Origin of the sequence: Rothia sp. HMSC065B04, assembly GCF_001812285.1 — a bacterium.
In the GTDB taxonomy this organism is placed as follows: domain Bacteria; phylum Actinomycetota; class Actinomycetes; order Actinomycetales; family Micrococcaceae; genus Rothia; species Rothia mucilaginosa.
This window is the reverse complement of sequence record NZ_KV808408.1, coordinates 415,908-473,578: the sequence shown is the minus strand read 5'-3', so window position 1 is coordinate 473,578 and position 57,671 is coordinate 415,908. Positions and strand designations below refer to the sequence as shown.

Annotated in this window: 45 protein-coding genes (1 of these 45 only partly in view); 16 read left to right on the top strand and 29 right to left on the bottom strand. The window is 60.6% G+C overall.

Features of this window, described 5'->3' with window-relative positions; translation table 11 throughout:
- From HMPREF2845_RS05225 to HMPREF2845_RS05195, 7 genes are all read left to right on the top strand, one after another.
- Positions 1–1,282, top strand: the 3' portion of a protein-coding gene (locus HMPREF2845_RS05225; protein ID WP_070634069.1) for an amidohydrolase. 293 nt of this gene lie to the left of the window's left edge; 1,282 of the gene's 1,575 nt are visible here — the last part of the coding sequence; its start codon lies off the left edge, out of view; its stop codon occupies positions 1,280–1,282.
- 289 nt (positions 1,283–1,571) lie between these two features.
- Entirely contained in the window at positions 1,572–2,531 is a 960-nt protein-coding gene (locus HMPREF2845_RS05220; protein WP_012903553.1) for an L-lactate dehydrogenase, read from the top strand.
- A gap of 372 nt (positions 2,532–2,903) precedes the next feature.
- Positions 2,904–3,179 (top strand): hypothetical protein, encoded by a 276-nt coding sequence (locus HMPREF2845_RS05215; protein WP_070634068.1) that lies wholly within the window; start codon positions 2,904–2,906, stop codon positions 3,177–3,179.
- A 168-nt stretch (positions 3,180–3,347) separates the two neighbouring features.
- Positions 3,348–4,199 (top strand): DNA repair protein RecO, encoded by an 852-nt coding sequence (recO, locus tag HMPREF2845_RS05210; RefSeq protein ID WP_070634067.1) that lies wholly within the window; start codon positions 3,348–3,350, stop codon positions 4,197–4,199.
- 175 nt (positions 4,200–4,374) lie between these two features.
- Complete coding sequence (locus tag HMPREF2845_RS05205; protein ID WP_070634066.1) at positions 4,375–5,166, top strand: isoprenyl transferase; 792 nt, start codon at positions 4,375–4,377, stop codon at positions 5,164–5,166.
- Between the two features lie 69 nt (positions 5,167–5,235).
- On the top strand, positions 5,236–6,324 hold the full coding sequence (locus HMPREF2845_RS05200) for a quinone-dependent dihydroorotate dehydrogenase (protein WP_049341239.1): 1,089 nt from the start codon (positions 5,236–5,238) through the stop codon (positions 6,322–6,324).
- 286 nt (positions 6,325–6,610) lie between these two features.
- A complete protein-coding gene (locus tag HMPREF2845_RS05195) occupies positions 6,611–7,267 on the top strand; it encodes a DUF6318 family protein (RefSeq protein ID WP_070634065.1) in 657 nt (218 codons plus the stop codon).
- A 166-nt stretch (positions 7,268–7,433) separates the two neighbouring features.
- Here HMPREF2845_RS05195 and HMPREF2845_RS05190 read toward each other — a convergent pair whose 3' ends face one another.
- The gene (locus tag HMPREF2845_RS05190) at positions 7,434–8,063 is read right to left on the bottom strand and encodes a DUF3043 domain-containing protein (protein WP_070634064.1); all 630 of its coding nucleotides are present in this window, start codon (positions 8,061–8,063) and stop codon (positions 7,434–7,436) included.
- A gap of 115 nt (positions 8,064–8,178) precedes the next feature.
- Between HMPREF2845_RS05190 and HMPREF2845_RS05185 the strand changes: the two genes are divergently transcribed.
- From HMPREF2845_RS05185 to HMPREF2845_RS05160, 6 genes are all read left to right on the top strand, one after another.
- Positions 8,179–9,573, top strand: a complete 1,395-nt coding sequence (locus HMPREF2845_RS05185) for a M20/M25/M40 family metallo-hydrolase (protein ID WP_049341233.1) — start codon at positions 8,179–8,181, stop codon at positions 9,571–9,573.
- Between the two features lie 291 nt (positions 9,574–9,864).
- Positions 9,865–10,218 carry a HesB/IscA family protein gene (locus HMPREF2845_RS05180; protein ID WP_049337623.1) on the top strand — a complete coding sequence of 118 codons (354 nt, stop codon included), beginning with the start codon at positions 9,865–9,867 and terminating at the stop codon, positions 10,216–10,218.
- A 103-nt stretch (positions 10,219–10,321) separates the two neighbouring features.
- Positions 10,322–11,392: an anthranilate phosphoribosyltransferase gene (trpD, locus tag HMPREF2845_RS05175; RefSeq protein ID WP_049337622.1), complete on the top strand. Its 1,071-nt coding sequence runs from the start codon at positions 10,322–10,324 to the stop codon at positions 11,390–11,392.
- Positions 11,393–11,892: 500 nt separating this feature from the next.
- The gene (locus tag HMPREF2845_RS05170; protein WP_070616350.1) at positions 11,893–12,342 is read left to right on the top strand and encodes an NfeD family protein; all 450 of its coding nucleotides are present in this window, start codon (positions 11,893–11,895) and stop codon (positions 12,340–12,342) included.
- A gap of 93 nt (positions 12,343–12,435) precedes the next feature.
- Positions 12,436–13,431, top strand: a complete 996-nt coding sequence (locus HMPREF2845_RS05165) for an SPFH domain-containing protein (RefSeq protein WP_070634063.1) — start codon at positions 12,436–12,438, stop codon at positions 13,429–13,431.
- 189 nt (positions 13,432–13,620) lie between these two features.
- The gene (locus tag HMPREF2845_RS05160; RefSeq protein ID WP_005506034.1) at positions 13,621–13,959 is read left to right on the top strand and encodes an RNA polymerase-binding protein RbpA; all 339 of its coding nucleotides are present in this window, start codon (positions 13,621–13,623) and stop codon (positions 13,957–13,959) included.
- 229 nt (positions 13,960–14,188) lie between these two features.
- Here HMPREF2845_RS05160 and HMPREF2845_RS05155 read toward each other — a convergent pair whose 3' ends face one another.
- From HMPREF2845_RS05155 to HMPREF2845_RS05090, 13 genes are all read right to left on the bottom strand, one after another.
- Positions 14,189–14,923: a polyprenol monophosphomannose synthase gene (locus HMPREF2845_RS05155; protein ID WP_070634062.1), complete on the bottom strand. Its 735-nt coding sequence runs from the start codon at positions 14,921–14,923 to the stop codon at positions 14,189–14,191.
- Between the two features lie 134 nt (positions 14,924–15,057).
- Complete coding sequence (locus tag HMPREF2845_RS05150; RefSeq protein ID WP_070634061.1) at positions 15,058–16,236, bottom strand: amidohydrolase; 1,179 nt, start codon at positions 16,234–16,236, stop codon at positions 15,058–15,060.
- A gap of 215 nt (positions 16,237–16,451) precedes the next feature.
- Entirely contained in the window at positions 16,452–19,508 is a 3,057-nt protein-coding gene (locus tag HMPREF2845_RS05145; RefSeq protein ID WP_070634060.1) for a DEAD/DEAH box helicase, read from the bottom strand.
- 269 nt (positions 19,509–19,777) lie between these two features.
- A complete protein-coding gene (tatC, locus tag HMPREF2845_RS05140) occupies positions 19,778–20,659 on the bottom strand; it encodes a twin-arginine translocase subunit TatC (protein WP_070634059.1) in 882 nt (293 codons plus the stop codon).
- 132 nt (positions 20,660–20,791) lie between these two features.
- Positions 20,792–21,037, bottom strand: coding sequence for a Sec-independent protein translocase subunit TatA (gene tatA, locus HMPREF2845_RS05135; protein WP_005506024.1), 246 nt, complete (start codon positions 21,035–21,037; stop codon positions 20,792–20,794).
- A 437-nt stretch (positions 21,038–21,474) separates the two neighbouring features.
- On the bottom strand, positions 21,475–23,739 hold the full coding sequence (locus HMPREF2845_RS05125) for a WYL domain-containing transcriptional regulator (RefSeq protein WP_070634058.1): 2,265 nt from the start codon (positions 23,737–23,739) through the stop codon (positions 21,475–21,477).
- Between the two features lie 238 nt (positions 23,740–23,977).
- The gene (locus HMPREF2845_RS05120) at positions 23,978–24,373 is read right to left on the bottom strand and encodes an FKBP-type peptidyl-prolyl cis-trans isomerase (RefSeq protein ID WP_005508667.1); all 396 of its coding nucleotides are present in this window, start codon (positions 24,371–24,373) and stop codon (positions 23,978–23,980) included.
- A gap of 95 nt (positions 24,374–24,468) precedes the next feature.
- A complete protein-coding gene (locus HMPREF2845_RS05115) occupies positions 24,469–25,512 on the bottom strand; it encodes an FKBP-type peptidyl-prolyl cis-trans isomerase (RefSeq protein ID WP_070634057.1) in 1,044 nt (347 codons plus the stop codon).
- A 220-nt stretch (positions 25,513–25,732) separates the two neighbouring features.
- Positions 25,733–27,205, bottom strand: coding sequence for a Pup--protein ligase (gene pafA, locus HMPREF2845_RS05110; RefSeq protein ID WP_070634056.1), 1,473 nt, complete (start codon positions 27,203–27,205; stop codon positions 25,733–25,735).
- A gap of 29 nt (positions 27,206–27,234) precedes the next feature.
- Positions 27,235–27,429: a ubiquitin-like protein Pup gene (locus HMPREF2845_RS05105; RefSeq protein ID WP_005506016.1), complete on the bottom strand. Its 195-nt coding sequence runs from the start codon at positions 27,427–27,429 to the stop codon at positions 27,235–27,237.
- Positions 27,430–27,619: 190 nt separating this feature from the next.
- A complete protein-coding gene (dop, locus tag HMPREF2845_RS05100; protein WP_070634055.1) occupies positions 27,620–29,431 on the bottom strand; it encodes a depupylase/deamidase Dop in 1,812 nt (603 codons plus the stop codon).
- Positions 29,432–29,545: 114 nt separating this feature from the next.
- A complete protein-coding gene (gene arc / locus HMPREF2845_RS05095; protein ID WP_070634054.1) occupies positions 29,546–31,372 on the bottom strand; it encodes a proteasome ATPase in 1,827 nt (608 codons plus the stop codon).
- Between the two features lie 144 nt (positions 31,373–31,516).
- Positions 31,517–32,614, bottom strand: coding sequence for a tRNA (adenine-N1)-methyltransferase (locus HMPREF2845_RS05090; RefSeq protein WP_070506280.1), 1,098 nt, complete (start codon positions 32,612–32,614; stop codon positions 31,517–31,519).
- 273 nt (positions 32,615–32,887) lie between these two features.
- Here HMPREF2845_RS05090 and HMPREF2845_RS05085 point away from each other — a divergent pair, with 273 nt between their 5' ends.
- Positions 32,888–36,262, top strand: coding sequence for a type ISP restriction/modification enzyme (locus HMPREF2845_RS05085; RefSeq protein WP_070634053.1), 3,375 nt, complete (start codon positions 32,888–32,890; stop codon positions 36,260–36,262).
- Positions 36,263–36,397: 135 nt separating this feature from the next.
- Here the strand turns inward: HMPREF2845_RS05085 and HMPREF2845_RS09460 are convergent, their stop codons facing one another.
- The 12 genes from HMPREF2845_RS09460 to dnaJ all read right to left on the bottom strand — a co-directional run bounded on the left by HMPREF2845_RS09460 (position 36,398) and on the right by dnaJ (position 50,602).
- A complete protein-coding gene (locus HMPREF2845_RS09460; protein ID WP_012903526.1) occupies positions 36,398–36,520 on the bottom strand; it encodes a hypothetical protein in 123 nt (40 codons plus the stop codon).
- A gap of 1 nt (position 36,521) precedes the next feature.
- On the bottom strand, positions 36,522–37,838 hold the full coding sequence (gene mshC, locus HMPREF2845_RS05080) for a cysteine--1-D-myo-inosityl 2-amino-2-deoxy-alpha-D-glucopyranoside ligase (RefSeq protein ID WP_070634052.1): 1,317 nt from the start codon (positions 37,836–37,838) through the stop codon (positions 36,522–36,524).
- A gap of 158 nt (positions 37,839–37,996) precedes the next feature.
- The gene (locus HMPREF2845_RS05075; RefSeq protein WP_044150432.1) at positions 37,997–38,845 is read right to left on the bottom strand and encodes an undecaprenyl-diphosphate phosphatase; all 849 of its coding nucleotides are present in this window, start codon (positions 38,843–38,845) and stop codon (positions 37,997–37,999) included.
- Positions 38,846–39,089: 244 nt separating this feature from the next.
- Positions 39,090–39,992 (bottom strand): hypothetical protein, encoded by a 903-nt coding sequence (locus HMPREF2845_RS05070; RefSeq protein WP_070634051.1) that lies wholly within the window; start codon positions 39,990–39,992, stop codon positions 39,090–39,092.
- A 185-nt stretch (positions 39,993–40,177) separates the two neighbouring features.
- Positions 40,178–41,926 carry a 2-isopropylmalate synthase gene (gene leuA, locus HMPREF2845_RS05065; protein WP_070634050.1) on the bottom strand — a complete coding sequence of 583 codons (1,749 nt, stop codon included), beginning with the start codon at positions 41,924–41,926 and terminating at the stop codon, positions 40,178–40,180.
- Between the two features lie 422 nt (positions 41,927–42,348).
- The gene (locus tag HMPREF2845_RS05060) at positions 42,349–43,788 is read right to left on the bottom strand and encodes an LCP family protein (protein ID WP_070634049.1); all 1,440 of its coding nucleotides are present in this window, start codon (positions 43,786–43,788) and stop codon (positions 42,349–42,351) included.
- 214 nt (positions 43,789–44,002) lie between these two features.
- Entirely contained in the window at positions 44,003–45,160 is a 1,158-nt protein-coding gene (locus HMPREF2845_RS05055) for a GTPase Era (RefSeq protein WP_210394523.1), read from the bottom strand.
- Between the two features lie 117 nt (positions 45,161–45,277).
- A complete protein-coding gene (locus HMPREF2845_RS05050) occupies positions 45,278–46,744 on the bottom strand; it encodes a hemolysin family protein (RefSeq protein WP_070634048.1) in 1,467 nt (488 codons plus the stop codon).
- Positions 46,745–46,753: 9 nt separating this feature from the next.
- Positions 46,754–47,209 carry an rRNA maturation RNase YbeY gene (gene ybeY, locus HMPREF2845_RS05045; protein ID WP_239662358.1) on the bottom strand — a complete coding sequence of 152 codons (456 nt, stop codon included), beginning with the start codon at positions 47,207–47,209 and terminating at the stop codon, positions 46,754–46,756.
- A 69-nt stretch (positions 47,210–47,278) separates the two neighbouring features.
- Positions 47,279–48,406 (bottom strand): PhoH family protein, encoded by a 1,128-nt coding sequence (locus tag HMPREF2845_RS05040; RefSeq protein ID WP_070616366.1) that lies wholly within the window; start codon positions 48,404–48,406, stop codon positions 47,279–47,281.
- A gap of 127 nt (positions 48,407–48,533) precedes the next feature.
- Complete coding sequence (locus tag HMPREF2845_RS05035; protein ID WP_049346287.1) at positions 48,534–49,307, bottom strand: 16S rRNA (uracil(1498)-N(3))-methyltransferase; 774 nt, start codon at positions 49,305–49,307, stop codon at positions 48,534–48,536.
- Positions 49,308–49,465: 158 nt separating this feature from the next.
- Entirely contained in the window at positions 49,466–50,602 is a 1,137-nt protein-coding gene (gene dnaJ / locus HMPREF2845_RS05030; protein WP_070634046.1) for a molecular chaperone DnaJ, read from the bottom strand.
- 226 nt (positions 50,603–50,828) lie between these two features.
- On the opposite strand from dnaJ, the gene HMPREF2845_RS05025 reads away from it, so the two are divergent.
- Both HMPREF2845_RS05025 and HMPREF2845_RS05020 read left to right on the top strand, forming a co-directional pair.
- A complete protein-coding gene (locus HMPREF2845_RS05025; RefSeq protein ID WP_070634045.1) occupies positions 50,829–51,698 on the top strand; it encodes a DUF3097 domain-containing protein in 870 nt (289 codons plus the stop codon).
- Between the two features lie 263 nt (positions 51,699–51,961).
- Positions 51,962–52,381, top strand: coding sequence for a DUF4870 domain-containing protein (locus HMPREF2845_RS05020; protein ID WP_005508694.1), 420 nt, complete (start codon positions 51,962–51,964; stop codon positions 52,379–52,381).
- A 657-nt stretch (positions 52,382–53,038) separates the two neighbouring features.
- Here HMPREF2845_RS05020 and hemW read toward each other — a convergent pair.
- The 3 genes from hemW to HMPREF2845_RS05005 form a co-directional block, all read right to left on the bottom strand.
- Entirely contained in the window at positions 53,039–54,325 is a 1,287-nt protein-coding gene (hemW, locus tag HMPREF2845_RS05015) for a radical SAM family heme chaperone HemW (protein WP_070634044.1), read from the bottom strand.
- A gap of 209 nt (positions 54,326–54,534) precedes the next feature.
- Positions 54,535–56,376 (bottom strand): translation elongation factor 4, encoded by a 1,842-nt coding sequence (gene lepA / locus HMPREF2845_RS05010; protein ID WP_371260509.1) that lies wholly within the window; start codon positions 56,374–56,376, stop codon positions 54,535–54,537.
- Between the two features lie 96 nt (positions 56,377–56,472).
- Entirely contained in the window at positions 56,473–57,483 is a 1,011-nt protein-coding gene (locus HMPREF2845_RS05005) for a PAC2 family protein (RefSeq protein WP_049341899.1), read from the bottom strand.
- Between the last annotated feature and the right edge of the window lie 188 nt (positions 57,484–57,671).

Below are 57,671 nucleotides of genomic sequence, written 5' to 3'. Positions count from 1 at the left end.
GGGCCACGGTCACCACCTCGACGAAGACAGCGGACTGGCGCATATTCGCCGCGACCTCGCCGATTCCGTTGCCTCCCGTGCGGATTCTTTGACCGCAATTCTCAAGGCGATTCACGCGCATCCTGAGACTGCCTACGAGGAGTATTTCGCCTCCCGCACGCTCGTTGATGCGGTCCGCGAAGCCCACCCGAACCTCAGTATCGAGCACCCTGCCTTCGGTCTGGATACCGCGTTCAAGGTGGAGCTCACCAGCGCCGACTACGACCCCGCCAAGCACCGCACCATCGCGATTCTCTCCGAATACGACGCGCTACCGGGCATCGGTCACGGCTGCGGCCACAACGTCATCGCGGTATCCGGGCTGGGCGCTTTCCTTGCCCTGGCGGATGCGCTCGCCACCGACCCCGAGGCGTTCAGCGGCAGGGTCCTCTACTACGGCACGCCTGCCGAAGAGTCGGATGCCGGTAAGGAGCTGATGGCGCGCGCCGGCGCATTCGAGCGGGTGGATGCCGCCATTATGGTGCACCCCTACTTTATGGATGTGGCTGATCAGGCGTGGTTGGGTCGCCGTGAATGTCGCGTGACTTATACGGGCGTGAGCGCGCACGCTTCCTCGCACCCGTTTATGGGTCGTAACGCCCTGGATGCGGCGAATCTGGCGTATCAGGGTTTGGGTTTGTTGCGTCAGCAGATTCCCGGTTCTGACCGTATTCACGCGATTATTGATCACGGCGGGGACGCTCCGAACCTGATCCCTGCCGCCGCGAGCTTGCACATTAATATCCGTTCTAAGCATGCGCCGACTCTGCGTGCGCTGTCGCGACGGGTTGAGGAGGTGCTGCGCGGTGCGGCGCTCATGGCTGGTGTGAGTGCGGAGGTGACGTGGGATTCTTCGCCGATGACCATGCCAGTGCGCACGAACCGTCCGCTGTTGAAGCGTTGGGTTTCGGCTCAGCGTTCGGTGGGTCGCCACCCGTACCCGCCTGGCACGGTCAGTGACACCCTGGCGGCTTCTACTGATTTCGGTAATGTGAGCCTGCGCGTGCCCGGTATTCACCCGCTGATTCAGATTGCGCCCGAAGGTACCGGTATGCACACGGTGGAGTTCGCGCACTGTGCGGACACTCCGGCGGCGGTGGATGCTGCTTTGGATGCGTCGTTCGGTTTGGCTTCTGTGGCTTTGGATTTCCTGATTGACGACAAGTTGGCGCAGGCGGTTCGTGCTGATTTTGAGGCTTCCGGCGGTGCCGTGGATGTTGAGGGCTACTTTAGTGATATGTGAGAGCGACATGTGAGCTTGCTCAAAAGGTCAGAAGGTCATTATTTGGTTTTGTGAGCGAAAAACACCCCTCATAGCCCATAAAGTCACCAGCACCCATCGAAAAAAGCAAAATAACCCAACACAAAACGCAAAATCTGCGGCATAATAGAACGTAACGAAGCAAGCTCACCGGGGAAGAACGCCCACCCAAGGAAATTCAACCCCGAGGCACACACCCGCTTCCTAATAAACCCCGCGAGAATCCTCTCGCACCACACGGATAACTCTCACGAAAAGAGGGCATACAGCAATGAACGGTGTCAACAACCCCACCAAGCTCGGCGTCATCGGTGCAGGCGGCGTCGGTAGCGCAACCGCATACGCAGCTATGGTCCGCGGCTCCGCAGACGAAATCGTCCTGTACGACATCGACGGCAAGCGCGCACACGCTGAAGCACTGGACATCGCACACGGCGCAATGTTCGCACACGAAGCAACCGTAACCGGTGGCGACGACATCGAACTGCTGCGCGACTGCGACATGGTCATCATCACCGCTGGTGCTCGCCAGAAGCCCGGCCAGCCCCGTCTCGAGCTGGCAGGCGCAAACGTCGCAATCCTCGAGAAGCTGCTGCCGAACATCCTGTCCGTAGCACCCAACGCGATTATCATGCTCGTCACCAACCCCTGTGACGTTCTCACCGTTGTGGCTCAGAAGATCACCGGCCTGCCCGCAAACCGCGTGCTGTCCTCCGGTACCGTTCTGGACTCCTCCCGCCTGCGTTGGCTGATTGCTAACAAGGCTGGCGTCTCCATCAAGAGCGTTCACGCAAACGTTGTTGGTGAGCACGGCGACTCCGAGTTCCCCGTCTGGTCCGCAGCAAACATCGGCATGGTTCCCCTGACCGAGTGGGAGCAGGACGGCAAGCCTGTCTTCACCGAAGAGGTCCGTGCAGAGCTCGCAACCGAAGCTATGCGCGCAGCATACAAGGTTATCGAGGGCAAGGGTTCCACCAACTACGCAATCGGTATCTCCGGCGCACGTATCGCTGAGGCATTCCTCGGCGGCCAGAACGCAGTGCTGCCCGTCTCCACCACCATTGCAGGCGAGCTGTACGGTTTCAAGGACGTTGCACTGTCCCTGCCCACCATCGTGAACCGTGAGGGCATCCAGCGCGTGCTCGAGGTTCCCATGAACGAGGCTGAGCTGGCACAGCTGAAGGCATCCGCTGAGGCAATCCGCGCATCCGCAGCTTCCCTGGGCTTCTAAAAACCCGGCTTCTCATTCTCTCGGGCTCAACCCGCAAGAAGCAAACATTCAGTAGGCGCAGCGTCAAGCTGAGCTAACCGACAGAAGAACCCGCCGCACCCGGCACCCGCCCCTTGAGGAGTGGGGAAGCTGGGGACGGCGGGTTCGCTGTGTCTGTAAGGTTTTTATGCGGGGCTTGATGTGCCGCGTGCTGCTTGGCTTGACCAATCTGGCTTGACCAACCTGGGCTTACCGCTCTGGATTTGGCGTTCTCTTGGTGGCACCGAATTTACCCGCCGATTCACCTGCCGCACCCGTTCATAGTTCCGCGTTTAAACCGCCGCATGACCGCCCGGCGCACACCATCGGCCTGTAGGTAGTAGAATAAATGGCATGAGCATTGATCCTCGCACCGAACTCACCCGCCTCCTTGACGCGCTGGAGGCGCACCTGACCGCCGTCGTAAACCGAGCTGGCGAGCACGACCCCGCCGTCGATGAGGCGTACGTAGAAATCGCCAACGCCTTCGAAGCCTACGAAGATGCCCTCTTCGAGGCTCACAACGAGGTCACCCCCTTGAGCGTCTACGGTGATGAAGACGAGGACGACCTTGAAGAAATCCTCGACGATGAAGACGACATCGACGACGATATCGAGTACGAGGACTAAATAGCGCCTCGCCCATACGTTACGGACCGACCCCTGACCGGTACCCCTACGCGGGGTAATACGGCAGGGGTCGAACCGTACCCACAACACCCGCGTAGATCTTGCCCTCAGCATCTACTGAGCATCCACCACGCACCTACCGAGCATGTACTGAGAACGGAGACACCCGTGAGCGAACCCCGCACCTGGCGCGACGCCGCCCTCATCCTCCGCACCCAAAAACTCGGCGAAACCGACCGCATCATCATCATGCTCACCCGCGACGGCGGAATCACCCACGCCGTCGCCAAAGCCGTACGCAAACCCACCTCCAAATTCGGTGGGCGACTCGAACCGTTCATGCACACCGACCTGTCCTTCAGCCGCGGCAGAGCCAACCTGCACACCATCACCCAGGCGGCAACCCTGCACGCCTACACCGCACCCATCATGGCGAACTACGATGCGTACACGTGCGCCTCCACCATCGCCGAACTGGCAGAAGCACTCACCAAAGACACCGACAGCACCGCCGATATTTACACCCTCACCCACGGGGCGCTTGCCGCGCTCGCGCACGGGCAGCATGTGCCGCAGAGGATTCTGACCCGCTACCTGGCGCGCAGCATGAACGCCGCCGGCTGGCCGCTCATCGGTGAGAACTGCACCCGATGCGGTAACCCGCTTGTCAGCACCGATAGCCGGGGCGATAACGGGGCAGACAGTAGCACCCCCGTCGCTACAAGCGGAAGCGGCAGGTACATTGCATTCCACACCGCCCACACCTACGGGCACCACACGGTTCTCTGCCCCCAATGCGCACCCGCCACCGACACGCCCCTAACCGGTCTGCATGCCGAAGAGCTCGGCTATGCGCTCGCTACCGCATCGGCGGATCCGCGCGCCTGGGCAACTATTGACGCAGCACCGGTACCGGTCGCCTCCAAAATTCTGGGACTCTACCTGAAAACCACCCAAAACCTGCTCGAACACCCCCTGAAAACGGCGAGCGCCCTCGAAGCAGAAATTCCTGCCTCGTAAAAGATGCACGCCGGCGCGTCAAACATGGGCCAACCAGGACGCAAAATAACCCCCGAAGCACCCACCCATGCGCGCTGTGTCACGGTAAAATAGCTAACAGCACGCCAGGTTTATATCTGGCGCATATCTAGGCAAACGACCCCGGGGGAGAACCCGCCAGGGAAGAAAGGCACACATGGCACGCACCCAGCCCGTACCCCCGCCCGCACACCCCACCGGGGCAACCCCGCCGCCGATCCCGAAGAAGTTTATTCCGCAGCACGTCGCCGTCGTCATGGACGGTAACGGACGCTGGGCAAACGAACGCGGCCTGCCCCGCACCGAGGGCCACCGCGCCGGCGAGGCGGCACTGCTGGACGTTGTTGCGGGCGCTATCGAAATGGGCATCCCGTACGTGACCGCCTACGCTTTCTCCACCGAAAACTGGAAGCGCTCACCCAGCGAAGTCGCGTTCATCATGCGTTTCTCCACCGAGGTGCTGCAACGTCAGCTGGCAACCCTCAAAACCTGGGGTGTGCGCATCCGCTGGGCTGGCCGCCGACCCAAGCTGTGGAAGAACGTCATCGAAGAGCTCGAACACTGCGAACGCGAAACCATCGACAACACCGTCTGCACCCTCACCATGTGCGTGAACTACGGCGGCCGCGCAGAAATCGCTGACGCGGCGGCAGCTATCGCAGCGGACGCTGTGGCGGGCAAGATCAAGCCCAGCAACATTACCGAAAAGACCATCCAGAAGTACCTGGACGAGCCCGACCTGCCCGACGTTGACCTGTTCCTGCGTTCCTCCGGTGAGCAGCGCATCTCGAACTTCCTGCTGTGGCAGAGCGCCTACGCCGAGATGATTTTCATGAACGTGCTCTGGCCCGACGTTGACCGCCGCACCCTCTGGGAAGCTGTCGAAGAGTATGCGCGCCGCGACCGCCGCTACGGTGGCGCAGTCGACGCCGTCGCCAACGACAAGTAGCGGCCCGGCATACAGTCCCGGATCATAGCCCCATAAACCACCCACACCCTCCAACACTAGGGAGAACAAATGCGCATCTACCCGACCTTCTTCAACATCTTCTTCAAGGGCATGGACCCCGAGAAGGCACACCACGTCGGCTTCTGGGGCGTTCAGACCCTGCGCAACGTCGGCATCACCCGCGCGCTGCGCAAGTACTTCCAGCCTGCCCCCGAACTGGCAACCACCGTCATGGGCATTACTTTCCCTTCGCCGTTCGGCCTGGCTGCAGGCTTCGACAAGGGCGGTAAGGGCATTGCCGCGCTGGCTGGTATCGGCTTCGGCCACGTCGAGATCGGTACTATTACCGGTCAGGCGCAGCCCGGCAACCCGCAGCCGCGCCTCTTCCGCCTCGTCGAGGATAAGGCTGTCATCAACCGCATGGGCTTCAACAACGACGGTGCCGCAGCGGCAGGCCCGCGCGTTGCCGCCGCCCGCGCAGACCTCGAAACCGAATACCGCGGCGCCGTACGCCCGGTCATCGGCGTGAACATCGGCAAGACCAAGGTCGTTGAGCTCGAGAACGCTATCGAGGACTACCTGATCTCTACCCGCACCCTGGCACCGCAGGCAGACTACCTGGTCGTCAACGTCTCCTCCCCGAACACTCCGGGTCTGCGCACCCTGCAGGCTATCGAGTCGTTGCGCCCGCTGCTTGCCGCGGTGCGTGAAGAGGCAGACCGCGTATGCCCCAACCGCCACGTACCGCTGACCGTGAAGATCGCGCCGGACCTGGTCGATGAGGACGTTATCGAGGTGGCAGCCCTGGCTAAGGAGCTGAAGCTGGACGGCATCATCGCCACCAACACCACCATTGCCCGCGACGGCCTGGGCCTGACCAGCGACATGACCAAGGTCAAGGAAATCGGTGCTGGCGGCCTCTCCGGTGCGCCGCTGAAGCCCCGCTCCCTGGAGGTGCTGCGCCTGCTCAAGCGCGAAATCGGCGACGACCTGGCCATCATCTCCGTTGGTGGCGTGACCACCGCTGAGGATGTGCAGGAGCGCCTGGACGCTGGCGCTGACCTGGTGCAGGGCTACACTGCGTTCCTGTATGAGGGTCCGCTCTGGGCGGCACACATTAACCGTGGCCTGGTGAAGCTGCGCCGCGCTCGCCGCTAAAGGCGTACAGGCGGGAGCGTTATGATTCCCGGCGCGCTGACTTGGCGTGCTGACTCTGCGTGCTGAAAGGGGGCACCGTTCTCTACCCGTAGGGGTGGAGAACGGTGCCCCCTTTGCGTGCCCTCTATTCCGCCCTCTATTCTGCCGAAAAGCCACATGTGTTTCGAAAAGCCACCAAAGAAGTAGCTTTTCGAAACACATGTGGCTTCTGAGCGTATAAGTTCGCGCTCGCGCATAATGGAGATAAGCGGGAGACCATGCACTACAACGATGTGGCGGACCAACCATGAACCCGAACATGCTGAACCGCCGCTCAATGCTGACCGGAGGCACACTCATCAGCCTCAGCACCCTACTCGCCGCCTGCGCACCGCACGACATCACAACTGCAGGAGACGGATCCACCGCCTCCGGCAAGTCTGCCACCAACAGCAGCCCAAGCAGTAGTTCCGGCAACAATGCCGGTAACAGCGAATACCGCAAGGCAGACGCCAAAGGCCCCGCCCAGAACGTCCCCAAACCCAACGCCCCCGAAGACGGCTACCGCGCAAAGACCCCCGACGGCCTCCTCAAAACCATGGACGCCTGGAACCAATGGGTCAACTACGGCGTCCAAACCGGCGACTACAGCAAAGCCCGCGAATTCCTCTCCTCATCAAACGACGGAGAACTCAAAATCTACAAGGAAATAGAAGCGCTCTACCAGCGCGGCGGATGGGTCATCGACGGCATCGAACACTTCGAACCCGAAGGCATACCCTGGAGCGACGACGGCCAAACCTACTACCTGAAAACCAACCACGAATGGGACAAACACACCGAGGTAGAACCCGACGGCCGCCAAGAAACCTGGAGCAGCGACAAGGAAGAAGAAATCTACACATTCGCCCTCGAACACCGCGACGGCAGGTGGCAGATCCTCTACTCCCGAATCGAAGCCTAACCGTACCGGCGTATAACCACGACATATACGTCCACGCGTAAGAGGGTAAGAATTAGCGGGCACAAAAATAGGGGAGAGGCCTTGAACCTTCAGGACCTCTCCCCACACCCAACAAGCACAACCCCCACAGAGCCACTAGGGAGCCACACCGCAGGGCACAAACGACTTAGTGCGGGTACTCGCCGTACTTCACCATCGGAACCGGGCGGCGCATACGACGAATCATCATCATACGGTTAAACGCATACATGCCAGAACCACGCTGAACCTCGCCGAACTTCGCAATCAGCTTCTTCTTCAGGCTGCGCCACAAAATAAAGTAGTCAACAACCCACAGAATCATCAGCGCATACATTGCGTACACGGAACCGTAATAAATCGGTGCCGCCGCAGTAGACGTACCCGACACACCCTGAGCAATCCAGCCACCAATAAGCAGAACCAGCAGCACAGCCAACATAAAATCGCCAAGGTTACGGCGCGCATCCACATAATCACGGATATAACGGCGCTGCGAACCACGGTCCACGGCGGGCAGGTAACGTTGATCGCCACCCATCAACGCATCATTCTGACGCTCACGAGCCTTCGCCATCGCCTCACGTTCACGCGCCTTCGCCTCCTTACGGTCATTAACAACCAGAGGCTGACGACGAGCCGCCTGCTGCTCCTTACGCGAAGGAGTAGGACGGCCCTTCTTCGGGGTGAACTTCGGATTAACCGGAGCCTGAGGCTCCTCTACAACCTGCGGCTGAACAGCTTCCGCTTCAGCCTTCTCTTTCTTACGACCAAACACCCTCCCATCATACCCGAACGGCACACACCAAACCCGCCCCCACAAGCCCACACCAGCAACTGAAACAACCCCAACCACCCGGCGGCGGCGGGTAAGGTAGGGGTAAGGTAGAAACATGACTACTGAATTCACCCACCACAGCGCCCTCCGCGACGCCGTCACCAAAAACTTCGAAGCAACCCTGCAGACCCTCACCGAGCTCGTTGCCATCCCCTCCATCGCCTGGGAATCGCACGACCTCACCCAGGTAGACCGCAGCGCCGAGGCAGTCGCCGCGCTCGCAACCAAGGCAGGCTTCAACAACGTACGCATCGAACGTGCCACCTACACCACCGCCGACGGCACCGAAAAGCAGGGCATGCCCGCCGTCATTGCCTCCCGCCCCGCCGCAGAAGGCTACCCGACCATCCTGCTCTACGCCCACCACGACGTACAGCCCGCCGGCAACCTCGACCTATGGGACACCGACCCCTTCGTCGCAACCCGCAAGGGTGGCCGCCTCTACGGCCGCGGCGCAGCAGACGACAAGGCAGGCATCCTCGTGCACCTCGCCGCGCTCGCAGCCCTCAACGAAACTCTCGGCGAGGACTTCAAACTCGGTGTGAAGCTCTTCATCGAAGGCGAAGAAGAGGCAGGCTCGCCCTCCTTCGTCTCCTTCCTCAACACCTACCGTGAGGAACTGTCCGCCGACTACATCGTGGTCGCAGACTCCGCCAACTGGCGTGCCGGCGTACCCGCACTGACCACCAGCCTGCGCGGCGTCGCATCCGGCGACATCGAGGTGCGCGTCGGCAGCCACGCCATCCACTCCGGCATGTTCGGCGGCCCCATGCTCGACGCACACACCCTCATGGCGCAGCTACTCGCCACCCTGCACGACGCCACCGGCGCCGTAGCCGTCGAAGGCCTACACCGCGCCCCCGAGCCCGAACTCGAATACGCCGAAGCAGACTTCCGCAACGACTCCGGAATCCTCGACACCGTACCCCTGGCAGGCACCGGTAGCGTTGCCTCCCGACTGTGGACCCAGCCGGCAATCTCCGTCATCGGCATGGACATCCCCTCCATCGCAACCTCCTCCAACACCCTCGCCGTCGTATCCCGCGCACGCATCAGCACCCGCCTAGCACCCGGCGACAACCCCGAAAACGCACACCGCGCACTCGCCGAACACATCAAGGCACACGCACCCCACGGTGCTCAGGCGAACTACACCGCCGTCGACTCCGGCATGCCCTTCGCCACCGAAGTCGACGCAGACGGCGCACAGACCGCCCTCGACGCAATGCGCGCCGCATGGGACGTAGAACCCGTACAGACCGGCATGGGCGGCTCCATCCCATTCATCTCCGACCTGAAGGACGTCTTCCCGCAGGCACAGATTCTCGTCACCGGCGTAGAAGACCCCGACACCCGCGCACACAGCGCCAACGAGTCCCTCTACATCCCGGACTTCAAGAACGCAATCCTTGCGGAGGCGCTGCTTCTGAGCGCACTCGGCGCTCGCTAAACGCGCTCGCTGACCAGCACCCACTCGGTTAGAAAGTTTCAGGAAGCGCGGGGGAGAAACATCCACAAAAAGTGGGGGAGAAAGGTCACAAACCCCAACCCCCACTTTTTCGGTATCCTAGAAGCAGAATTATTTGTCAAGCCCCCACACCAACACTCACGCCCCCGGCGAACTATGCACACCCTAGGTTGTACATCAAACACCCGGGCGCGTATCGTGAAGGCTAAAACACCCACACGCGGCGCACACGCGGCGCACACGGGCAACCAACAAAACAAAAGGACAACACCAATGAGTGCAACCACCATCGAACTGCCGACCCACGGCGTCAACCTCACCGAAGTAGCACAGACCAAGGTCCGCACCCTCCTCGAGCAGGAAGGCCGCACCGACCTGCGCCTGCGCATCGCCGTCCAGCCCGGCGGCTGCTCCGGCCTCATCTACCAGCTCTACTTCGACGAGCGCGTCCTCGACGGCGACGCAGTCCGCAACTTCGACGGCGTAGAAGTCATCGTCGACAAGATGAGCGCGCCCTACCTCGATGGCTCCACCATCGACTTCGAAGACACCATCGAAAAGCAGGGCTTCTCCATCGACAACCCCAACGCAGCAGGCTCCTGCGCATGCGGTGACTCCTTCCACTAAACCGCCACCACGCGCCACTAAAGCGCAACGCGCCTAATAAACCCCCGTCTCGCATACTGCACCCAACCATGCAGATACGCGGCGGGGGTTTTACACTTAACACATGACTACGCACGAAATCACCTGGAAATACATCCTCAACCAGCTCGTCAAACACCAAAACCTCACCGACACCGAAGTCGCCTGGGCAATGGACCAAATCATGACCGGCCAAACCGAACAGCCGATCCTCGCGTCCTTCCTCACCGCCCTCCACTCCAAAGGCGAAACTCCCGAAGAACTCGGCGCACTCGCAGCCGGAATGATTGCCAAAGCCGAAACCGTCGACATCGACCCCAACGCCGTAGACATCGTCGGCACCGGCGGCGACCAGCAAAACACCGTCAACATCTCCACTATGGCCGCCCTTGTCATCGCAGGCACCGGCGCAACCGTCGTCAAGCACGGCAACCGCGCCTCTACCTCCAAATCCGGCTCCGCAGACGTCCTCGAAGCCCTCGGAATCCGCCTCGACATGCCCATTCCCGCAGTCGCCGAATGCGCTCGCGAGACTGGCATCACCTTCCTGTTTGCCATGACCTTCCACCCGGCAATGCGCCACGTGGGCCCGACCCGCCGCCTGCTGGGCATTCCGACCGCATTCAACTACCTGGGCCCCATGACGAACCCGGCCCGCGTGAAGTCCTCGGCTATTGGCGTTGCTAACCCGGTCATGGCTGAGAAGATGGCTCACGTCTTCGCAGAGCGCGGCGACCACGCCCTGATTTTCCGCGGTGATGACGGCCTGGACGAGCTGACCATCGCCACCACGAGCCGCCTGTGGGAGGCTGTGGACGGCGAGCTGACCGAGTACCGTTTTGACCCGACCGAGTACGGCCTGCAGAACGCGCCGCTGGAGCAGCTGCGAGGCGGCGACGCCGAGTACAACGCGGGTGTTTTCCGTGCCATTTTGGCGGGGGAGGGCGAGGCCCCGAAGAGCCCGCTGCGCGCTATTCACGACGCTGTGCTCATCAATGCGGCCGCAGGCCTGGTGGCGTACCGCCCGGTCAACGGTGAGAGCTTTGAGACCCGCTTCACTCAGGCGCTGGCCGATGCACGCGAATCTATTGCATCCGGTGCAGCAGAGCGTGTGCTCAACGCCTGGGTAGAGTTCAGCTCCAGGCACGCAGAATAAAGAAGCCTAGTAGCTGATGATAGGCACCCGAGATGGGGCGCACCGAATGGTGTGAGCTCGTCTCGGGTGTTTGTCGTTTAACGGGAGGCGTTGAGGAATCCGAGGTTCGGAGCATGTGAGCGTACGGCTAGCTGAGGCGCGCGGAGTTCAGAACCGCGGATGGAACAGCGCGGTCGCACTGCGAGGAGCGCAGGTTTGACCCGTGCCAGCCTGAGCGTAGAAAGCACCGGTGAGCAGTCGGTGGGGTAGTGAAAAATAGGTCTACTTTACATAATGTATATTATCGGCTTTTTAGGGAGGTCTAGAATGAACCAAAGATTCCCCGTATCTAAATAAAGTCTTAACAGTTCATGTATTAACCTCACTCGGTCACCAGAACTGTCGCCAGTACTCAATCCACCTGAAATAATGGATATACCCCGCATCACGAAGGTGCTGTCGCCTCGTGTGCAGATTCAACGTCAACCACGCCGGTTGATGTACACCAAAGGAGAAAACTCGTGGATTGGCTCTTTGAGACACCCTGGACACTCTGGGTTGCACTCGCCCTCGTTTTCGCCGTCATAGAAATGCTCAGCCTCGACCTGTTCTTTCTCATGCTGGCGATTAGCGCAGGCATCACCGCAGCAATATCGCCCTTCGTGGATAACATGCTGATTCGAACCGTTATTTTCGTGGTGATCTGCCTGATTCTGGTTCTTGGTCTGCGCCCGCCGCTGCTGAAAAAGCTCAATAAATCAGCCACCGGAGCTGTCACTAATGCTGAAGCACTCGTTGGCGCTGAGGTGCGCGTCACTCAAGATGTGACTAGTGAAACTGGTTTGGTTGTACTAGCTGGCGACACCTGGACGGCGCGCACCGCCTCCGGAACGCTCGTAGCAGGATCACACGCGAGGGTACGAGCCATTGAGGGTGCTACCGCAATCGTAGAGCCTCTCCCCCATGACTAAGACCAACAAACTAAGACCCATCTGAATACCGGCTCCAAATGCCAATTCAGATGCCCTAGAACACACCATATAACTCACCGATAAGGAGAAACAATGCCTATCAGCCTTATTCTGACGGTTCTACTCATCCTCTTCGTGCTGACGATGCTCGCAAAGACCGTGCGCGTCATCCCTCAGGGACGAGCCGGCATCGTCGAACGACTGGGTAAATTCCACGCCGTTCTCAACCCCGGCCTGCACATCGTCATCCCCGTAGTTGACCGCGTGCTGCCCCTCATCGATCTGCGTGAACAGGTCGTTTCCTTCCCCTCGCAGTCTGTGATCACCGAAGATAACCTCGTGGTCGGTATCGACACCGTCGTGTACTTCCAGGTCACCGACCCGCGCTCGGCAACCTACGAAATCACCAACTACATTCGCGCCGTAGACGAGCTGACCAGCGCAACCCTGCGTAACGTCGTTGGTGGCCTGAACCTGGAGCAGACCCTCACCTCCCGCGACCAGATCAACGCTGAACTGCGAGGCGTACTCGACTCCACCACCGGCCGCTGGGGCCTGCGCGTCTCCCGCGTGGACATCAAGGAAATCCAGCCCCCGGTATCCATCCAGGACTCCATGGAGAAGCAGATGCGTGCAGAGCGTGACCGTCGCGCCGCAATCCTCACCGCAGAAGGCCAGAAGCAGTCCGACATTCTGACCGCAGAAGGTGAATCCCGCGCCGCAATCCTGCGTGCAGAGGGTGAAAAGCAGGCGCAAATCCTTCGTGCAGAAGGTGACGCACAATCTGCAATCCTGCGCGCAAACGGTGAAGCCGAAGCCGTGCAGAAGGTCTTCGCAGCAATCCACGAATCCAACCCCAGCCAGCAGCTGCTCACCTACCAGTACCTGCAGACCCTGCCCAAGCTCGCCGAAGGCGACGCCAACAAGCTCTGGTTCATCCCGACCGAACTCGGCGATGCACTGCGCGGCCTGGGCAACGCATTCGGCACCCTGCCCGCATCCGACCTGGCAGACGCACCGAAGAAGCCCGCAGCACAGGCACCCAAGAGCGCACCGCAGGCACCCGGAAGCTACGGCATCAACGGCTAAACGCGAAATCTAACGCATAAAAAGGCGTGAATCACCAAAAATCACGCCGAATAAACACCACCACGCTGGGCGGGTGGAGACTATTACCGATATAATGGATGTTTTGTAAACGTTCGAGGGAATAGTTCTCCCCCGCCCAACGTTATGCCTAAAGCGCCAAAGAGCGCACCCGACGACACTGGAGGAAAAATGAGCGATCGTAGCCTGCGCGGTATGCGCCTGGGTTCCCAGTCGATGGAAACCGAATCGAACGTACAGCCCGCGCCCCGCCAGCGCGTCGAATACCGTACCGCAGACGGTGACCGCGTTTTCGTGACCTTCGCGGCAGAAGCAGAAATCCCCTCGGTATGGACCGCAAAGTCCGGTAAGGAAGCATACCTCGTCAACGGCGACTCCACCGCAGACGCCGAAGAAGAGAAGCCCGCACGTACCCACTGGGATATGCTCATGGAACGCCGCAGCATCGAAGAGCTGGAAAAGACTCTGGAAGACCGCCTGGAATACTACCGCAAGCACTACGCACTCTAAAAGCACCGTAGAGGCGCCGTAGAAACGCTGTAGAAGCCCGCTAAGAGCTACTTGTGCTCTTAGCGGGCTTCTTCCGTTTGGTGCTGGCTTTCTCGGTACGTGAGCCAGGGTCGGTACATGAGCCAGAAAAGGGCGCTACAGAAAGCACGAAAGACCGGGGCGGATACGCTATGTATCCACCCCGGTCTTTTGTTTAAATCAGGTGCGAGAAGCGCCTTGGCAAGAAGTCTTACTTGCCCAGAGCCTTCTTCAGCTTCTGAATGCGGTTAGCCATACCCCAGCGGGTCACCTTAGACATGGAGTCAAAGATAATGTTGCCGTCCATCTTCGAAGCGCCAATCTCACGCTCAACGAAGGTAATCGGAACCTCAACAATATTCAGGCCAGCCTGCTCGGAACGCCACGCCAGATCAACCTGGAACACGTAACCCTTCGAGTCAATACCGTCCAGGTTCAGGCGCTGCAGGGCCTCACGACGGTACGCACGGAAACCAGCGGTAATGTCCTTGATGGAGGTGCCCAGAATCAGGCGGGTGTACAGGTTAGCGCCGCGAGAGAGAATCTGGCGGTGAGCCGGCCAGTTCTTGGTCTTGCCGCCGGGAACGTAACGCGAACCAATAGCCAGGTCAGCGCCCGCCTCCACGGCACGAACCAGGGAAGGAAGCTGCTCAGGCTGGTGCGAGCAGTCAGCGTCCATTTCAATCAGAACGTCGTAGCCTGCCTCAAGGCCCCAATCGAAGCCAGCGAGGTATGCGCCACCCAGACCGTCCTTAACGGTGCGGTGCAGAACGTGAATCTGGGAATCCTTAGCCGACAGCTCATCAGCAATCTGACCGGTACCGTCGGGGCTGTTATCATCCACCACGAGAATATCCACCTCGGGAGCTGCCTTGCGAAGACGCTCTACCACGATGGGCAGGTTCTCCTTCTCGTTATACGTCGGGATGACAGTTAGAACGCGCATATTACTCCCTCACAGGTGCATATAAAACAGGCAGTGTAGGTATCCAGTATACCGGGTAAATATTTGAGCAACTGAACCATTGGCGGCCTCCACTGCTCCTAAACTGCCTAAAAAGGTGTTGACAAGCTAAAAAATTAGTTACTTTCAGTGTAAATAGATTCCAGGATGGGCAGAGTCGAATCCTCCTCCAGCGCCGGAAGCAACGGAATGCGAGCGCGGGGGTCGGTGCTCCACGATGCTACGCGGGAGTCGGGTGCCTGGACCATGAGGGCTTCGACGCGCCACTGTGCTACGTATGCGGGGGTGTCGGGGGTTAGCTGGCCGGTGAAGGGGTTTTCTTCGTGTGCTAGGCGGTAGACGCCGCGGGTGAGGGCGGCGAAGGCGCTGCGTGCGGAGATGCCGTGTTCGTCGTTGACGAGTTCGCGGATGAGGGACCAGGCGCCGGGTGCGTACAGCTGAGCATCAGAACCCAGCGCGATGGAGGTGCCTGCTGCGTTTGCGCGGCGGGCTACGGAAGCTACCGACTCACGTACCTCTCCCCCGGCGTGTGCGAGGAGTGCTTGGACGGTGTCGTTGGCGGTTTCGTCTTCTTCGGGTTCGCAGACGCTGAGGCCGAGGTTGATGCGTGCTTCTGCCAGCTGGGTGAGGTATTCGTCGGTGATGGGGTCTTGCGGGGTGCTGATTGCTGCGTCGAGGCGGATGGAGAGCCAGGGGCGGGTTTCGCGTACGGCGAGCGCTGCGTCGGCTGCGGTGGTGAATCCGGTGGATGCGTCGATGGAGAGCAGGAGTGCGGCGTCTTCGGCTACCTGTGCTGCTGCGGGTGCCTCGTCGGGTGCGACAGAGATACCGACCAGCTGCAGGCCCTTGACGGCGCGTTCGCCTTCGGTGAGGGGGCGTAGTGCCTTGATAGCGCTGATGAGCTCGTCGGTTTCAATGCCGGTGGCGTTGAGGATGAGGCGGATGTCGGGGGTACCGTGTTCGGCGCTGTAGTAGCTGAGTGCGGAGACGAGGTCGGGTACGTCTTCCATGCCGGCGAGCAGGGTGTGGGTGTGGTAGCCGGCTGCGCGGTATGCCTGCAGGTAGTCGAGGATTTCGGGTGCTTCTTTGCCTGCGACCGGTGCCAGTGCGCGTGCAAAGGCGGGGGTCAGCAGGGCGCCGTCGAGTTCGGTGATGGTGGCGGACTCGTCAGCAATAGAACGTGCCCCGGAGTCGGAACCAACCCAGCGGACGAAGCCGTCCTCGACCAGCATTGCGGTTGCGTACGGGTCGACGGGGCTGTACACGCTACCATCCACAAAAATTCGGGTAGACATTAGAATCCTTTCACCATTGAGGCGCGCCGGAGCGCACACGGGGGCGGGCACGTCGATTGTGCTCGCGTAGCTCAGCTGAGCGTCTCTTTCGAGTATAGAAGCACCCCCGCTGCCTGTGGTAGTTCGTTCGTCCTTAGATGACGTGGAACAACGCACAGGTGCGAGGGTGGTAGCCCGAGCTGGCCGGGCATAGCCATAGTCTGCGAAGGCGCGCGCTAGACGTCGAGTGCGACCACGCCGCGGCGTACCGCCTCAATCGCCTCTTCACAGCGGGCGCGAATCACCGGGTCCAGCGAGCGGATGTGCGCGATCTGGTCCAGGGCATCCAGTACCTGCTTTGCCCAGCGCACGAAGTCGCCGGCGGCAAGGCCGGTGTCCTCGATTGCCTTAGCGAGGTGCGCGCCGTTTGCCCAGGCGTACATGGGCTCGACCAGGCCGAAGTCGCACGCCGGGGTCAGGTTGACCTTGTGCTGCTCCTCGGCGGCGTTCAGGTCGGCGAGGCGCTGCGTAATCGTCGCAATGGGTGCGCGCAGGGACGGGTGCGGGTAGTGCGCCAGGTACTCCACCGCGTCGCGCTTGCCCTGGTAGGTTAGCGCGGCAACGGTTGCAGCGATGGCGGCGGGCTCCAGGCCGTCGAGGAAGTGCGCATCCAGGCACAGGGCGGTCAGCAGATCGCGCTCGCCGTAGATGCGGCGCAGAGCCTGGCCGCCGGTGGTCAGCGACAGTTCGCCGTCCTCGGTGCGTTCCACGTAGCCGTAGCTCTCCAGAAGGCGCGAAATGCGGTTGAAGACCTGCGCAATCGTGTTGGTGCGACGCGCAATCTGACGGCGCAAACCTTCCGTCTCAGAGTTGAGCTTCTGCCAGCGTTCGGCCCAGCGCATATGGTTCGCGCGGTCGGAACAGCCGTGGCACGGATGGTTACGTAGCTGAGCCTGCAGAGCCTCCAGCTGCGCGTCAATGCTGTTCTGACGAGCCGGAATGTTCTGCTGCGCGAGCGCACGCGGGGCGCGGCCGTCGTAGAGCGCCTGGCGCATGCGGCTTGCGGTGTCGCGGCGTTCCTTGGGGGTCTTGAGGCTCAGGCGCTTGGGAATCTTGATGCGTGAGACCGGTTCGACGGCACCCTCAAAGTCGCGGGTTGAGGCGGTGCGCTGGTGCGCGTCCTCGGTGACGATGCCGATGCGCGGGTCGGCGTGCGAATCGGAGCGGGTGATGACGACTGCGTAGCCGCGGGAACGGCCGTGCGGAATGTAGATGATGTCGCCGGGCAGAAGCTGTTGGATGCTGTGGTGCGCCTGCGCGCGTGCGTGACGCTCGTTGCTCTTGGACGCCTTCTTCTCCAGCTCGGCAATCTGGCGGCTGAGCTGTACGTATTCGGTGAAGTCGCCCAGGTGGCATGCCATGGCTTCACGGTAGCCTTCCAGGGCGTTCTCGTTCTTGCGCACACGCGATGCGATGCCCACGACCGACTTATCCGCCTGGAACTGCGCGAACGAGGACTCCAGAATCTTGCGGGTGCGCTCAGCGCCGTAGGAGGCAATGAGGTTCGCCGCCATGTTGTAGGTGGGGCGGAACGAGGAGTTCAGCGGGTAGGTGCGGGTTGAGGCGAGGGTTGCCACGTGTTCCGGGGACATGCCGGGGCGCCACATGACGACCGCGTGGCCCTCGATGTCGATGCCGCGGCGGCCTGCGCGTCCAGTCAGCTGGGTGTACTCGCCGGCGGTGATGTCCACGTGGGATTCGCCGTTGTACTTGGTGAGCTTCTCCAGAATCACGGTGCGTGCGGGCATGTTGATGCCCAGGGCAAGGGTTTCGGTGGCGAAGACCAGCTTAATCAGGCCCTGCGCGAAGAGGGTTTCCACAACCTCCTTGAACAGGGGCAGCAGGCCGGCGTGGTGCGCGGCGATACCGCGAATGAGGCCGTCACGCCACTCGTAGTAGCCGAGGGTGTTCAGGTCGCGGGTGTCCAGGTGAGCGGTCGCCTCCGCAATGTAGGCGCGGATGGTCTGCTGCTGCTCGGGGGTGGTCAGCGTAATATCGGCGGATACGCAGTGGCTGACCGCGCCGTCACAACCGGCACGGGAGAAGATAAAGCAGATTGCGGGCAGCAGGCCCTGCTTGTCGAGGGCGCGCACCATCTCCGGGCGGGTAATACGCTGCGGACGCAGAGGCTTCTGCTCACCGCGCGCATCAAACTCCCGGTCGTTACTGAAACGATCATTGCTGAAACGGTCACGACGGTTCGAGCCGCCGCGCTCGCCGCTGCTGAACGTCTCGTTCAGCCAGCCCTCACGGCGGTGACGGAAACGCTCACGCTTGCCACCGTAACGGCCACGACCCGGGCTCGAACGGAAGCCGGGGCGCAGCGCCTTCAGCTGCGGGTTCAGACGCAGACCGGCAAGCAGAGGGTTAGCGCCCGCCTCCACGGTTGCGCCGCGCTGCTTAGCCTTCTGCGCCTTCTTCGCCTGCTTGCGGGAAAGCTTCTCCTCCGGCTCCTGCGAGCCGTTCTTGCCATTCGCCGAGTTGTCGTCGGGTACGAACAAATCCACCACATGGTGACCGACCATCATGTGCTGCCACAGCGGCACCGGGCGGTGCTCAGAAACAATAATGTCCGTGCCGCCGCGCACCGTATCCAGCCACGCGCCGAACTCCTCAACGTTCGACACCGTCGCCGACAGGGAAATAACGTTCACATGCTCGGGCAGGTGAATAATCGCCTCTTCCCACACCGCGCCACGGAAACGGTCCGCCAGGTAGTGCACCTCATCCATGACCACATAGCCCAGGCCGGTCAGCGTGGTCGAGTTGGCGTAGAGCATGTTGCGCAGCACCTCGGTGGTCATCACGACCACGGGTGCTTCCGTGTTAATGCTCGTATCGCCGGTCAGCAGACCCACATAATCTTCACCATACGCGCGCACAAAGTCGTGGTACTTCTGGTTGCTCAGCGCCTTAATGGGAGTCGTGTAGAACGCCTTCATGCCGCGGCGCAGCGCCAGGTAGATACCGAACTCGCCCACAATGGTCTTACCCGCACCCGTAGGCGCGGCAACCAGGACGGAGCGGTCCGCCTCCACAGCGGCACACGCCTGACGCTGAAAATCATCCAGCGGAAAATCAAGGGACGCCTCAAAAGCCCCCAGGGCGGTCTTCGCGTAGGCGGCGCGCTCCCTCGAAGCGCGGTAGGCGGCAGCGTAGTCGGTGCCGGTCTGCTCGTTAGAAGCGTTAGAAGTTTCTGCGTCAGAAGTGTGCTGTGCGTGGTGCTTGCTCATAGTATGTCCAGTGTAACCGCTTGCCCGCCGCGCACCTTCCGAAAGCATCCCGGACGGGCACTAATCCGGTACGGGCGAACAGCGAGCGCACCCGGCGCCGGTATAACGCTCCCTGTGGAGCTCGCTACGGAGGTGCCGTGCGAGCCGGCGTTAGAAGCTTTTCCCGACAGGCGAATCTGTGCACGCTAGTCTGGGCATGCGAAGAGGCGGGGCACAGAATCTCTCTGTACCCCGCCCCTCGGCGATATCACTCAAAGCGAGCTATTCAATTAGGAAGTCTTCTCTTCCTCGAAGTAACCCATCTTCGCCAGGTCTTCGGCGCTGGTTGCGGTGTTCAGGCTTGCTTCGTCCGAACCCTGCGCCAGCTTGGCGAGCTTGCGGTCACGGCGCTTGTCGTTAATCATGCAGATGCCGATTGCTGCAAAGAAGAAAATCAGCAGCGGCGCCATGAGCACGAACATCATCATGATGTCGCTACCGGGTGCAGTTAGTGCTGCGATAACCGCAACGAGGACAACCACCCAACGCCAAGCCTTCAGAATGGTCGTGCCGCGAATCAGGCCCAGCATGTTAATGCCAACCAGAATCACCGGGATGATAAAGGCACAAGAGAAGGTCACAACGAACTTCAGAATGAAGGAGATGTACACGCCCGCGTCAATGTAGTTACTTTCGTTGACGGGGGTGAACTTCAGCAGCGCGTAAACCACGCCGGGGAGGGTGAAGTAAGAAATGGCGACACCGCAGGCAAACGCGAAAATAGATGCGGTGAGGAAGCCGAAGAGATACTTCTTCTCCTTGGTGTGCAGTGCCGGCAGCAGGAATCGCAGCGCCTGGTACAGCCAGACGGGGGACGCAATCACCAAGCCAATGTACATACCGACCTTCAGCAGCTGGTCGAAGGGGGATGCGACGCTACCGTAGTTCAGATTTGCGTTGCGGCCGGTTTCTGCGTTGATCTGCTGCAGGGGCGCAGAGATCATTTCAATGAAAGGCTGGTAGAGGAAGACCGTACCGATGATGGCTGCGATGACGGTTGCGATAGCCGCCTTAATGAGGCGGTCGCGGAATTCGCGCAGGTGTTCCTTGAGTTCCATGCGTGCTTCAGGATTAAGTTTGCGGTTGCGCACGTCCTGGTCAGGTGTTGCCACGTGGTGTCCTCTGGGTGTCGGTGCCGTGTGTGATTCGGCTGAGGGGGTCTGGTGGGGTGTTTATGGGGTGGTGCCGCAAAACCCGTGCCGGCCGGTGGGCTGGCACGGGTTTGGTGCGTAGGGGCGGGACCGTTACTTGGTTTCGGTCTTGCCGTCCTTGCCGTTGTCTACGACCTCAGCGGTGACGACCTCTTCGCCGTCCTTCTCGCGGGGGTCCTTCTTAGAGTCGTTCTTCAGACCCTCAACTTCGGTCTTGAAGATGCGCATGGACTGGCCGAGGCTGCGTGCCATGCCGGGCAGCTTGGGTGCGCCGAAGAGCAGGACGATGAGGAGGATAACGACGATGATGGTCGCGGGGTGGCTGAAAATCTGGCCCATGGTGGTGTGCCTTTCTGTTAGAGCAGGTCTCCGATGTTTTGAGGTTGGCCGAGTCGATCTCGTCGGGAGACCCGTCGCTTGATCCGCTCAGACCTGCGTGTCTGCTTACCTTGTTCGTAGTTATTGTATGCCTCGGTGATGGGTGTGAATACCCCGAGGGTGGTGTCTCGCGGGAGTTTTCGGCTTGCGTTCGCTTGCGCTGCGTCGAATTGTCCCTCGATTGACTCGACCCAGGTTACGGTTTCGTCAAGGAGTGTGAAACCGCGAGTGAGTGCTTTGTAGGTGAACCATGCCAAATAGAGGAGCGAGCAGATGATGAGCGCGCCCCATAGCAAAATCCAGAACCACCAAGACATGAGCACCATTATACAAGTTTTAGGTTAATGTTTTGGCGCCTTAGATGGGTTTTTAGGGTGTTTTTGCTTGTGGGTGAAGTTCTATTTTTCTGCGGGCACACCTGCGGGCACACCCCTGCGGCTACTCGCTTTGAGGGTTTGCAACTGGTCAAGCAGCGCCGCGCGCAGGTGCGCAGGGCCGACCAGTTCGAGGGCACCTCGGTGCGCGATGACGGTGTCGAGGATGTTCTTATCGCCAGCGCCGTGGGCATTGTTGTAGTAGTGGATGCGCACGTACTGGGTGCGTGAAGCCTTCTTCACGTGGTGGGTGCTTCGACGCATGTACGTTGCGGTGAGAGTATCGAGCGGTTCACCGCTGGGAATGTGCTCGGTCGGGTGAATCCGCAACTCAGCGAAGGGGTTGGTCTGAGTGCTGTGCTGCTGCGCGTGCCAGTTCGGCACGGTGTCACCGGTGACCGGGTGGGTACGGCCCGCGCCCGCCTCCTGAATGTGGTTGATGCGGGTGAGGCGGAAGTTACGCCAGAAGTTGGGTTCCTTCTCCCCCGCCTTGCTGTCGGCAGTCTCGCTGTTGGCAGTCTCGCCGGTGGCTGTGTGAGCAAAAGCCTCGGGTACATACTCGGGTACCTCTTCACCGCGTGCCGCATAGTAGCGTTCCTCAGCGGTACGGCACCACGCATGCAGGTACATGTGGTCGCGGTGCAACACCAACGCATACGGGTCCACCAGGCGATCCGCGGCGCGCTCAGAGGTACCGTACCCAATGGTCACGGCGTTGCCGCTACTCAGGGCGGCAGTCGCCTCCTGCAGCAGGGGCTCCTCCGGGGCGAAGCACAGGTGCTGCGCATAGACGGGCGCGTTCGGGTACGCGGCGGCGAGCGCCGCTCGGATACTGCCCAGACGCGCATCCGCCGGGTGCAGAATATCTGCGGCAGAGAGGGTGAAGACGAGAATGGCGAGCTCAGTGTCCGTGAGGCGCGCGTAGTTCAGCAGCGTGTTCGGGGTGGCGCCGCCAAAATCCGGCAGCAGGTTAATGTAGGTGGGCTTGAGGGCGTCCGGGTCCTTGGGGTCAGAATCGAAGGGAACGGTATCTACCTGCGCGAAAATCTCGGCAATAGTTTTGCCGAGGGCACGGTTCTTCTCGGTGTCCACGCTGTAGAGGGCGTTGAGCTGATTCAACGGCATGGGCGCCTCATCGTGGGCGCTCGCCCAGCGGTCGGCACGGTGCAGACCCAGGAGCAGGTCAACAAGGTCGTCGAGGGAGTTGTTGCGGTTGCGCTGGTTGATATCCGCCCAGGTGCCGGGGTCTTCAACTGCGCCGCTGTGCAGGTCGGTGAGGGTGCGCAATAGCTGCTGCTGGGCGGCGTAGCTGTCACGCTGGCGGGTAGAGGCAGCCTCCGATTCCTCGGGCGGCTCGATCACACAGCTGTAGCTGGTCGCCGCCACAGCGCTATCAATCGTGCCGTACGAGGGCACGGTGAAGGGCTCCGACAGCGTAGAATCGGCGCTGACCTCGGCAACAATCAGGCTCTCTTCGTAGCCCTTAATGTCTTCAAGCCAGTTCTTGGCTTTAAACGTCGCATTGATGGGGGTCGAATCGATACGTGAAAGCATCGTGAGCTTCTGAATACGGCTGGCACGGAACGTGTACTCCTTACGCTCCGCGCTCTCGGTGTAGTAGCCGACAAAATACCAGGTGCCGTAACGGTAACCGATACCGGCAACACTGACCTTCTCCTGCACGCGGGTTGCACCGGCAGCCGTCTGATAGGTGAACGTGACCGTCTTACGCTCCGCATAGGCGGTGAACAGCTCATTCAGGTGCGGGTTATCGCTAAAGTAAATACGCTGAAGAGGCTCGCGGTAGGTGTACAGGTTCTTCGCGCGCTGACGCTTGCCGGTCTTCGGCTCCAGGATCTTCGCGGCGGCGAGCGCCTCATCGGTGAGGTTCTCGCTGGTCAGCGCAATCTTACGCAGGATGCGGTAGGCGTCATCCTGCAGTTCGGTGCCTTCCCAGCCGCGCAGGATGGTGTTGATGAGGCGGAACTCCTCAGCGGTGGGGTTCCATGCGGGTAGCTTAGCTGCGTCGCTGGGTTCGAGGCGGTAGCGCTCCCCCAGGTCAGTGGTCACGTGGGTGATGCGCGCGCCGGCATCACGCAGGGTCTGCTTGGCTCGTTCAAAGGCGCGTTCCTGGGCCTCGCTGAGGGAGCCGTTAGCGCGCGTGCTAATACCGAGCAGGGTCAGTAGCTCGTTGCGGCTGATGCCCTGGGTTCGGGTTGCGGCATCGGGTGCCTCGGCGGCGGTGGAGAGGCGGTGAAGAGTCATGTAAAGCTGGGCTGCGGTGGACATGATTCCATCATACCGTGTGTGTTCCGCGGCACTTACTTGCGTGTGGGGTGGCTGCGAGAAGAATGCGCGGGTATAAAATTTCGCGGACGCGCCGATAGCCCAGTACAAAAAAGCCCAGTACAAAAACTTGATACACAAAAGCCCGGCGCCCCTCCCACAATTGGGAGAAAGCACCGGGCTGCGCGTCTCTGCGCGTCTTACGTGAGAAGCGCGAAAAACGCGAGAACCTTGCTAATCCTTAGCGGACGTCCAGCAGGTCCACCACGAAAATCAGGGACTCGCCGGGCTTAATGACCGAACCAGCGCCGCGGTCACCGTACGCCATGTCGGCGGGAATCTCCAGGCGACGACGGCCGCCGACCTTCATGCCGAGCAGACCCTCATCCCAACCGCGGATAACCTGGCCAACGCCCACCTGGAACGGCAGCGGCTCGCCACGGTTCCAGGACGCGTCAAACTCTTCACCGGTGGAGAATGCCACACCAACGTAGTGGGTGAGCACGCGGGAGCCGGGAACAACCTCAGCGCCTGCACCCTCGATCAGGTCGGTGATGACCAGCTCGGTGGGGGCGTCGCCCTCGGGGAAATCGATTTCGGGCTTTTCGCGGTCGAGGTTACGCTGACCGAAAGACATGGGTGTCTCCTTTGATTGGTTCGAAATACATCGAAATAGTGGGTGCGCCCGCCGCCTACGTCATATAAGCGGCGAGCGCGAAATAAAAATGTGGGCTACTGCGCGGTAGCCGAAGCGGTAGCCGCCGGGGTTGCGGTTGCCGAGGCGCTCGCCTCCGCAGCGGCCGCGCTAGAAGCCGCCTGAGCACGCTGCAGGGTCTGCGGGTTCTCCTCCGCGCCCAGAATATCAACAACGAACACCAGAGTGCCCGAAGGCTTGGAACCGCCGGTGTCGTTACCGTACGCCAAATCCGCCGGGATGACTAGCTCAACGCGGGAGCCGACCTTCTTGCCCTTCAGACCCTGAGTCCAGCCCTTGATAACGCCCTGCAGGGAGAGGCCCATCGGGGTGGAAGCGTCATAGTTGCCGTCGAAGACCTTACCGTCGGAGTACTGCACGCCAATGTAACGCACGTACACGGTATCGGTTTCCTTGACCTCGGCGCCCTCGCCCTCAATGAGGTTCTTCGAGACGAGCTCAGTGTATTCCTGCTTGGTGTCGGGCAGCTTAATATCAGCCTTGCCGGTGGACTCATCCAGAGTGAAGGACGGCAGCGACGGGTCAGCCTCAACAGCCTTACCGGTTGCGTACTTGGGCAGCTTCGTCTTCACGGTGTACACCTCAACGTTAGTTGCGGCACCGGGCGAAGCGGTCGTAGTGGTCACGCCCGCGGTGCTACGCTGCTGCAGAACGTTGGTGGTGTACGAGAAAGAACCGCCAACCTTAATCTTCTTCAGGGTTTCGTACACCTGCGGTGCAGCCTGCTTCAGCTGATCGTTAATCGGCAGCAGAATCGGCTCGCTGGAGTAAGTGGAACCGTTAAGCTTGCCGTCGGTGCCGTTGAACACGGCAGCCTCAACGAGCACGTAGTCACCATCGTTGATGGAGTCGCCGTTGCCTTCCTCAATCACGTATGCGGAGGGGCTAGAAGCGGCGAAGGGAGTCGCGAAGGACGCCTCAGGCGCAGCGGTCGCGTTCTTCAAGGTGTACTGCACCTTGGACAAATCGCCATTGCTGGACTGCGCGCCACATGCGGACAGTGCGAGCGCGAGAGCTGCCGCGCTGGCACCGAAAATAGTGAGCTTAGAGCGTTTGGTCATAGTGTTATCCTCTGGGGTTTTCTGTGAGAGTGGGGCGTGTGAGTGCCCGTGTGCCACAGAACAGTTTACAGGTATAGGTTTAGCTGTTTTATGCTACGGCACGTAGCTGTGTTCAGGCTGTGTCGCGGCGCGGGGTGCGCCGAGAAACTTTGGGGTGCGAACTTTGGGCGGGAACACGCTGTGCCGTAACGGTGGTGATCTGATGTTTTAGCAGGGTCGTTTAGCAGGGCGGCGGGAATGCCGCCTCCTGATGCTGACGCGCCTTAGACGCCAGCAGGCTCAGCACGTCCTCCAGCTCCTCGCTGCCGGTAGCAAACGGGTCCTTACACACCAGCGTGTGCTGCGGGTAGGCGTTGAGCTTTAAATGCACCCAATCCACGGTGAACTGCCCCCCCGCCGCAACCGCCGCATTAATGAAACGCGAACGCTGCAGAGCGCGAGTGTTCGGCGGCTGAGTCTTCGCCGCCTCCGCGGCACCCTCAGGCAGGATGCGCTTGACCGCACCGCGACGAACCAGCGCGTGGAAGACGCTACGCTCCGGGTCGATGTCGTGGTACGCCAAATCCAGCTGACGGATGCGGGCGCTCGCATAATCGGCAGGCTGACCAGCCGCGCGGGCACGGGCAATATACGCATCCAGAAGCTTCTTCTTAATCGCCCAGTCAATCTCAGTGTCAATGCTGCTGTAGTCGCCGGACTCGATAGCGTCCAGGGTGCGCTGCCACAGGTCCAGGGCGTATTCCACGTGGTGGTGGTGCGCGCCGTACTGCTGCACGTACTGGCGTGCCGCATCCAGGTAGTGACGCTGAACGCTCAACGCCGTGTAGTGCTTACCGTCGGTGGTTTCGAAGGTTGCGGTGCCGGTCAGGTCGTGGCTGATAGCGCGCAGAGCCGCCGGAACAGACACAATATCCAGGCTGGTGACCGGGAAGCGGTCTTCCAGCATGCGTAGCACCAGGTCGGTGCTGGCAATCTTCAGCAGGGTCGTCGGCTCCGCCATGTTCGAATCGCCATTAATGACGTGCATGCGACGGAACTTCGAAGCGTCCGCGTGCGGCTCATCGCGGGTGTTAATGAGCGGGCGAGCGCGCGAAGTTGAGGTGGACGCCGCCTCCCAAATATGGTCGGCACGCTGCGAGAACGAATACGAAGGCACACCCGTGCTGGACGCCGGGTCGGTCGAACCGGGCACCGGGCCGCCGTTCGGGTGGGTCTTACCGGCACCGACCAGAATCTGGCGGGTCACCAGGAACGGCACGAGCTGGGCAATCAGGTCGTTGAACTGCAGTTTGCGGCTGATCAGGTAGTTCTCGTGGCTGCCGTAGGAGTTGCCCGCCGAATCCACATTGTTCTTGAACAGGTACAGTTCACCGTCGAGAGGGCGGCCCTCCGAGCCTGCGAGCAGGCGCTTGCGGGCGGTACGCGCCAGATCAGCGAAAAGCAGCTCACCGGCGCGTTCCTGCGCGAGCAGTTCGTCAATGCTGCCGCATTCGGCGGAGGCGTACTCGGGGTGCGAACCCACGTCAAGGTAGAGCCTACCGCCGTTGGGCAGGAAGACGTTCGTTGAACGCCACTGATCCAGGACGGGCTTGAAAAGGGCGGCGGCGGACTCTTCGATGCTCAGCCGACCGAGCCCGTGCGGGACGTAGCTGAGCCCGAATTCGCTTTCAATGCCGAAAATACGGTGTTCCATGATGCTGACCCGGCGCGCAGGTGCGCCGGTTACTCGCCGCCCTTCTGGACGAAGCCGGTGACGAAATCTTCAGCGTTCTCAGCGAGCAGGCCGTCAATTTCGTCGAGCAGGTCGTCGACCTCGCTCACGTCAGAGACAACGTGGGAGGCGGCGAGGGTCAGTTCCTGCTCCTGCTCGGCTGCGGTGGTTTCGGTCTGCTGTGCGCTGATGCGTTCGCGGCTCATGGTTCTCTCCTCAAGGGGTTTTCGGTTGTGGACAAATAAGTTTTTAGTGGGGTTGGGTGCGGGGTATAAGGGTTTTGGTACCCGGACCTTACTGCACCCCGCCTGTGGGTTATGTGGTTTTTACTCTTCTGAATGGGGGTATTCGCCCCGGGGAAGAATGTGAGTTTATGTGGGTTTAGGGGGTGTGCTGCTAGCGCAGGCGGTTCAGCAACGCATCCGAATGGTTTACCTCATCCAGCAGCGGCTCCACCTGGGCGGCACCGTAGCGGGTCGGCTCCATCATCGTAAAACGAGTCAGATCCTTCGAATACCTGCCGCGGCACGAGACCGTATCCCAGTTAATACCCAGAATCTCCTCCGGCCAGCGGGACATCAGCGTGCCACGTAAAAACGCGCGCGTCTCACGCGGCGGCTCGGTCGTCGCACGCTCAATCTGCTCCGCAGAGAACAGCGTGCGCATACGGCCACGCGCCACCAGACGGTGATACAGGCTCTTCGACGGGTCAATATCAGCGTACTGCAAATCCAAAGCCTTCAACTTCGGATTCGCATAATCTACGCCCTGAGCGACATAACCGCGCACCAGCGCATACTTCGCCACCCAATCCAGACGATCCGCCAGCGAGAGCGGGTTGGTTTCCAGGGCATCCAGAACCTCACCCCACAGGTTGAGGATCTGCGCGGTCGCAGCATCCACACCCGCCGGGTTCGACTCCTCGTGCGCACGGGAGGCCTCATAGTAGGCGCGCTGAATCTGCAGGGCGCTCGCCGAACCACTCGTGGACACCGGGTTCGGCAGGGTCGCCGAAGACGGCGCCAGCGGCAGCTGAACCGACAGCGACAAATCGTGGCTGACCGCGTGCATCGCCGCCACCGGATCAGACAGACGCACACCCGGCAACACGGGGTGCTGCTCGCTGTGCGACTCAATCAGGTTCATCACCAGCGCCGCCGTACCAAACTTCAACAGGTTCGAATAGTGCGACATGTTCGCATCCGCCGGAATCACGTGCAGGCGGCGGTACTTCGACTCATCCGCATGCGGCTCATCGCGCGTATTCACAATCGGACGGCGAATCGTGGTCTCCAGACCAATCGTGCGCTCAAAGAAATCAGCGCGCGAACTAATCTGAAAACCCGGAACCTCACCGTGCGTACCAATACCCACACGGCCCGCACCCGTAAAAATAGCGCGGGTCGCAAAGAACGGCAGGAGCGCATCCGCAACCTGCTCAAACGGAACATCACGGCTAATCAGGTAGTTTTCGTGAGCGCCGTACGACTGGCCCTTCGAATCGGTGTTGTTCTTGTACAGCTTCACCTGCGGCAAATCCTGCCCGTGGTTGCCCAGCTCCACCAGCGACTCGTACGCCAGCGCGTCACCGGCAGCGTCATAGAGCACCGCGTCGGCGGGGGTCAGAACCTCCGGCGACGAATACTCCGGATGCGCATGATCCACATACAGGCGCGCACCATTGGGCAGAATCGCGTTCATGGTCACGCGGTCCCAATCCAGACGCTCCGGGAAACCACCGCGGCCGTGCACACCGGCGAGCGCATCCAGCGCGCTACGCGGCTCGGCGGGTTCACCCGGTGCCTGAACCCCCGCCTCACGCATGATCTCCAGGGCGATATCTTCGCTGGTCAGCTCGGTGCGGGTGTGCGTCATCTGGCTCGAGTGGGCGGTGGATGCGTCCTGAACCTGACCGAACGCATCACGCAGCGGCGATTCGGACTCACCCAGCCACTGACCCTCGGGGGTTGCGGTCGAGTAGTTCTCTGCCTGGCGTGCCTGCTCGGCGGTCAGCTCATCCGCCAGGGCGCGGCGCTGCAGCTCCTCGCGGAAGGCGGCGCCGCGGCGGAACGCCAACTTGGCGTAGGTGTTGACCACCAGTGCGGACAGCACGGTCGGGTTGGTGCCCGGCGCGGAGGGGGCGATGACGCCGTACTCGGTTTCGGCACCCATAATGCGGTGCACGCCGTAGCTGGGGGTGGAGTTCATGGGGTTCTCCTGAAAAATCTATACCATCCAAAGGCTTTGGACCTGCGGTAATGCTGGGTTGATGCGGGATAAGCGCGGGCTGTGGGCTGAGCGCACGGTTGAGTGGGCGCGGGTTTAGCGCGGCGGCTCCACCGACACCAGGCGGCCACGCACACCGGCAACGGTAAGCGCATCCTCAATATCGGGCAGCGGCGGCAAGTCCACCTGATCCTCAAACTCGGCGCGTACCGCCTCCAGCAGGTGGCGGGTACCAATACCAACGCTCGAGGCGTCCGCACCGGCGGTCAGCGCCTGCAGCTGCTCCTTAATCGCGGCCTTCTTCGCGCGGTCCACAATATTGCGAATCACCGCGCCCGACGCGAAATCGCCGCGGTACAGCGTGTGAGTGGACAGGTTCGCGCTCGCACCAGAACCAACGACCATGGAAGAATCCACAGTCGCCACAGCGTACGCCGTGGAGGGGGTGCGCGCGTACAGCTGACCTGCCGCCGCCGCAATCATCGCGGTCAGGGCGGCGCGGGTCGAACCGGCGGCAGCCACCTCCGCCGCGTCCAGGGGCAGGTCCTCGGTCAGGTACAGGCCGAAAATCTCAGCCGCACCGGCGGCGTCCGGGCGGTTAATGCGGATTTTCAGGTCGAGTCGGCCCGGGCGCATCACGGCGGCATCAATCAGGTCTTCACGGTTGGTCGCGCCAATAACGATGACGTTCTGCAGCGACTCCACACCGTCAATTTCAGCAAGCAGCTGCGGCACGATGGTCGTCTCAATATCGGAGGAACGACCCGAACCGCGCATACGGAACAGCGACTCCATCTCGTCGAAGAACACGACGACCGGGTGGCCCGCCTCCGCCTTCTCACGGGCGGCAACGAAAATATCGCGAATCTGACGTTCGGTCTCACCAACGAACTTATCCAGCAGCTCGGGGCCCTTAATGTTCAAGAAGTAGCCGCGAGTAGCCGAACCCGGGTTCAGCGCAGCCGCACGAGCCGCCAGGGAGTTCGCCACAGCCTTAGCAATCATGGTCTTACCGTTACCGGGAGGACCGTACAGCAGAATGCCCTTGGGCGGCGCCAGATGGTAGCGCTCAAAAATCTCGGGGTGCAGGTACGGCAGCTCCACCGCGTCGCGAATCTGCTCGATCTGCGCGCCCAGGCCACCAATCTGCTCGTAGGTGACGTCCGGGATCTCTTCCAGAACCAGCTCCTGCGAGCGGGAGGCGGGAACCTGCGAGGTCAGCATGCGGGTGCGCGTGTCAAGGGTGACCGCGTCACCGGTGCGCAGCTGCTCAATGTCGAGGGAACCAGCCACGCGCGCCACCTGCTGAGCACCCGAGGACGTATCAACCAGCACGCGCTGCTCATCCAGCACCTCACGCACGGTCACCACGTCACCGAAGGGTTCGGTGTCCAGGGCGAGTACCGCCTCCGTCTTGTCGTTGAGCAGCACGGTCATGCCGGGGGTCAGTGTGGACAGGTCAATGAGCGGGGACACGGGAATACGCATCATGCGGCCGCTCATCTGAACATCAAGGTAGGTGTCAATTTCGGCGGGGGTCTTATCGTCCGCAACCTGCTCGTAGGTCATGGTCTGACCCTCATGCACCGCCAACACAATCGCCGAATTCAGCGGCGGCATAACATTCTGCGACAGGGACGCGCGCAGACGCTCCACCTGGTAGCGCATGCTGGTGATTGCCTCAACGAGCTTGCGGTTCTTCTCCCCCGCACCACGAATCTGTCGGCTCATATTGTCGCGGGTTGCCTCCGCCGCGGAGAGTCGACGCAGCACGGCGTCATACTCCTGCGCGCTGACGGGCTGACTGCCGGGCAGGGAGGTCGACCCGAAAGCAGCCGAGTAGTGCGGTGCCGCGCTGGCTGCACTGTGGGCGGTGCCGTACTGGGGGGTTCCTGCCTGATCTGCAGATTCGTGGGTGGACACGGTAGCTCCTTTAGCTGTTCGTCCTAATCGGCGGCTACTCGGTGCGGGTACTGGGTGGGTATCGGGCACAGTGAGTAGCCTGGTGAGTGCACTGCGGGGGCTCCAGGCAACGCCCGTGCCCCCGCAGGTCAAAGATGGTTCAAATTATTCAGCAGACTCAGTCGCCTCAGCTGCTGCGCCGTTGTTCTGCTCAGACTCCATGGCGTTTTGCGCGGTACCGTTCTGTTCCAGCGCAATCTCGTTCGCGCGTGCGGCGTGAGCGGCAAGGTTCTTCGCATCGCGGGCTGCGCGGCGAATCTTTTTGTCGGTCACCTCACGCTCACCCACGTTCATGGGAATCCACGCGTTCATATCCTCTTCAGAGAAGTCAGTCTTGGATGCGCGACGCTTCGGCGCCAGGCGTACCGCACCGTCAGCGAGGCGACGAGCCACGACCAGGAACGCGGTGTGCGCCACCATGCGGTGGTCGGGGCGGACCGCCAGGCCCTCCACATGCCAGCCGCGCACAATGGTTTCGTCGCATTCGGGTTCGGTGAAGCGGCCATCCAAGCGCATGCCCTCAACCAGGCGGGACATCTGGGTCACGGTCGCAACGTAGCAGATGAGCACGCCGCCGGGTGCGAGCGCCTCCGCTACAGCGTCCAGGCATTCCCAGGGTGCGAGCATGTCGAGTACGACGCGGTCGACGCTGCCGGGCTCTTCGACCTGCGGCAGGGTGTCCTGCAGGTCGCCGATGCTCAGCTTCCACGCCGGGTGCGGGCCACCGAACATGGTTTCAATGTTGCCGCGGGCGACGTCTGCGAACTCTTCACGACGTTCGAAGGAGTGCACGCAACCGTAGTCGCCGACTGCACGCAGCAGCGCGATGGACAGTGCACCGGAGCCAACGCCGGCCTCGACGACGCGTGCGCCGGGGAAGATGTCTGCCTTGACGATGATCTGGGCGGCGTCCTTGGGGTAGACGACGGCTGCACCGCGCGGCATGGAGAGCACGAAGTCCTTGTAGAGGGGGCGCAGCGCCTGGTAGAGGATGCCGTGAGTGTTGGGGATGACGGTGCCTTCGGGTGCGCCGATGAGGTCGTCATGCTTGAGGAAGCCCTTGTGGGAGTGGTATTCGCCGCCTTCGGCGAGGGTGATGGTGGTGATGCGGCCGCGTTCGTCAGTGATTTGGACGCGCTCGCCGGGGCGGAAGGGGCCGCGGCGGTTGATTGCGCCGGTGGGGGTGGGGGTGCCGCTGCTCACGGGGTGATTCTCCTCGGGTTTGGGTCAGTCTGTGCTGTTCGCGCTTTGCGGCGAACTGCGGACGGAAAAAGTCCTTTTCTATTTTAGCGGAGTCTGCAAATCGGCTGTGGCGCATTACCCCGCGGGCGTGATAATGCGGGGCACCGATGGAGCGATGACCGTTGAGCAATGAGGGCTACTTATTTTTGGTTAGACTTGAGGGGAGCTCGCAGAAATCCTCTGCGGGCAGAAACACCTTAGTGCCCACGAATTATGGGCAAAGGAAAGAGTATTGTGACTGATTTCAACTCACTGATTGCCGAGTTCGGCAGGCAGGTGCGGGAGAATCTGCGCGTTGGGGAAGGCGAACCGGAGGCTCAGCTGACGAACCCGGTTGCTACCCTTTTGCAGGACTTTGGCGCTTTGCATTCGATGAAGGTTGTGACCGTCCGTGAAACCTCGCTGAAAACAGCGGGGGGGGGTCTAATTTCTGAGGGCCTGGTGCGCCCTGATTACGCCATCACGGTCGATGGTGTTTTAACCGGTTACGTGGAGCTGAAGGCTCCGGGTAAGAACATTGACCCCGCTTCTTTTAGTAAGAAGAGCCACGAGTATAGGCAGTGGCAGCGTCTGCGGAACCTTCCAAACCTTTTGTACACCAATGGCACCGAGTGGCGTCTATACCGTTATGGCGAACCGGTGCTGACGAGCACCGGGTACGACGCAGTGCATATGCATGGTTCTTTCAGCGGCCATGGCACGCTGAGCGCACCGGATGCTCTCGCGACGTTTTTCCTGAACTTTTTGCGTTGGGTTCCCGCTCCGATTAAGAGTGCTGGACAGTTGGTGGAAACTCTCGCTCCCCTTGCTGCTTTGCTACGTGAAGAGATGCTTTTGGGCCTTGCTGCGCAGGAAAAGACCTATAAAGCGGATCAAGCGAAAGCTAAGAAGAAGGGTGAAGAGGATTTTGTGATTCCTCCCCCGCTGGTGGGTCTGCGTAAGGATTGGCGCGATACTCTCGCCCCGAGTACCAGTAATGAAGAGTTTGCCGATAGCTTTGCACAGACGGTTGTGTTTTCGCTGGTGGTTGCCCTCTCAGAGGGTCACGACCTAAGTCTTGAGACATTCTCGACCATGGCGAGTCGTTTGCGTTCCCAACACGGTCTGCTGGGTAATGCGCTGGGTCTGCTGACCGAGCACCTGGATGAGAAGAGCTCCCTGTATAACGCTCTCGCCGTGATTGTGCGTGTCATGGGTGCCGCTTCCTGGGCTGATATTTCTGGCGGCAAGTCGGATGTGTATCTGCACCTCTACGAGCACTTCCTGAAGGTCTATAACCCGGCGCAGCGTAAGAAGACTGGTAGTTACTACACCCCGGTTGAAGTGGTGAATCAGATGGTGCGCCTGGTGGATGACGCTCTGCGCACCTACCTGGGCAAGGAGCACGGTCTGGCGAGTGAGGGTGTGTCCGTGATTGACCCGGCGATGGGTACCGGCACCTATCCGCTGTCGGTTATGCATAAAGTGGCAAGTGCGGAAAGCCTCTCTCCTGCTGCGCGCACTCGTGCTCTGAATCGTCTGGCGAAGAACCTGTACGGCTTTGAGCTGCAGTCGGGTCCTTTCTCCGTGGCTGAGCTTCGCCTGAACCAGACCCTTAAGGAGCTGGGTGCTGACGTTCCGGAGGACGGTCTGAATCTCTATGTGGCGGATACTCTGAGCGACCCCTACGCTAAGCAGAAGCCGGTGAACGGTAATACTCTGCGTCTGCTTTCTCAGTTGTCGAATAAGGCAACTAGGGTAAAGCGTGAGGTGCCTATTCAGGTATGCATTGGTAATCCGCCGTATAAAGTTAAAGCGGAGAAAATGGGCGGTTGGGTCAATTCAGGACCTCGTTCCAAAGACGACTCCTCCTCCATTATGGAAGACTTCCATGCTCCTGGTATGGGTGGATATGAGTATGTGCTGAAGAACCTGTACGTCTACTTTTGGCGTTGGGCTTTCTGGAAGGTCTTCGAAGATTCTTTCCGTGCTTTTGAGAGCCAGTCAGATAGCTCCAAACGTGCAGGTGTTGTCTGTTTTATTACCGCATCTGGATATCTGAAGGGTCCGGGATTCGCGGGGATGCGTGAGTATATTCGTCGTTCGTCCAGCCGTGGATGGATTATTAATGTGACCCCTGAAGGTATGCAACCTCCAGCGAAGAATGCTATTTTCGCTATCGAGACCCCTGTATCTATCGCGATGTTCCTGCGTGAAGAAGATACCGATGAGGAAACCCCTGCGGATATCCGCTATGTAGCTCTGCACGGTACCTTTGCGGAGAAAATACAGGCTCTTGCTGCCCTCGAACTGGATAGCGCAGAGTTTGAACCGGTGCGTTCCGGCTGGGGTGATAAGTTCGCTCCCGAAGCGGGTGGCGACTGGGACAGTTACCCGGCATTGCCTGATTTCTACCTAGACCATTTTCCTGGGATTAATCCTTCTAGGTCGTGGGTATATGATCCTTCCCCATCCATTTTGGAAGAACGCTGGGCTGAGCTGATTGAGGGCAATGATTTGCAGGTACGTGCCGAGCGTTTCAAAGAAACACGCGACACAACTATTTCAAAGGGAAAGAAGCCCCTTCCCGGCACCGACACGTTCCAGGGGAGCCGTGAAAGCCTGAACGATCAGATTGCTCGTGAAGTCATTCCGGACGCGCCGGCTATTGTACCGGTAGGGTTCCGCTCCTTTGACCGTCAGTATGTAATGGCGGATTCTCGTCTAATCCACATGCCTTCCCCCCAGCTGTGGGAATATCGTGTCCCTGAGCAGATTTTTATTGTGGAACAGCACGCACACTACCCCAAAGCAGGTCCAGGGTTGTTCTTTAACACCCTCATTCCCGATAAACACTCATTTAAGGGAAGTGAGGGTGGACGAGCTCACCCGACGCTGAATACTGGTGGTACGCCAAACCTCACTGGATCTGCCGCGCAGATGCTACGTGAGCGTTTCGGCGATAACGCCCCCGGCGACCTCGTCTACTACCTAGCGGCACTCACCGGACCCCCCGGCTACGTGCGCCCCTTTGACAAGCCGCTCCAGCATGCGGGTATTCGCGTGCCCCTCACTGCGGACCCGGAGCTCTGGGAACGTGCCGTTCAGCTCGGTAAGCAGGTTGTGTGGCTACACACCTACGGTGAGCGCGGTGAGCCGCTACCGGGTATGAAATACCTGCACCAGCTTCCCGAAGGTGCAGACTACACCCTGCCTACCCCGACGGTAGACATGGGTAGGACGATGCCGGAGAAGAAGCCCAGCTTCTCCCCCGACCCGGTCAATAGCCTCTCTGAGGAAGAGAACAACCCCGTAATGGGCACCGTCTCCTTCGGTGAGGCTCGCTGCGAGAACGTGGAAAAGCGCGTCTTTGATTACACCGTCGGTGGTAATCGGGTACTAGGTATGTGGGCTAAGTACCGCCTCAAGGATCCGGAAACAAAGTGGAGTTCCTCGCTCAACGACATTGTTCAGCGAGAATGGCCGCTTGCCTGGAGCGAAGAGTATGAGCGTCTGCTCTACACTCTTACGCACCTGGTGCATCTGGAACCTGCTCAGGAGAAGCTCCTTGATGAGGTTCTTGCCGGTGAACAGATTTTCCGTGAGGAATTTGTAGACACCGAAGACTAGCCGCTCAGGACTAGTTGCTGAAGAGTAACACCAGTTATTGGGTTCTACAACCGGTTAAACGCAAGGGGGTGGGTGACCCTGGAGTATTCCAGGATCACCCACCCCCTTGTTGGGCTTATATTGCTCTCAGAAGCCCTACGCTTCCTTCTGCGCCTCGTACGTGCGAACCTCAGCTAACATCTCTGCGGCGAGCGCATCGACCGCCTCACGGTCGTACGGGCGAAGAGCATACAGCTCCTCAATGACAGACGCAGCCATCTTAGAGGACCACGCCCAGGCGTGCCGCCAGGATGTCACGCACCAGCGCGCCACCGCCGACGGTAGTGTCCGCCAGAGCCTTCACAGCCCACGCATCCACAGCCGCCAACGCCGCCGGAGCGTTCAGGTCCTCACCGAGCGCCTCACGCACAGCGGCCAGCAGCTCAACAGCCGCCTCATCGGTGACACCTTCGGAACCCTCACGGCCCTCAGCCACCGACACCGCATGACGGTACGTATCCAGGCGAGCCTTCGCGTGCTCCAGGAGCTCATCAGTCCAGAACCAATCCGAACGGTAATGCTGACCCATAATCGCCAGACGCACCGCGTTCGCATCCTCACCGGCCGCACGCAGACGCGAAACCAGCACCAGGTTACCGCGGGACTTGCTCATCTTGTGGCCATCCAAACCGACCATGCCGGTGTGCGCGTAATGCTTAGCGTGCGGGCGTGCAGACACAGCCCACGAATGGCCCGCGCCCAAATCATGGTGCGGGAACGTCAAGTCGTTACCGCCAGCCTGAACGGTCAGCGAACCATCCACAAAACGGCGGGCAATCATCGTGCACTCGATGTGCCAGCCCGGGCGGCCCGCGCCCAGCTCGCCGGCATCCCAGCTCGGCTCGCCCTCACGCTCAATACGCCACAGCAGCGGATCCAGTGCGTCACGCTTACCGGCACGGTTCGGGTCGCCGCCGCGCTCAGCGAAAATCTCCAGCATCTCATCACGGCTCAAGTGGCAGACCTCGCCCGGCGCCCACGAGTAGCCCTCAGCGTTCGCGGGCAGCTCACGCACAGCCTTCAGATCCAGGTACACGTCACCGTCAGGATGCACCACACCCTGCTCATCCGTGAAACCTGGCACGCGGTACGCCAGGCCGCGGCGCAGCAAATCCTCAATCAGCGGGAACAGCCACTCAATGGACTCCACCACACCCACATAGTGCGCCGGCGGAATCACGTTCAGCGCCTTCATATCGGTGCGGAACAGCTCCGTCTGATCCTCAGCCAGCTCACGCCAATCAACGTTCGTCGCGGTCGCACGCTCAAGCAGCGGGTCGTCCACATCGGTCACGTTCTGCACGTACGTCACCGGCACGCCCGCATCCAGCCAGGCGCGGTGCAGCAAGTCAAAAGCAACATAGGTGGAGGCGTGACCCATATGCGTCGCGTCGTATGGGGTGATACCGCAAACGTACAGGCTCGCCGCCTTATCCTCCTGAACCTGAACAATCTCACCGGCAGAAGTATCAAAAATGCGCGGCAGCGCAGCCTGACCGGGCAGAGTCACAGAGGCGGGGGCATCCCAAGCTCGCATGGGTTTCCTTTCCGTAAAAACGCCCACAACCGGTGGACGCGCCACACCCGCCGCCCAACCTCAAGGCATGCGGGTGCCAAAAAATCTACTCCAATAAGAATACCCGCCCGTGAGAAACTCACGGACGGGTATGTCATATCACGCTGAGGGCTAAAGCCTTAGAACGCCGAAGAAGTAGCGTTCAGAACGCCAGTGCCCAGACCAACGAAAATCAGGATACCGAGCGCAATACGGTACCAGATGAAAATGCCGTAGGACTTCGACGACACGTACTTCAGGAACCAGCCAATCATCAGGTAGCCCACTACAAACGCGACCAGAGTAGCCACGATAGTCGACGGGATACCGTAGAAGCCGGTAGCCTCCTCGCCGGTGACCACCTTGAAGGTCTTGTACAGACCGGACATGAACACGGCGGGCATGGCCAGCAGGAACGAGTAACGCGCCGCAGCCTCACGGGTGTAACCCATGAACAGACCCGCAGTAATCGTACCGCCCGAACGAGAAACACCCGGGATCAGTGCCAGCGCCTGTGCGCAACCGTACAGCAGGCCGTGACGGAAAGTCAGGTCCTTCAGCTCACGCTGCTCGCGGCCGAAACGGTCCGCAAGACCCAGGAACACCGCAAAGACAATCAGCATAGTCGCCACAATCCACAGGCTACGGAACTGGGTGTCAATGTAGTCTTCCAACAGCAGACCCAGAACACCGATAGGCAGAGAGCCAATAATAATCAGCCAACCCATGCGGGCATCCGGGTCATTGCGCGGTACGCGGCCGGTAAGAGCGCCAAACCACGCCTTCACAATGCGCACAATATCGCGCCAGAAAAAAATCAAGACCGCGGTCTCAGTACCCAGCTGGGTGATTGCGGTAAACGCGGCGCCCGGGTCAGCCTTCTCCGGCAGAATCTGGCCAACAATGTTCAGATGCGCCGATGACGAAATCGGCAGAAATTCGGTCAGGCCCTGAACAAAGCCCAAAATAATTGCTTGAATCCATTCCACGCATTCAAGGATACAGGAGGCGCACCCGCCCGGGGCGGTTCGCCGAAGGTGATGTGGAACCTCCGCAAACCGCCCCGTCCACACTGTGAAACGCTCAGGGTGCCGTTTCAGGAGGTACACCGCGGTGCATCCGGGGCTTATCCACGGTTCACCCACGGTTCAAGGAGGCCGCGCAAACACTTCAAATGCGCGCTCTCCGGCGCGTCGAAGGTGCGTCAGCGGCGCGTTCTCCGGCGCAAGCGTACTAGCCGCACGACCAGTCGAAAACACCAGTCTCAAAATCAAAAACAGCGCTACCGCACCCAAAATTCAGCACATCAAACTCATCGAACTCAATATAACGAGCCGTCAGACCCTTCGGAAGAGCCTGCGCATAAAAATGAGTGCCACCCAGGTGAGTACCCACCGCAATCAGCGGCTTCGCCCACTCAAACCACGCCGAATCCTCCGCATCCCAATCGAAAGGACTCAAATAACCAGTCTGCGGGTCAACATTCTCAAACACATCACTGGGGACCTTACCGGCGTTCGGGTCATCCGTCGGAACCCACCCCACCAGAGCAGGCTTACGAGCCAGCGGCTGCTGCTGATCCGCCAAAGCCCAGGCGCTGAAGCTCTCCTCTTCACCACGATGCTCACCGGGCCGGCGCACATCCTGCGGCGGCTCCGTACGGGACGAGAACTCCTCCTCACTCAGGTACAGCACCGCAAACTCGGCATCCAAAATATCGCGCAACAACAACTGGTACGGATGCACCCGCGCCTGCGTATACTGCACTTCAAACGGGTCATCACTAGCAGCATTAGCAACACCCTCAGTCGCCTCATCCTCAGCGAACTGGCCATCACCGGCGAAGAAAGAGAACGCCACAACGCCCGGATACTTCTGCGCATCCGGCAGGTACTCCCCCGGCAACCTCACCGTAAAAATATGCTGCATCGGCAAACCAGTAAACGTACTGCGCGGCCACTGATCCTGCTCAATACCGGGACCGGTCGAACCCACCCAGCCGGCCTCCCACGCCTCGGTGGAACCTGCAGGTAGAGCAGTATCATCACCACCGCTCAGCTCATAATTCCAGGAACGGACAGAAGAATCGGTGCCCGCCGCATCAACGGGGCTAAACACCATCGCGTAGCTTTTCATGAGAGTTCCTCTCTGCAGATTATTCCCCCCACAGCACGCCGATGCACACAACACCTGCGCACATTAAACGACTAAGGGCGGGATACATACTCCCAGTATGCATCCCGCCCCCACATCATGCACGGTTAACGGTCATCAGCCAGCGGTCACCCGCAAACCTTGCACAAAGCATGTACGGCTATCGCCTACGCCTGACGCTCATCACGCAGCGCACGGTTCACAGCCGAAATCATCGCCTTCAAAGCCGCACGAGTCGTCGAGCTGTCCACACCAATACCCCACAGCACGCGAGAACCAACAGCAGCCTCAACGTAGCAGGCAGCGTTAGCAGTCGACGAAGACGACATAGTGTGCTCCGAATAATCCATCACGCGAATATCCACGCCCTCGCCCGAGAGGATGTTCTGCAGAGCATCCACCGGGCCGGTACCCGAAGCAGTACGAGTGTAAGTGTGACCATCAATGTTCAGGCCAACACGCAGAGTCGTCGCACCGGTATCAGCCGAATCAATGTTAATCGACTCAATACGGTACTTACCCCAACGCTTCTCCGGATCGGTAGCGGGCAGGTACTCATCCGCGAAGATGTTCCACAGCTTCTCGCTGGTCATCTCGCCGCCCTCAGCGTCGGTACGAGCCTGAACAATCTTCGAGAACTCCACCTGCGCACGACGCGGCAGATCCAGGCCGTGATCCTGCTTCAGCAGGTACGCCATGCCACCCTTACCGGACTGCGAGTTCACACGAATAATCGCCTCGTAGGTACGGCCCAGGTCGCGCGGATCAATCGGCAGGTACGGAACCTCCCAGTAGACCTCATCCACGGTCTTACCCGCCTCAGCAGCAGTACGCTCCAGAGCCTCAAAGCCCTTCTTAATAGCGTCCTGGTGAGAACCAGAGAACGCGGTGAACACCAGGTCGCCACCGTACGGCGAACGCTCGTGCACCTTCAACTGGTTGCAGTACTCAACAGTCTTACGGATACCGTCAATATCAGAGAAATCAATCTGCGGATCAATACCCTGGGTGTACATGTTCAGACCCAAGGTCACCAGGTCAACGTTACCGGTGCGCTCGCCATTACCGAAGAGGCAGCCCTCAATACGGTCAGCGCCCGCCAGGTAACCCAGCTCAGCAGCAGCCACGCCGGTACCACGGTCATTGTGCGGGTGCAGCGACAGCACAATGTGCTCGCGGTGGTTCAGATGGCGGTCCATCCACTCGACCGAATCGGCGTACACGTTCGGGGTAGCCATCTCAACGGTAGCGGGCAGGTTCACAATCAACTCGCGGCCGTTCTGGCCAACCTCCAGCTCCTCAGCCACAGCGTTCACCACGCGAGCCGCGTACTCAAGCTCGGTGCCGGTGAAGGACTCGGGCGAGTACTCATAGATGACCTTAGTATCAGAGATCATCTGCTCTTCGTACTTGCGGCACAGGCGCGCACCCTGCAGGGCGATGTCCAGCACGCCCTCCTGGTCCTGCTGGAACACCACGCGGCGCTGCAGCACGGAAGTCGAGTTGTAGAAGTGCACAATCGCCTGCGGTGCGCCCTCAATCGCCTCAAAAGTACGGGCAATCAGGTGCTCACGCGCCTGCACCAGAACCTGAATGGTCACATCCGAAGGAATGTGGCCGTCCTCAATCAGGGTGCGCACAAAATCAAAGTCAGTCTGCGACGCCGAAGGGAAACCCACCTCAATTTCCTTGTAACCCATCTTCACCAGCAGCTTGAACATCGCAAGCTTACGGTCGGTGTCCATGGGGTCAATCAGCGCCTGGTTGCCGTCACGCAGATCCACTGCGCACCAGCGCGGAGCCTTCTCAATGACCTTATCCGGCCAGGTGCGGTCCGGCAGGTCAACAACAATCTGTTCGTGGAAAGGGCGGTACTTGTGTACCGGCATGGGGCTGGGCTTCTGGTGGTTTTTCATGATGAATTCCTGTGGGTTGGTCCGTCTCGCTCTACCCCAGTTCCGGGGCTCGTACCTGCCGGGATATCGGTCCCCCGGCTGCCGTGTTCAAGGCGGTGCATCGTAAAGGATGCGAAGGTGAGATGCCGCGTCAAAAAGCCGGAACGGTTGCGGCAGATTCTAGCGTGCCCCGTTCCGGCGAATAAGCAGCAGGTTCACTGCCGGGCGGGTAACCCCGCGCATGCTCTCACCGTGAATAGTCATACCTCCACGCTATCACAGCGCCCGGAGGCGGTGGCACAGCGCACGGGGCGCCGTCCATCATCTGGAAAGAATTAACGGCGAGCATTAACGACGAAGGGACGTAGCCACCATTACTGGCGCTACGCCCCTTCTATTCGTTATTCACGCAACTGCGCTACCAGCCACCCAGCAGTTCGGGCCTAGTAGGCGAAAGCAGTCTGGCACTTGTGCTGATCAGCAGTCTGACCGGTCGCGTTACCCGCAATCGCAGCCTCCTGCTTCTCCATCGCCTCACCGGACGGGAAGTCAGTACCGATCGTCACCGCCACGCCCAGAACCTCTTCAGTCGCCACCACGCGGGTCACGTTCAGCTTCGCGGCGATCTCCTTCGCCTCCGCTTCGTAACCGGACGAGTAGAAGACCGTGGTGAAGTTCGTCGGGTTAGCCGAAGTACCCGGGGTAACATTCGTGTAGCCCAGGCCCTCAATCACCGAAGCGATCGTAGCCGAGCGACCATCCAGACCGGTCGCGTTGTACACGTTCACCGGAACCGTACGATCCAGCTGAACCGGAGCGGCAGAAGTAGCCTCAGCTGCCGGAGCCTTCTCCTCCTTCAGCGACTTATCGTCACGCAGACGCTGGAACACATTCGCAGCATCCGCAGAAACCTGCAGGCGGTTCTCATCCTGGCTCCACGGCTCAGTCGGCACCGTCGCAAACACAACGTTCGACAGGTCCACGCCACCGAGAGTCGCACCAACACCCACCAGAGTGCTGATATTACCCAGGTTCTTATCCACCGTCACGTTCTGAGTAATCGCCTCAGCAATGTTAATCAGACGGCCCGGATTCGACAGAGTACCCTCGTTCTTCACCTTACGCAGCAGCGAAGACAAGAAGCCCTGCTGAGCCTGAATACGACCAATATCGGAACCATCCGAGAAGCCGTGGCGGCTACGCAAGAACGCAAGAGCCTGCTCACCCTCAACAGTGGAAGTACCCGCAGGAAGCTTCAGACCGCTGTACTCGTCATCAATCGGAGCATCCACACAGACCTGAACGCCGCCAACAACCTTCGACAGCTCCTTCACAGCGTTAAAGTCCACCAACATAAAGTGGTCAATGTTTACACCGGTCAGCTTGCTAATGGTCGCCACAGTACAACCGGCACCACCGCGAGACAGAGACTCGTTAATCTGAACGTTCTCCTCAGCCGGGTACACGGTGCCGCTCTCAGGGTCAGTACACTGCGGCACGTCAACCATCAAGTCACGCGGGAACGACAGCACGCTCACGTTCTTACGGTCCTTGCTGATCTGCAGCAGCATCATCACGTCCGCGCGAGCCTCAGAATTACGGTCATCCTCATTACCGTACGCACCGTTATTGCCCTTACGGGTATCGGAACCAATCACGAGAATGTCCAAGGCGCCGTTCTCCAGGCCGTCCTTGTAATTGCTGATGTTCAGCTCCTGAGTATGCAGATTATTGCGCATACGCAGAGCCAACACGCCACCGAAGCCAACAACAATGACGAGCATGCACGCGGTAAGCAGAGCAATCCACTTATTGCGGTTTGAAGTCAGCACCGTCGTGCGCATATGACGACCGGTGCTTCGTAAACGAGGTGCCTGGGGCATACCTTTTCTCTTTCTGCCGGTGAGCAAGTGCTTTCTCAGAGTAACACTCTTCCCTATGAGCGCCGAATGAGAGTGAAAAGTTTCACCCGGAGGCATGCACATATTTCTGCAAGCCACCGGGTGAAAACTAGGGATGCGCGACCGCCCCCAAGGGCAACCGCTCAGGGTTGCCTCTCAGAGCCGTCCCTTAGGACGAGCCGCTCAGGAAAGCTGCCTAGAATCCCAGGCGGTTCAACGCACGAGCGTCAGACTGCCATTCCTTCGCAACCTTCACATGAATATTCAGGTAAATGCGGGTACCGAGCATCGCCTCAATCTGCTCACGAGCCTTCGTACCAATCTTGCGCAGATTCGAGCCGCCCTTACCGATAATGATGTACTTCTGCGACTCACGCTCCACAAACAGGTTCACGTGCACATCCAGCAGCGGGTTATCCGCCGGGCGGCCCTCGCGGAACTGCATCTCCTCAACCGTCACAGCAATCGAGTGGGGCAGCTCCTCACGCGCACCCTCCAGGGCAGCCTCACGCACCAGCTCCGCGATGAGGGTTGCCTCCGGCTCATCGGTCAGCTCACCGTCCGGGTACAGCGGCGGCGACAGCGGAGTGTACTGCGCCAGCAGGTCAGCAACCGCATCCACCTGGAAATGCTTCACAGCAGACACCGGGATAATCGCAGCCCAGCCGCCCTTACCGTCAACCGGCATCGGCTCAGCAACCTCACCGGCACGGCGCTTAGCCGCAGGACCCGAACCCTTCGCGAAAGGCACAGCATCATTCTTGCCGCCCTTACCCTTGGGGCCCTTACCCTTCTGCTTCGCACGATGCGCGGCACGCTTAGCACGAGCCGCACGCTCAGCGCTCATGACCTCCTCGCCGAGTGCCTCAACAGCCAGCAGCTGCTCACGCAACTCCTCAGAGCTCACGGTATCAGCCTTCGTCACAATGGCAACCACCGGCTTATTGCTCGACGCCACCAGCTGCGACGCAATGTAGCGGTCACCCGGGCCAATCTTCTCATTCGCCGGAATGCAGAAGCCCAGCACATCCACCTGCGAAAGGGTGCTTGCCACCAGGTCGTTCAGACGCTCACCCAGCAGAGTGCGGGGGCGGTGAATACCCGGGGTGTCCACCAGAATCAGCTGGTACTCGTCCTTGTGCACAATACCGCGGATCGTGTGGCGGGTCGTCTGCGGACGGTTCGAGGTGATAGCCACCTTCTGACCGACCATAGCGTTCGTCAGAGTGGACTTACCCGCGTTCGGGCGGCCCACCAGCGACGCGAAACCCGAACGGAAGTCCTTCGGGTAGGTCGGCAGTGGGGTGCTCAAGTCCAGAGTGCTCAAATCGAGCGGAGTGTACTCCTGGTCCATTGTGTTTCTCCTTATCAAACCCCGTGCGGGGTATGTGGGGTGCCAGACTCATCTACCGTGCGCCTTCGGGGCGGGGCAGCTGGCTCAAAGTATTTGTGCGGCGTCTATGTTCGATATTTAGCGGTTGTCGTGCTTATCGGTGGTAGGTTCAGCCTCTGCGGTATCTCCCGGAAGGTCCGGGTGCGCATGCGGCTCAGCCACGGCGGGCGGCTCGGTGTCCACGGTGAGAATATCGGCAACCTCCGCAGAATGAGCCTCCGAGGAAGACGCAGCGGAACCCTCAGCGTTCTCCTGCTCATCACGAGGCGGCTCATACCACGCCTGCAACATATCCACCTGGTGGCGGCGGCCCGACGAACCAATCGCACGAATATGAATGCCGTCAATCTCAATCTCAGAACCAACAATCGGCACCATGCCCAGATGCTTAGCGAGCAGACCACCCACCGTATCAACATCTTCATCGTCGAGTTCACGACCGAAAATCTCACCCAGCTCATCAATACCCAGACGAGCCGACAGACGGAACGTGCCGTCATCATTCAGCGTGTACTCGGGGCGCTCGTGGTCGTACTCGTCAGAAATGTCGCCAACCAGCTCCTCGATCAGGTCCTCAAGGGTAATCAGACCGGCGGTTCCGCCGTACTCATCAACCACGATCGCCACGTGCGTGGACTCGCGCTGCATCTCACGCAGCAAGTCCATGGCGCGCTTCGACTCAGGCTCAAAACGAGCCGGACGCATCAGCTCAACCACGGTCGGCAGGGCGGTACCCGCGGGGGCCTCACCGTGCAGGATAAAGGCGCGCATCGCATCCTTCAGGTAGAGCACGCCCAGAATCTCATCGCTCGAATCACCAATCACCGGCATGCGCGAATAACCCGAACGCAGGAACAGGCTCAGCGCCTCACGCAGCGGGGTGTCACGGCTGGCGGTGAGCATGTCGGTGCGCGGAACCATGAGCGAACGGATGCGGGTATCGTCCATCTCAAAGACGGACTGCACCATCTGCGCCTCGTCGTCCTCAATGGTTTCAGCGTCGGAGGCGCGGTCCAGGAACTCGCGCAGCTCCTCCTCATCGAACACGCCCACCGGGGCCTCAGCCGAACGTTCCGGCGCCAGGCGCACACTGAGCTTATCGAGCAGACCGGTCGCCGGGCTCAGCAGAACCGACAGGTAGTGCACCGGGCGAGCCAGCACACGAATCGACGCGACCGGGCGGTTACGTCCCAGAGCACGCGCCAGCACATGCAGAATCGGGTAGCCCACCAGCGCAACAATCACGAGGGTCAGCACGATGGCGAGCGCGTGCACCTCAACCAGGTTCAGCAGGCAGGTCATGGTGGCGAGCACCGCGGCGGCTGCCGCAATGAGGCGGGTCAGGCGCAGCGGGTGCGTGTACGCCTCGGAGTCACCGTCGAGGGTGCGCTGCAGGACGCGGGCGCCGAGGGTGTCCGGGTGTGCCTCCACTGCTTCCTCAGCCTCGTTGTGCGGCAGGTAGGTGAATGCGGTTTCGGCGATTGCCGCAACCACGGTCAGGCAGAGCGCGAGAACGGCGAGGAGGGCTGTGAGTAGAATGTCCACGCCGCTCCCCTAGTGTCGGGTTTCGACCGGTGCTGGGCGGCCCAGGAACTCTTCGAGGATGGAGCGCTGAATGCCGAACATTTCAGCTTCCTCTTCGGCGGTGCCGTGGTCGTAGCCGAGGCAGTGCAGAATGCCGTGGGTGGTGAGCAGGCACAGCTCGTCGAGGGTGCTGTGACCCGCGTCTGTGCCCTGACGTGCGGCGACGGGCGGGCAGAGGATGATATCGCCGAGCATGCCGCTGGAGGGGTTTTCGGGGGTTCCCGGTTCCAGCTCGTCCATGGGGAAGCTCATCACGTCGGTTGCGCCGGGCAGGTCCATCCATTCGATGTGCACGCGTTCCATTTCGTCTTCGTTCACAATGGCGATGGACAGGTAGGTGTCATCGGCAAGGTGCATGCGTTTGAAGGCGTGCTCGACGAGGCGGGTGAGCACCTCGGTGTCTACCGCTTCGAAAGATTCGCGGATGAAGGCGTCGGTTGCCGGGTCGGTACCGGTTGCGGGTTCTTCACAGTCGAATTCGATCTCTGCCACCGTTTAGCGTCCTTCCGGGGTGGTCTGTGCGTTGTCGGAGTTGTTCTCGGCGTTCTTTTCGGAGCCGCCGTTGATGCCGGCGCGGTCCAGCAACTTCTCGGCTGCGGCCTCGATGGTGGCGCGCTTGACCTTGCGGTTGCGCTTGCGTTCCATTGCCTTCTGGTCTTCGCCCCACTGGTCGTAGGCGGACACAATGTTCGACACCAGGGTGTGGCGAACCACGTCGGAGGATTCCAGGATGCTGAAGTGAATATCCTCCACACCCTGCAGAATGTTGCGCACCTGCTTCAGGCCGGAGGCGGCGCCACCGGGCAGGTCAATCTGGGTGATGTCACCGGTAATGACCATCTTCGAGCCGAAGCCCAGGCGGGTCAGGAACATTTTCATCTGCTCGGCGGTGGTGTTCTGCGCCTCGTCAAGGATGATGAATGCGTCGTTGAGGGTACGGCCACGCATGTACGCCAGCGGTGCGACCTCGATGGTGCCCGCCTCCATGAGCTTGGGGATGGTTTCGGGTTCGAGCATGTCGTGCAGCGCGTCGTAGAGCGGTCGCAGGTACGGGTCGATCTTCTCGTTGAGGGTGCCGGGCAGGAAGCCCAGACGCTCGCCAGCCTCCACGGCGGGGCGGGTGAGGATAATGCGGTTCACTTCGTGGGTCTGCAGCGCCTGCACTGCCTTCGCCATGGCGAGGTAGGTCTTACCGGTACCCGCCGGACCAATGCCGAAGATGACGGTGTTCGCGTCGATAGCGTCCACGTACTTCTTCTGGTTAATGGTCTTGGGGCGAATCGTGGTGCCGCGGGTGGAGAGGATGCTGGTGGACAGCGAGTGCGCCGGGTTGCTCAGTTCGTCGCCGAGCATGCCCATGAGGCGGTGAATGACCTGCACGGTAATCTGTGTGTCGTGGCTGGAGAGCACGCGCAGCTCGTTCAGCAGCTTTGCGGCGGTGTTGACGGCCTCGGAGGGGCCGGTGATGAGCACGTCCAGGTCTTTGGGGCGCAGGCTAATCTGCTCGAAGTAGTCCTCGATAATTGCCAGGTGCGCGTCCTGCGGGCCGAGCACGGCGATCATTTCTGCGGCGCTCTTGAAGGATACGGTGCGCGCGGTCGAGAGAGGTCGGGAGGTAGTCATATGGGCTCCTTGGCTAGTGATGTATTTACAAGTATAGATGCGCGTGATGCACCACGCCCTGGTGGATGCCTGTCAGTTGGATTCCTGTCAGCTAGGTTCTATCGGAGGGAATCCAGTAGCGGGCGCTCTACCAGCGACCCAGCACCACGTTCAGGGTACACATGGCGGCAGAACCGGCGGTGGAGGAACGCAGCACCTCGTCACCGAGCAGTGCCAGCTGCGCGCCGGCGTCGGTGAAGAGCTGCACTTCACGGTCACTAATGCCGCCTTCAGGACCGACGAGTAGGTAGATTTCTTCGGGCAGGTTCTCTGCCTCGACAAGCTTGCGTGCCAGGGCGCTGAGGCGTTCGGTCGCCTGCTCGTGCAGGATGAACACGGCGGCGGACTGCTCAGAGCCGGCAACTTCTTCAATGAGCTCCACCAGGTCGGCGGTGCTGTACAGGTCGTACACTTCGGGAATGAGCGCGCGGCGCGACTGCTTCGCCGCGGCGGTGACGGTGTTCTGCCACTTGGTGTGTGCCTTGGATGCGCGCTCCCCCTTCCAGCGCACGATGGAGCGGTCCGCACTCCAAGGAAGCACACCGTACACGCCCAGCTCGGTCGCCGTCTCGATGGCGAGCAGGTCGCGGCCGTCCTTCGCGAGCGCCTGCACCAAGTAGATGGAGGGCACGCTGCGTTCTGCGCGCAGCTCCTGCACCTGCACGCTCACACCGTCCGCGTTAATGGAGGCGACCGTACCGAGTGCGCGGCGGCCGGTGCCGTCACCCAGGTCGATGCGTTCGCCAAGCTCAAGGCGCTTGACGAGGGCGTGCTTGCCTTCGGAGCCGCCGAGCGCGCAGGTGGCGCCGGGGGTGAGTGCGTCGTATTCTTCCGTGCTGATGTAGAAGATGGGGGCGCTCATGGTTCTCCTTGAGGTGCGGGCTGAAAGCGTGGGTAGTGTGGGTGGAGTGTGAAATAGATGTAGCTTAGCGCGGGCGCGCGCAGCGCGGTATTGACAAGAATGCGGCGGGTGCGGGGTGAGTACCGCACCCGCCGCATCCTCAGCTTGGTGTAGGAATCCTACTTGAACTGGTCCTTCAGGCGGGAGAAGAGACCGCCGCGGTGCTTGACCTGCGAACCTTCGGTGAGGGATTCACCGCGCAGGGCGGCGAACTGGCGCAGCAGTTCACGCTGTTCTTCGGTCATGTCGGTGGGGGTGACCACCTGGATACGCACCAGCAGGTCGCCGCGACGCTCGGTGCCGAGCACGGTTGCGCCCAGGCCGTTGAGGGTGATCACGTCACCGCTCTGAGTGCCTGCGGGGATCACAACTTCCTGGTCGCCGTCGAAAGTCTTCAGCGGAATGGTGGTGCCCAGCGCCGCTGCGACCATGGGGATATTCACGGTGGTGACCAGGTTGTCGCCCTCGCGGCTAAAGTACTTGTCGCGCTTGACGTTCAGGTCAATGTACAGATCACCGTTGGGGCCACCGTACAGGCCTGCTTCGCCCTTGCCGCGCAGGCGGATACGCGCCTGGTCGTGCACGCCGGCGGGAACGTTGAAGGTCAGCGGCACGTCTTCACGGACGCGACCCTGACCGTGGCATTCAGGGCAGGGGGTCTTGATGACGGTGCCGTAGCCGTGGCAGTCGGGGCATTCAACCTGCTGCATGACGGTACCGAGGATGGACTGCACACGGCGCTGCATGAAACCGTGACCGGAGCAGGTGGTGCAGGTTTCGGGCTGGGTGCCCTCCGCGGTGCCTTCACCGTTACAGGACTTACAGGTCACGGCGGAGCGACGCTCAATGGTCTTCTCAACACCGAACACCGCGTCCTGCAGGCTGATGGATACGGTAATCAGGTCGTCCTGGCCCTGACGCATGCGGGATGCGGGGCCGCGGGCACCTGCCGCGCCGCCGGTGAACATGTTCAGCAGGTCCTCAAAACCGCCGAAGCCGCTGAATCCGCCGCCCGGGTAGCCGCCGCCTCCGGGGTAGCCTGCGCGGCCCTGTTCGTCGCCGGTGGTGTCATAGTTGCGGCGCTTTTCGGGGTCGGAGAGCACCTCGTAGGCGAGGGTGACGCGCTTGAATTCTTCGGCTGCGTCCTCGGAGGGGTTCACGTCGGGGTGCAGCTGGCGTGCCTTCTTTCGGTACGCCTTCTTGATCTCTTCGGGGCTGGCGTCGTTCGATACGCCGAGAGTATCGTAGTGGCTCATGCGTTTCCTTCCTCTCGAGACGATGGCGGTGCTCGATGAGTGCACCGCCAACAATGGTCGTATCAATTCTAGGGGATACTACCCCCGACCCGATACAATGGCTAGGCTGAATGGGGGTCGCTCCCGCTATCCGCTTAATCTGCGGTGCGTGTGCCCCTGAAATCGGCTCCGTAGTCCTATTGCGATTTTCACCTCTACCGCCCCTTACCGCCCAAAGGAGAATACGTTGAGTACCCACCACTCCCCCTACGGCTGGGGTGCCCAGGATCTAAACGCCGCCCGCATGAGCCGCCAGGCGCCGGCCCCGCGTAAGGTGCCGCTGCGTCGCGGCCTGCTGATTGAGGATATTAACGGCTGGGTGGGTGAGGTCGTGAAGGCTGAACGCATCGGCGGTGCCCTGTTCTTCGGACTCGAGGACGCGAAGGGTCGCGTGAAGAATTTTCCGCTGGGTCCGGGCTACATGATTGAGGGTGAGCCCGTTGAGATTGTCGCCCCGGTAGCGGCGAAGGAGCCTAAGCGCACGATTTCTCGTTCCGGTTCTATTGCGGTGAAGAACGCCCCGGCTAAGGTGGCGCGCGCCTCCCGCATCTGGGTTGAGGGTCTGCACGACGCCGAGCTCGTGGAGAAGGTCTGGGGCCACGATCTGCGCGTTGAGGGCATTGTCGTGGAGCCACTGCACGGCGTGGATGATCTTGCCGGTGCTATTCGTGAGTTCGCGCCGGGCCCGGGCCGCCGCCTGGGTATTCTGGTCGACCACCTGATTGAGGGCACGAAGGAGCAGCGCATTGTTGCCGAGGCGATGGCTGTGCCGGGTGCCGCCGGGCACGTGAAGATTGTGGGTCACCCGTTCATCGATATTTGGCAGGCGGTCAAGCCCTCGGTGCTGGGTTTGAAGGCGTGGCCGCAGGTTCCACGCGGTGAGGATTTCAAGAAGGGCACGTTGCGTCGTCTGGGTCAGCCGCACGAAACGCAGGCGGATGTGGCGCAGGCGTGGAAGCACATCCTCTCCCGCGTTGACTCCTACGCTGACCTGGATCCGACGTTGCTCGGTCCGGTTGAATCGCTCATCGATTTTCTCACCGAGCCGGGTGCCTAACCGCACCCGAAACCCGCTATTGCGCCCCCGTCTGCGGGCGCAGGTGTGAATTTGCTCAGAACCTTTCCCCCGAGGGCATTATCCTGTGGGTTTTATCCCCTAAAGCGGTACAATAGTTGAGCGTGTGGCATTGCCCCTGTGGGTTTTGCCGCAACATCACTACACTCTTAGGTCACCACCGCTCAAACGATTCACCTCCTCGGAGGGCAGATTCACCGGCTTAGGTGATCGCCACAAGAAACTTCTATCGAACCAGGATTTTCGTGACTAACGATGTTCGCCCGGCTACCGGGCCTCAGAAAACCCGTAAGATTAGCGTGATTCAGGACCGCAACCGTGCGACTTTCGCGCATTTCGGCGGCATTCTCGGCATCATCCCTTCCGCTGCGGTTTTCTACGTCAGCCGCAATAACGCGCCCTTCGCTGAGCAGGAGGCTCGCGAGGCGATGAACTTCACCCTCCTGCCCTCCATTGCTCTGGTGGCGCTGTGGGTTGTGTCGTTCCTGCCCGGCATGGGCAACATTGCCATGGTTCTGGGTGCGCTCGTGTGGCTGTTCATGGCTATTGCGTCGCTGCGCGCTGGTATTGAGGTGAACCGCGGTGAGCCGTACAGCTACCGTATGAACCCGCGCCTGCTGGACCGCTTCTACTCCACCGAGAACGCAGAATCCGCAGAGTCCTAAGAACTGCCGGTCCTAAACCGCGCTGTCTCAGAACCGCGCTGATAGCTTTTACGATGAACGCCCCGCACGTTGTGTGCGGGGCGTTCTACGTTTAAGTGGGGCTTCTTTGCCTAGTGCGCGTGAATTGCTGCAAACTCTACCGAATGGCGCTGTAGATAATCGTTGTTAAACGATCGTGGGCCCCTGTTACCAGGAGCCCACAACCGTATTCACTCAACTTCAGCAAAGACGAGAACACGCTGTTAGACATATACCGTCCTGCCATGACCTATTATGGCACAGCGTAACCTTCAACCACAACTTGAAATTGGGTGTTTTGGAAAATTTTTTCTCGGGAAAGTAATCGAAAAATACGCACTCTAAAAGTGGCATGAAGGAGTGGAAAATTCTTTCGGCTAGTCCAGCACAAATGCGAACAATTAGCACACCGGTGTAAGGTGTGATGCTCCCCCAAAGTCCCTCCAAATAGCCCCAAAAAATTTTTTTAAAAGTTTTTTGAGACCCGCAAAAACACCCCGAAATCACCGAAATATTACGGCAATACCGGGGCGCACGCCATTCGCAGGCAGCGTCAGAGAAAAGCATCAAGTGGAGCTGCGACAGACCAGAACCGGAACGCCGCCCCGATTGAAAAGCCCCTTGTCAGGCCAATGCTTCTTAGTGCTCCTCGTGCTCTTCCGAGACCTCCGGGAGCAGCTCGCGGGTGACCGCATCGCCCAGCAGGCGGCCCTTGAGGGTCAGGCACACGTGAGCTTCAGGGTCAGGTTCAGCTTGAGGACTCAAAGCATCAGGCTCAATCAGAGCTTGAGAAACCAGCCAGCGCAGGGAGGCACCCAGCTGCGCCTCATCATGCACGGCGAGCAGCTCGCGCATCGCCAAACCCTCGCGCACACGGATCATGAGCATAATCGTCTCAAAAGCACGAGTGGCGGTATCCAGCACCTCACGTGCCGCCGCCGGGGACTCCCCCGCACGCACCTTCTGCGCGTACGGCACCGGGTGCTTCACGTTCCACCAGCGGGTACCGTTCACGTGCGAGTGCGCGCCGGGGCCGATGCCCCACCAGTCCTGGTTGCGCCAGTAGGCAAGGTTGTGGTCGCTGCGGGTGTCCTCGCTACGCGAGTAGTTGGACACCTCGTACCAGTTGTAGCCGGCTTCGGTAAGGAGCTCCTCGGCGAGCAGGTACATGTCCGCCATGAGGTCTTCGTCGGGCATGGTGTATTCGCCGCGGCGGATCTGCGCGGCAAGCTTGGTGCCGTCCTCCACAATCAGCGAGTACGCGGAAATATGGTCCGGCTCGTAGGAAATTGCGGCGCGAACACTTTGCTCCCACTGCTGCAGGCTCTCCCCCGGCGAACCGTAAATCAGGTCCACGGACACCTGCAGGCCAACCTCCTTAGCCCAGGCGACGACCTTCGGCACGTTCGACGGCGTGTGGGTGCGGTCGAGCACCTGTAGCACCTCGGGGACGACGGACTGCATGCCGAAGGAGACGCGGGTGAAGCCGCCGTCCTTGAGGGTTTGCAGGTCCTCGCGGGTCACGGAGTCGGGGTTTGCTTCGGTGGTGACTTCTGCGCCTTCGACGAGGCCGAATACGTCGATGGCTGCCTGCAGGATGCGTACGAGGTCGCGGGCGGGCAGTTTGGTGGGGGTGCCGCCTCCGAAGAAGACGGTGTGCATGGGGCGTTTTGCGACGCCGGATGCTTCGAGGGTGCGGGCGGCGAAGAGGATTTCTGCGATGGCGTCGTCGGCGTAGGTGCCGAGGCCGATGCCGTCGCCGAAGTCTTCGGTGGCGTAGGTGTTGAAGTCGCAGTAGCCGCAGCGTACGGAGCAGAAGGGGATGTGTACGTAGAGGCTGAAGTCGCGGTTTTCGCATCCTGCCGCGCTGGTGGCGGGGATGCGCCCGTCGCGGGGTGCGGGGGCGCCGGTGGGCTGGGCGGGCATTCTGCCTCCTGGAACTAGGTGTAGAGGTCGGGGGGATCAAATATGGGCACCGCGCATGCGGCTACGTGGGTAGTATCAGCAGGCGGGTGACATCAAGGCGGGGCGCATCAACGACAGCGTGCAGAGAACCCGGCGGTACACGAGGCACCAGCCGGGTTCTCCGCTCAATCAGGTCAGCACACAGCCGGAAAAGCTACAGCAGCGGAAGGCTACTTCTTCTTTTCCTTCTCCTCGCCCGAAGACAGTGCCGCAATGAAGGCTTCCTGAGGAACCTCCACACGACCGACCATCTTCATGCGCTTCTTGCCTTCCTTCTGCTTCTCCAGCAGCTTACGCTTACGCGAAATATCGCCACCGTAACACTTCGAAAGAACGTCCTTACGCATCGCACGAATATTCTCGCGGGCAATAATACGCGAACCGATAGCCGCCTGAATCGGCACCTCAAACTGCTGACGAGGAATCAGCTCACGCAGCTTCGAGGTCATCATCAGACCGTACGAGTACGCCTTATCGCGGTGAGTAATGGCGCTGAACGCGTCCACCTTCTCACCCTGCAGCAGGATGTCGACCTTCACCAGGTCAGCCTCTTCCTCACCGTCGAACTTCCAGTCCAGCGACGCGTAACCGCGGGTACGGGACTTCAACTGATCGAAGAAGTCGAACACGATCTCTGCCAGGGGCAGGCGGTAACGCATCTCCACACGATCCTCGGACAGGTAATCCATGCCGCCGATCTGGCCGCGTCGAGCCTGGCACAGCTCCATAATCGCGCCAATGTACTCGCTCGGGGCAATAATCGTACACGCCACCATGGGCTCGCGAATCGTCGCGACCTTACCCTCGGGGAATTCGCTCGGGTTGGTCACGCGCTTAGCGTTGCCAGCCTCATCCACCACGTCGTAAATAACGTTCGGCGCGGTCGAAATCAGGTCCAGGTTGAACTCGCGTTCCAGGCGCTCACGCACAATCTCCAGGTGCAGCAGACCCAGGAAGCCACAGCGGAAACCGAAGCCCAGAGCGGCAGAAGTCTCCGGCTCGTAAATCAGTGCGGCATCGTTAAGCTTCAGCTTATCCAGCGCGTCACGCAGCGCCGGGTAGTCCGAACCGTCAATCGGGAACAGGCCAGAGAACACCATCGGCTTGGGGTCCTCGTAACCGCCCAGGGACTCCTGCGCAGGCTTCGCGGCGGAGGTGACGGTATCACCCACACGGGACTGACGGACGTCCTTCACACCGGTAATGAGGTAACCCACCTCGCCCACGCCCAGGCCCTTCGACGGGACAGGCTCAGGGGAAATCACGCCGATTTCAAGCAGGTCATGCTCAGCGCCGGTGGACATCATCTTAATCTTCTGACGCGGCTGCAGGCTACCGTCCACAACACGCACATAGGTGACCACGCCGCGGTACGAGTCGTACACCGAGTCAAAAATCATGGCACGCGCCGGGGCGGATGCATCACCCTGCGGGGCGGGAATCGCCTCCACAATACGGTCCAGCAGAGCCTCAACACCCTCACCGGTCTTACCCGATACGCGCAGAACCTCGTCCGGCTCGCAACCAATCAGGTTCGCCAGCTCCTCAGCGTACTTATCCGGCTGAGCCGCGGGAAGGTCAATCTTGTTCAGCACCGGGATGATGGTCAGGTCGTTCTCCATCGCCAGGTACAGGTTCGCAAGGGTCTGAGCCTCAATACCCTGGGCGGCGTCCACAAGCAGAAGCGCACCCTCACACGCAGCCAGGGAGCGGGACACCTCATAGGTGAAGTCCACGTGGCCGGGGGTGTCAATCATGTTCAGCGCGTAGGAGGTGCCGTCAACATCCCAGGGCATGCGCACAGCCTGAGACTTAATGGTGATACCGCGTTCACGCTCAATGTCCATGCGGTCCAGGTACTGCGCCTTCATATCGCGCGGGGCAACCACGCCGGTGGCCTGCAGCATACGGTCTGCGAGGGTGGACTTACCGTGGTCAATGTGGGCGATAATGCAGAAGTTGCGAATAATCGCGGGGTCGGTAGCCGCCGGAACGGGCGGGTTCTTCGACATGGGTGCCAATCACATCATCCTTTCGAGATGCTGGCTGCGGGTATGGGCATAGTTACCTATCATTTTCCCATACCCGCGCCATATGTGCGAACGGACCTAGCGTTCCGAAGAATCCGCACCATCATCGGCAGGATTTACGCCCTCGGAGGCGCCGCTGAGGGAATCCAGGTAGCCCTCAATATCCTCGGCAATCACCTCGCCGGAGACAGTGCGCAGAGTCGAATCCATCTTCTGCTCAATCTCACGCACCAGCTCAACCTTCTCGTAGTCCTTCGCCATTTCTTCGGCGAGCTCCGCTTCCCACTCATCAGCGTGGGCGCGCAGGCGGTCGTACTCCTCCGACTCGACCTTAATGCCGAGGATGACCTCCAGCGCCTCGATCAGGCTCACAACCGCGCGCGGGTTCTGCTGATCAAAGCTCAAATACCCCGGGATGCTCATGCGCAGCATGACCGAGGAGGACAGGCCGTGCTCGGCGGCGAGCGCAGACATCGCCATCGTCACCGAGGTAGAACCTGTGAAGTACTCGTGCAGAATACCGGGGATAGCCGCCAGCTTCTCGTCGTAAGTGGTCAGCGTGTACGGGTACGGGCGGGTGTGCGCCACCTGATCCTCAAAGGTCTCAACGAAGATCGCGTGGTCCACGTGGAGTTTCTTCACGTACTTGAAGAAGCGGGTCATGAACCGCCGCAGGCACAGGCTGGGAGCGGGTCCGGTCACCACGAGCAGGCGCAGGCGGCGCTCCGGGATGGTGACCATGTTGTAGAACATCTTGGGCCACACCAGAACCGTGGATTCGGAGTCGTCGCTGTTCTGCAGCTGCGGGGCGACGGAAGCATAGTCGTAGAAGTCGTCCATGTCGAAGCCGGGGCTCTCATCGCACGGGTCGAATGCGCGGTGAATCACGTCGAGGGCGTCCTCGCCGTTGCCCGGGGGTTCCTTCGCGGAGTTGAAGCCGACCAGCATGACGGTCGTGTAGTTGTCCTCCTCGGAGGATTCGCCCAGGCCCAGCTTGCCGAGCAGTCCCTTCTTCGCGGGCTGTTCTGTGGAGGCGGGCTTGGCGAAAGCGTCAAAGAGTCGGGCGGGAGGGAAGTTCGGCTGGCTCATCGTTGTCCTTAGCTCGTGGTCGGTTCACCGGGTACATGGGGTATGGAAAGTTGCCGGTGAACCATCGGTGGTTGTGTGGTGGGTGGTGTTGTAAAAAATATGTTCTATATTCGGTTATGCCGCCCAAAACCCCGGACGGAAAGGGAAACTATGTTAGAAAGGCAGAAGCGCCAAATCGTATGGAGTGC

What these genes read in the sequence shown, in the direction of transcription:
- HMPREF2845_RS05220 (WP_012903553.1), top strand. Translation starts at nt 1,572, where the DNA reads ATGAACGGTGTCAACAACCCCACCAAGCTCGGCGTCATCGGTGCAGGC.
- HMPREF2845_RS05215 (WP_070634068.1), top strand. Translation starts at nt 2,904, where the DNA reads ATGAGCATTGATCCTCGCACCGAACTCACCCGCCTCCTTGACGCGCTG.
- HMPREF2845_RS05205 (WP_070634066.1), top strand. Translation starts at nt 4,375, where the DNA reads ATGGCACGCACCCAGCCCGTACCCCCGCCCGCACACCCCACCGGGGCA.
- HMPREF2845_RS05200 (WP_049341239.1), top strand. Translation starts at nt 5,236, where the DNA reads ATGCGCATCTACCCGACCTTCTTCAACATCTTCTTCAAGGGCATGGAC.
- HMPREF2845_RS05195 (WP_070634065.1), top strand. Translation starts at nt 6,611, where the DNA reads ATGAACCCGAACATGCTGAACCGCCGCTCAATGCTGACCGGAGGCACA.
- HMPREF2845_RS05185 (WP_049341233.1), top strand. Translation starts at nt 8,179, where the DNA reads ATGACTACTGAATTCACCCACCACAGCGCCCTCCGCGACGCCGTCACC.
- HMPREF2845_RS05180 (WP_049337623.1), top strand. Translation starts at nt 9,865, where the DNA reads ATGAGTGCAACCACCATCGAACTGCCGACCCACGGCGTCAACCTCACC.
- trpD (WP_049337622.1), top strand. Translation starts at nt 10,322, where the DNA reads ATGACTACGCACGAAATCACCTGGAAATACATCCTCAACCAGCTCGTC.
- HMPREF2845_RS05165 (WP_070634063.1), top strand. Translation starts at nt 12,436, where the DNA reads ATGCCTATCAGCCTTATTCTGACGGTTCTACTCATCCTCTTCGTGCTG.
- HMPREF2845_RS05160 (WP_005506034.1), top strand. Translation starts at nt 13,621, where the DNA reads ATGAGCGATCGTAGCCTGCGCGGTATGCGCCTGGGTTCCCAGTCGATG.
- HMPREF2845_RS05155 (WP_070634062.1), bottom strand. Translation starts at nt 14,923, where the DNA reads ATGCGCGTTCTAACTGTCATCCCGACGTATAACGAGAAGGAGAACCTG.
- HMPREF2845_RS05150 (WP_070634061.1), bottom strand. Translation starts at nt 16,236, where the DNA reads ATGTCTACCCGAATTTTTGTGGATGGTAGCGTGTACAGCCCCGTCGAC.
- HMPREF2845_RS05145 (WP_070634060.1), bottom strand. Translation starts at nt 19,508, where the DNA reads ATGAGCAAGCACCACGCACAGCACACTTCTGACGCAGAAACTTCTAAC.
- tatA (WP_005506024.1), bottom strand. Translation starts at nt 21,037, where the DNA reads ATGGGCCAGATTTTCAGCCACCCCGCGACCATCATCGTCGTTATCCTC.
- HMPREF2845_RS05125 (WP_070634058.1), bottom strand. Translation starts at nt 23,739, where the DNA reads ATGTCCACCGCAGCCCAGCTTTACATGACTCTTCACCGCCTCTCCACC.
- HMPREF2845_RS05120 (WP_005508667.1), bottom strand. Translation starts at nt 24,373, where the DNA reads ATGTCTTTCGGTCAGCGTAACCTCGACCGCGAAAAGCCCGAAATCGAT.
- HMPREF2845_RS05115 (WP_070634057.1), bottom strand. Translation starts at nt 25,512, where the DNA reads ATGACCAAACGCTCTAAGCTCACTATTTTCGGTGCCAGCGCGGCAGCT.
- pafA (WP_070634056.1), bottom strand. Translation starts at nt 27,205, where the DNA reads ATGGAACACCGTATTTTCGGCATTGAAAGCGAATTCGGGCTCAGCTAC.
- HMPREF2845_RS05105 (WP_005506016.1), bottom strand. Translation starts at nt 27,429, where the DNA reads ATGAGCCGCGAACGCATCAGCGCACAGCAGACCGAAACCACCGCAGCC.
- dop (WP_070634055.1), bottom strand. Translation starts at nt 29,431, where the DNA reads ATGAACTCCACCCCCAGCTACGGCGTGCACCGCATTATGGGTGCCGAA.
- HMPREF2845_RS09460 (WP_012903526.1), bottom strand. Translation starts at nt 36,520, where the DNA reads ATGGCTGCGTCTGTCATTGAGGAGCTGTATGCTCTTCGCCCGTACGAC.
- mshC (WP_070634052.1), bottom strand. Translation starts at nt 37,838, where the DNA reads ATGCGAGCTTGGGATGCCCCCGCCTCTGTGACTCTGCCCGGTCAGGCT.
- HMPREF2845_RS05070 (WP_070634051.1), bottom strand. Translation starts at nt 39,992, where the DNA reads ATGAAAAGCTACGCGATGGTGTTTAGCCCCGTTGATGCGGCGGGCACC.
- leuA (WP_070634050.1), bottom strand. Translation starts at nt 41,926, where the DNA reads ATGAAAAACCACCAGAAGCCCAGCCCCATGCCGGTACACAAGTACCGC.
- HMPREF2845_RS05060 (WP_070634049.1), bottom strand. Translation starts at nt 43,788, where the DNA reads ATGCCCCAGGCACCTCGTTTACGAAGCACCGGTCGTCATATGCGCACG.
- HMPREF2845_RS05055 (WP_210394523.1), bottom strand. Translation starts at nt 45,160, where the DNA reads ATGGACCAGGAGTACACTCCGCTCGATTTGAGCACTCTGGACTTGAGC.
- HMPREF2845_RS05040 (WP_070616366.1), bottom strand. Translation starts at nt 48,406, where the DNA reads ATGACTACCTCCCGACCTCTCTCGACCGCGCGCACCGTATCCTTCAAG.
- HMPREF2845_RS05035 (WP_049346287.1), bottom strand. Translation starts at nt 49,307, where the DNA reads ATGAGCGCCCCCATCTTCTACATCAGCACGGAAGAATACGACGCACTC.
- dnaJ (WP_070634046.1), bottom strand. Translation starts at nt 50,602, where the DNA reads ATGAGCCACTACGATACTCTCGGCGTATCGAACGACGCCAGCCCCGAA.
- hemW (WP_070634044.1), bottom strand. Translation starts at nt 54,325, where the DNA reads ATGCCCGCCCAGCCCACCGGCGCCCCCGCACCCCGCGACGGGCGCATC.
- lepA (WP_371260509.1), bottom strand. Translation starts at nt 56,376, where the DNA reads ATGTCGAAGAACCCGCCCGTTCCGGCGGCTACCGACCCCGCGATTATT.
- HMPREF2845_RS05005 (WP_049341899.1), bottom strand. Translation starts at nt 57,483, where the DNA reads ATGAGCCAGCCGAACTTCCCTCCCGCCCGACTCTTTGACGCTTTCGCC.